54 protein-coding genes, 1 tRNA gene and 1 pseudogene (1 of these 56 running past the window's edge) are annotated in these 56,636 nt (G+C 70.1%); 34 read left to right on the forward strand and 22 right to left on the reverse strand.

Features of this window, described 5'->3' with window-relative positions; all coding sequences use genetic code 11:
* From C472_RS10740 to C472_RS10755, 4 genes are all read right to left on the reverse strand, one after another.
* A partial coding sequence (locus C472_RS10740; protein WP_006629859.1) for a DUF58 domain-containing protein occupies positions 1-1,325 on the reverse strand: 1,325 nt, incomplete at its 3' end.
* Positions 1,322-1,876: a DUF7269 family protein gene (locus tag C472_RS10745; protein WP_006629860.1), complete on the reverse strand. Its 555-nt coding sequence runs from the start codon at positions 1,874-1,876 to the stop codon at positions 1,322-1,324. The genes C472_RS10740 and C472_RS10745, both read right to left, overlap by 4 nt.
* Positions 1,876-2,820: a DUF4129 domain-containing protein gene (locus C472_RS10750; RefSeq protein ID WP_193788347.1), complete on the reverse strand. Its 945-nt coding sequence runs from the start codon at positions 2,818-2,820 to the stop codon at positions 1,876-1,878. The genes C472_RS10745 and C472_RS10750 overlap by 1 nt, the downstream gene beginning before the upstream one ends.
* Before the next feature lie 75 nt (positions 2,821-2,895).
* Positions 2,896-3,945: an MBL fold metallo-hydrolase gene (locus tag C472_RS10755; RefSeq protein ID WP_006629862.1), complete on the reverse strand. Its 1,050-nt coding sequence runs from the start codon at positions 3,943-3,945 to the stop codon at positions 2,896-2,898.
* Positions 3,946-4,086: 141 nt separating this feature from the next.
* Here C472_RS10755 and C472_RS10760 point away from each other — a divergent pair, with 141 nt between their 5' ends.
* From C472_RS10760 to C472_RS10770, 3 genes are all read left to right on the forward strand, one after another.
* Positions 4,087-4,464, forward strand: coding sequence for a hypothetical protein (locus tag C472_RS10760; RefSeq protein WP_006629863.1), 378 nt, complete (start codon positions 4,087-4,089; stop codon positions 4,462-4,464).
* 446 nt (positions 4,465-4,910) lie between these two features.
* Positions 4,911-7,160, forward strand: a complete 2,250-nt coding sequence (gene purL / locus C472_RS10765; RefSeq protein ID WP_006629864.1) for a phosphoribosylformylglycinamidine synthase subunit PurL — start codon at positions 4,911-4,913, stop codon at positions 7,158-7,160.
* 159 nt (positions 7,161-7,319) lie between these two features.
* Positions 7,320-8,483, forward strand: a complete 1,164-nt coding sequence (locus C472_RS10770) for an ABC transporter ATP-binding protein (protein WP_006629865.1) — start codon at positions 7,320-7,322, stop codon at positions 8,481-8,483.
* Positions 8,484-8,538: 55 nt separating this feature from the next.
* On the opposite strand, the gene C472_RS17560 is transcribed toward C472_RS10770, so the two are convergent.
* The 3 genes and pseudogenes from C472_RS17560 to C472_RS10780 all read right to left on the reverse strand — a co-directional run bounded on the left by C472_RS17560 (position 8,539) and on the right by C472_RS10780 (position 10,376).
* Positions 8,539-8,688, reverse strand: a complete 150-nt coding sequence (locus C472_RS17560; RefSeq protein ID WP_006629866.1) for a DUF7550 family protein — start codon at positions 8,686-8,688, stop codon at positions 8,539-8,541.
* Positions 8,689-8,744: 56 nt separating this feature from the next.
* Complete coding sequence (locus tag C472_RS10775) at positions 8,745-9,605, reverse strand: hypothetical protein (protein WP_006629867.1); 861 nt, start codon at positions 9,603-9,605, stop codon at positions 8,745-8,747.
* Positions 9,606-9,793: 188 nt separating this feature from the next.
* Positions 9,794-10,376, reverse strand: a pseudogene (locus C472_RS10780) (DUF7344 domain-containing protein).
* 467 nt (positions 10,377-10,843) lie between these two features.
* Between C472_RS10780 and C472_RS17370 the strand changes: the two are divergent.
* From C472_RS17370 to C472_RS10800, 5 genes are all read left to right on the forward strand, one after another.
* Positions 10,844-11,515 (forward strand): hypothetical protein, encoded by a 672-nt coding sequence (locus tag C472_RS17370; protein WP_006629869.1) that lies wholly within the window; start codon positions 10,844-10,846, stop codon positions 11,513-11,515.
* 731 nt (positions 11,516-12,246) lie between these two features.
* Positions 12,247-13,791 carry a CARDB domain-containing protein gene (locus C472_RS10785; protein WP_006629870.1) on the forward strand — a complete coding sequence of 515 codons (1,545 nt, stop codon included), beginning with the start codon at positions 12,247-12,249 and terminating at the stop codon, positions 13,789-13,791.
* A 109-nt stretch (positions 13,792-13,900) separates the two neighbouring features.
* A complete protein-coding gene (locus tag C472_RS10790; RefSeq protein ID WP_006629871.1) occupies positions 13,901-14,836 on the forward strand; it encodes a hypothetical protein in 936 nt (311 codons plus the stop codon).
* Between the two features lie 151 nt (positions 14,837-14,987).
* The gene (locus C472_RS10795) at positions 14,988-16,151 is read left to right on the forward strand and encodes a signal peptidase I (RefSeq protein ID WP_006629872.1); all 1,164 of its coding nucleotides are present in this window, start codon (positions 14,988-14,990) and stop codon (positions 16,149-16,151) included.
* Positions 16,152-16,154: 3 nt separating this feature from the next.
* Positions 16,155-17,582: a DUF5305 domain-containing protein gene (locus C472_RS10800; protein ID WP_006629873.1), complete on the forward strand. Its 1,428-nt coding sequence runs from the start codon at positions 16,155-16,157 to the stop codon at positions 17,580-17,582.
* Positions 17,583-17,686: 104 nt separating this feature from the next.
* Here the strand turns inward: C472_RS10800 and C472_RS10805 are convergent, their stop codons facing one another.
* A complete protein-coding gene (locus tag C472_RS10805) occupies positions 17,687-17,881 on the reverse strand; it encodes a heavy-metal-associated domain-containing protein (protein WP_006629874.1) in 195 nt (64 codons plus the stop codon).
* Positions 17,882-18,006: 125 nt separating this feature from the next.
* Here C472_RS10805 and C472_RS10810 point away from each other — a divergent pair, with 125 nt between their 5' ends.
* From C472_RS10810 to C472_RS10820, 3 genes are all read left to right on the forward strand, one after another.
* A complete protein-coding gene (locus C472_RS10810; RefSeq protein WP_006629875.1) occupies positions 18,007-18,597 on the forward strand; it encodes an AsnC family transcriptional regulator in 591 nt (196 codons plus the stop codon).
* 71 nt (positions 18,598-18,668) lie between these two features.
* Positions 18,669-18,781: transfer RNA gene (locus C472_RS10815), tRNA-Gln, on the forward strand.
* 100 nt (positions 18,782-18,881) lie between these two features.
* Positions 18,882-19,367, forward strand: coding sequence for a hypothetical protein (locus tag C472_RS10820; RefSeq protein ID WP_006629876.1), 486 nt, complete (start codon positions 18,882-18,884; stop codon positions 19,365-19,367).
* 466 nt (positions 19,368-19,833) lie between these two features.
* Here the strand turns inward: C472_RS10820 and C472_RS10825 are convergent, their stop codons facing one another.
* The 3 genes from C472_RS10825 to C472_RS10835 form a co-directional block, all read right to left on the reverse strand.
* Positions 19,834-20,886: a cell division FtsA domain-containing protein gene (locus C472_RS10825; RefSeq protein WP_006629877.1), complete on the reverse strand. Its 1,053-nt coding sequence runs from the start codon at positions 20,884-20,886 to the stop codon at positions 19,834-19,836.
* Positions 20,883-21,368 (reverse strand): FlaD/FlaE family flagellar protein, encoded by a 486-nt coding sequence (locus C472_RS10830; RefSeq protein WP_006629878.1) that lies wholly within the window; start codon positions 21,366-21,368, stop codon positions 20,883-20,885. Before C472_RS10830 ends, C472_RS10825 begins: the two co-directional genes overlap by 4 nt.
* Positions 21,369-21,566: 198 nt before the next feature.
* On the reverse strand, positions 21,567-22,085 hold the full coding sequence (locus tag C472_RS10835) for a DUF7575 domain-containing protein (RefSeq protein ID WP_006629879.1): 519 nt from the start codon (positions 22,083-22,085) through the stop codon (positions 21,567-21,569).
* A 226-nt stretch (positions 22,086-22,311) separates the two neighbouring features.
* On the opposite strand from C472_RS10835, the gene C472_RS10840 reads away from it, so the two are divergent.
* The 4 genes from C472_RS10840 (at position 22,312) to C472_RS10855 (ending at position 27,224) form a co-directional block, all read left to right on the forward strand.
* Entirely contained in the window at positions 22,312-23,253 is a 942-nt protein-coding gene (locus C472_RS10840; RefSeq protein WP_006629880.1) for a pantoate kinase, read from the forward strand.
* Between the two features lie 32 nt (positions 23,254-23,285).
* A complete protein-coding gene (locus tag C472_RS10845; protein WP_006629881.1) occupies positions 23,286-24,050 on the forward strand; it encodes a DICT sensory domain-containing protein in 765 nt (254 codons plus the stop codon).
* A 60-nt stretch (positions 24,051-24,110) separates the two neighbouring features.
* Positions 24,111-25,505, forward strand: a complete 1,395-nt coding sequence (locus C472_RS10850; RefSeq protein WP_006629882.1) for a signal recognition particle protein Srp54 — start codon at positions 24,111-24,113, stop codon at positions 25,503-25,505.
* 489 nt (positions 25,506-25,994) lie between these two features.
* Complete coding sequence (locus tag C472_RS10855; RefSeq protein WP_006629883.1) at positions 25,995-27,224, forward strand: MFS transporter; 1,230 nt, start codon at positions 25,995-25,997, stop codon at positions 27,222-27,224.
* Positions 27,225-27,251: 27 nt separating this feature from the next.
* Here the strand turns inward: C472_RS10855 and C472_RS10860 are convergent, their stop codons facing one another.
* Both C472_RS10860 and C472_RS10865 read right to left on the reverse strand, forming a co-directional pair.
* Complete coding sequence (locus C472_RS10860; RefSeq protein WP_006629884.1) at positions 27,252-28,274, reverse strand: hypothetical protein; 1,023 nt, start codon at positions 28,272-28,274, stop codon at positions 27,252-27,254.
* 65 nt (positions 28,275-28,339) lie between these two features.
* A complete protein-coding gene (locus C472_RS10865; protein WP_006629885.1) occupies positions 28,340-28,768 on the reverse strand; it encodes a DUF2237 family protein in 429 nt (142 codons plus the stop codon).
* 145 nt (positions 28,769-28,913) lie between these two features.
* On the opposite strand from C472_RS10865, the gene C472_RS10870 reads away from it, so the two are divergent.
* The 3 genes from C472_RS10870 to C472_RS10880 are packed head-to-tail and all read left to right on the forward strand — an operon-like array spanning position 28,914 to position 31,978.
* Positions 28,914-30,713 (forward strand): helix-hairpin-helix domain-containing protein, encoded by a 1,800-nt coding sequence (locus C472_RS10870; RefSeq protein ID WP_006629886.1) that lies wholly within the window; start codon positions 28,914-28,916, stop codon positions 30,711-30,713.
* Entirely contained in the window at positions 30,714-31,283 is a 570-nt protein-coding gene (locus C472_RS10875) for a Mut7-C RNAse domain-containing protein (protein ID WP_006629887.1), read from the forward strand. It abuts the gene before it with no gap.
* A 50-nt stretch (positions 31,284-31,333) separates the two neighbouring features.
* Positions 31,334-31,978, forward strand: coding sequence for a DUF7095 family protein (locus C472_RS10880; RefSeq protein ID WP_006629888.1), 645 nt, complete (start codon positions 31,334-31,336; stop codon positions 31,976-31,978).
* Positions 31,979-32,463: 485 nt separating this feature from the next.
* On the opposite strand, the gene C472_RS10885 is transcribed toward C472_RS10880, so the two are convergent.
* Both C472_RS10885 and C472_RS10890 read right to left on the reverse strand, forming a co-directional pair.
* Complete coding sequence (locus tag C472_RS10885) at positions 32,464-32,715, reverse strand: hypothetical protein (protein ID WP_006629889.1); 252 nt, start codon at positions 32,713-32,715, stop codon at positions 32,464-32,466.
* A 146-nt stretch (positions 32,716-32,861) separates the two neighbouring features.
* Positions 32,862-33,194: a hypothetical protein gene (locus C472_RS10890; protein ID WP_006629890.1), complete on the reverse strand. Its 333-nt coding sequence runs from the start codon at positions 33,192-33,194 to the stop codon at positions 32,862-32,864.
* Between the two features lie 113 nt (positions 33,195-33,307).
* Here C472_RS10890 and C472_RS10895 point away from each other — a divergent pair, with 113 nt between their 5' ends.
* Entirely contained in the window at positions 33,308-33,862 is a 555-nt protein-coding gene (locus C472_RS10895; protein ID WP_006629891.1) for an NYN domain-containing protein, read from the forward strand.
* Between the two features lie 353 nt (positions 33,863-34,215).
* On the opposite strand, the gene C472_RS10900 is transcribed toward C472_RS10895, so the two are convergent.
* Positions 34,216-34,878 (reverse strand): S26 family signal peptidase, encoded by a 663-nt coding sequence (locus C472_RS10900; protein ID WP_006629892.1) that lies wholly within the window; start codon positions 34,876-34,878, stop codon positions 34,216-34,218.
* Between the two features lie 112 nt (positions 34,879-34,990).
* Here C472_RS10900 and C472_RS10905 point away from each other — a divergent pair, with 112 nt between their 5' ends.
* Positions 34,991-36,175 carry a glycine cleavage system aminomethyltransferase GcvT gene (locus C472_RS10905; protein WP_006629893.1) on the forward strand — a complete coding sequence of 395 codons (1,185 nt, stop codon included), beginning with the start codon at positions 34,991-34,993 and terminating at the stop codon, positions 36,173-36,175.
* Between the two features lie 26 nt (positions 36,176-36,201).
* Here the strand turns inward: C472_RS10905 and moaC are convergent, their stop codons facing one another.
* Together moaC and C472_RS10915 are read right to left on the reverse strand one after the other, a co-directional pair.
* Entirely contained in the window at positions 36,202-36,765 is a 564-nt protein-coding gene (moaC, locus tag C472_RS10910; protein WP_006629894.1) for a cyclic pyranopterin monophosphate synthase MoaC, read from the reverse strand.
* Complete coding sequence (locus C472_RS10915; RefSeq protein WP_006629895.1) at positions 36,758-38,242, reverse strand: bifunctional ADP-dependent NAD(P)H-hydrate dehydratase/NAD(P)H-hydrate epimerase; 1,485 nt, start codon at positions 38,240-38,242, stop codon at positions 36,758-36,760. Before C472_RS10915 ends, moaC begins: the two co-directional genes overlap by 8 nt.
* A 318-nt stretch (positions 38,243-38,560) precedes the next feature.
* On the opposite strand from C472_RS10915, the gene C472_RS10920 reads away from it, so the two are divergent.
* The 3 genes from C472_RS10920 to C472_RS10930 all read left to right on the forward strand — a co-directional run bounded on the left by C472_RS10920 (position 38,561) and on the right by C472_RS10930 (position 41,884).
* Positions 38,561-39,625 carry a glycosyltransferase gene (locus C472_RS10920; protein ID WP_006629896.1) on the forward strand — a complete coding sequence of 355 codons (1,065 nt, stop codon included), beginning with the start codon at positions 38,561-38,563 and terminating at the stop codon, positions 39,623-39,625.
* Positions 39,625-41,343 carry a DUF2070 family protein gene (locus C472_RS10925; protein ID WP_006629897.1) on the forward strand — a complete coding sequence of 573 codons (1,719 nt, stop codon included), beginning with the start codon at positions 39,625-39,627 and terminating at the stop codon, positions 41,341-41,343. Before C472_RS10920 ends, C472_RS10925 begins: the two co-directional genes overlap by 1 nt.
* Before the next feature lie 64 nt (positions 41,344-41,407).
* The gene (locus tag C472_RS10930; RefSeq protein ID WP_006629898.1) at positions 41,408-41,884 is read left to right on the forward strand and encodes a hypothetical protein; all 477 of its coding nucleotides are present in this window, start codon (positions 41,408-41,410) and stop codon (positions 41,882-41,884) included.
* Between the two features lie 125 nt (positions 41,885-42,009).
* Here C472_RS10930 and C472_RS10935 read toward each other — a convergent pair whose 3' ends face one another.
* Positions 42,010-43,038 carry an outer membrane protein assembly factor BamB family protein gene (locus C472_RS10935; RefSeq protein WP_006629899.1) on the reverse strand — a complete coding sequence of 343 codons (1,029 nt, stop codon included), beginning with the start codon at positions 43,036-43,038 and terminating at the stop codon, positions 42,010-42,012.
* Positions 43,039-43,316: 278 nt separating this feature from the next.
* Positions 43,317-44,330 carry a lysylphosphatidylglycerol synthase transmembrane domain-containing protein gene (locus C472_RS10940; RefSeq protein ID WP_006629900.1) on the reverse strand — a complete coding sequence of 338 codons (1,014 nt, stop codon included), beginning with the start codon at positions 44,328-44,330 and terminating at the stop codon, positions 43,317-43,319.
* Between the two features lie 247 nt (positions 44,331-44,577).
* On the opposite strand from C472_RS10940, the gene C472_RS10945 reads away from it, so the two are divergent.
* Genes C472_RS10945 through C472_RS10955 form a run of 3 tightly spaced genes read left to right on the forward strand, consistent with a single transcriptional unit; the run spans position 44,578 to position 46,746 of the window.
* Entirely contained in the window at positions 44,578-45,444 is an 867-nt protein-coding gene (locus C472_RS10945) for a hypothetical protein (RefSeq protein ID WP_006629901.1), read from the forward strand.
* A 37-nt stretch (positions 45,445-45,481) separates the two neighbouring features.
* The gene (locus C472_RS10950) at positions 45,482-46,516 is read left to right on the forward strand and encodes a glycosyltransferase family 4 protein (protein WP_006629902.1); all 1,035 of its coding nucleotides are present in this window, start codon (positions 45,482-45,484) and stop codon (positions 46,514-46,516) included.
* Between the two features lie 32 nt (positions 46,517-46,548).
* Positions 46,549-46,746: a hypothetical protein gene (locus C472_RS10955; protein ID WP_006629903.1), complete on the forward strand. Its 198-nt coding sequence runs from the start codon at positions 46,549-46,551 to the stop codon at positions 46,744-46,746.
* Positions 46,747-46,928: 182 nt separating this feature from the next.
* On the opposite strand, the gene C472_RS10960 is transcribed toward C472_RS10955, so the two are convergent.
* Complete coding sequence (locus tag C472_RS10960) at positions 46,929-47,330, reverse strand: PIN domain-containing protein (RefSeq protein ID WP_006629904.1); 402 nt, start codon at positions 47,328-47,330, stop codon at positions 46,929-46,931.
* 3 nt (positions 47,331-47,333) lie between these two features.
* The gene (locus tag C472_RS10965; RefSeq protein WP_006629905.1) at positions 47,334-47,600 is read right to left on the reverse strand and encodes an AbrB/MazE/SpoVT family DNA-binding domain-containing protein; all 267 of its coding nucleotides are present in this window, start codon (positions 47,598-47,600) and stop codon (positions 47,334-47,336) included.
* Between the two features lie 234 nt (positions 47,601-47,834).
* On the opposite strand from C472_RS10965, the gene proC reads away from it, so the two are divergent.
* The 8 genes from proC to C472_RS11005 form a co-directional block, all read left to right on the forward strand.
* The gene (gene proC / locus C472_RS10970; protein ID WP_082238253.1) at positions 47,835-48,611 is read left to right on the forward strand and encodes a pyrroline-5-carboxylate reductase; all 777 of its coding nucleotides are present in this window, start codon (positions 47,835-47,837) and stop codon (positions 48,609-48,611) included.
* Positions 48,604-49,503, forward strand: coding sequence for a glutamate 5-kinase (gene proB / locus C472_RS10975; RefSeq protein WP_006629907.1), 900 nt, complete (start codon positions 48,604-48,606; stop codon positions 49,501-49,503). Before proC ends, proB begins: the two co-directional genes overlap by 8 nt.
* The gene (locus tag C472_RS10980) at positions 49,496-50,854 is read left to right on the forward strand and encodes a glutamate-5-semialdehyde dehydrogenase (protein WP_049906538.1); all 1,359 of its coding nucleotides are present in this window, start codon (positions 49,496-49,498) and stop codon (positions 50,852-50,854) included. Before proB ends, C472_RS10980 begins: the two co-directional genes overlap by 8 nt.
* A 243-nt stretch (positions 50,855-51,097) precedes the next feature.
* Complete coding sequence (locus tag C472_RS10985) at positions 51,098-51,931, forward strand: MBL fold metallo-hydrolase (protein WP_006629909.1); 834 nt, start codon at positions 51,098-51,100, stop codon at positions 51,929-51,931.
* 94 nt (positions 51,932-52,025) lie between these two features.
* Positions 52,026-53,903, forward strand: coding sequence for a hypothetical protein (locus tag C472_RS10990; RefSeq protein ID WP_006629910.1), 1,878 nt, complete (start codon positions 52,026-52,028; stop codon positions 53,901-53,903).
* A 96-nt stretch (positions 53,904-53,999) separates the two neighbouring features.
* Entirely contained in the window at positions 54,000-54,905 is a 906-nt protein-coding gene (locus C472_RS10995) for a hypothetical protein (protein WP_006629911.1), read from the forward strand.
* A gap of 438 nt (positions 54,906-55,343) precedes the next feature.
* Positions 55,344-55,724 carry a DUF5805 domain-containing protein gene (locus C472_RS11000; protein WP_049906540.1) on the forward strand — a complete coding sequence of 127 codons (381 nt, stop codon included), beginning with the start codon at positions 55,344-55,346 and terminating at the stop codon, positions 55,722-55,724.
* Positions 55,717-56,636 carry the 5' portion of a tyrosine-type recombinase/integrase gene (locus tag C472_RS11005; protein WP_006629913.1) on the forward strand. It continues 112 nt past the right edge of the window, so 920 of the gene's 1,032 nt are visible here — the first part of the coding sequence; its start codon is at positions 55,717-55,719; the stop codon falls past the right edge of the window. The genes C472_RS11000 and C472_RS11005 overlap by 8 nt, the downstream gene beginning before the upstream one ends.

The raw sequence follows: 56,636 nt of genomic DNA on the forward strand, positions 1-56,636 counted from the left end.
AACGCGGTCAGCCGCTCGCCGGCAGTCCCGGTCGCCGTGGGGTCGGGCGAGAGCACCGTCACGAGGTGGCCGTGCGCGTCGATCCGGCGCGCGAGCGACGCCGCGGTGTCGTCCGCCAGTGGTGTGAAGAACAGCACCTGCGCGTCGGCCGGGAGCCGCCGCCGGAACCGCCGGAGCCACAGCGACCGGTAGAACGCCTCGCCGCTCGGGGTCGGTGCCAGCGCCGGGTCGGTGGCGAGCGTCTCCCGTCCCCGGGCCGCGTGGACGGTCCCGCTGCCCGGCGGGAGCCAGCAGTCCAGCGGCGACAGCGCCGCGATCCCCACGCGGTCGCCGCCGTCGAGGAGCGCCGAGAACGCCTGTCCGGCGGCCGCGACGCTCGCCTCCACCGCCGTCTCGGCGTCGGGGTCGCGCGCGGCGTACGCCGGCTCGCGGGCGTCGACGAGCAGCACGACGGTGGCGGACCGCTCCTCGCGCAGTTCGACGGTCGACAGCTCTCCCGTCCGCGCCCGGCGGTTCCAGTCGACCCGCTTGAGCGGGTCGCCCCGGCGGTACTCCCGCGTCGCGTGGAACTCGACCCCGGAACCGCCCACGTCGGTCGGGACCCGACCGTGGTGGACGGTCGTCAGCCCCCGTAAGGGGAGGTCGCCCCCGGCGGACAGCTCCGGGGTGCAGGCGATGGTCGTCGGGGCGTCGAGCGCCGTCGTTCGTTCCCGAGCGCCCGCCGCGTCGCGCGTGATCGCGGTCAGCGGCTCCCACTCGTGGTCGCCGCGCGCCGCCCGCACGGTGTACTCGAACGCGACCGCCGTCCCCGGCCGCAGCGCGGTCGCGACCCGCGCCGGCCCGTCGACGACCGCCAGCCCCGGCGGGACGCCGTCGACGAGCCGGAGGTCCGGCAGCGCGGCGTCCCCGACGTTCTCGGCGCGAACGGTCACGCGGACCTCGTCGCCGGGGGCTGGGGTCTCGTCGCTCACCGACCGCGTCACCGCGAGCGCCGGGGGCGGCGCGTCGCCGGCCCGGGCGTACACGGCGTACCCGACGCCGACCGCGCCCGCGAGCACCAGCGACGACTGTCGGACGAGCACGCCGAGCCCGACGAGCGCCAGCGACGCCCCGGCGATCCCGAGCCACCGGTCCGTCTCGACCGCCCGTCGGTGTTCCGGGTCGACCGGGGTCGCGTCCGAGCGCCCTTCCTCGTCGCCCGCGCCCGCGTCGTCTCCCCCGTCGATCGCTGCCGCATCGCCCCCGTCGTCGCTCGGGACGGTCGAGTCACTCGGATCACTCGACACGGCCGATCCGGATGCGACCGCCGCCCGCGAGTCGCTCACGCCGCACCTCCGGACTCGATCCGGTCGATCGCGTCGATCGCCGCCCGCAGCCCGTACCAGTAGCGCGAGCGCCCCCGGACCGTGGCCGAGAGGCGGACGCGGAGCGGGTATCGGCTCCGCGCGTCGAGGAACGCGGCTGCGACGGGGTCGTCCGTCCACGTCCCGTCGTCGACGGCCGCCTCGGCCGCCTCCCGCGAGCAGTCGCGGTCGCGGGCGACGGCCTCGACCGCCACGCCCCGGACCCGGTCGCGGAGGTCGCGGCGGTCCCGGTACCCGCCCGGTGCCGGGCTGGCGACCCGCGCGATCCGCTCGTCGAGGTCCGCGCCGGGGACCGCGGCCGGCGCGCGGCGCTCCGGCTCCCCCGGCTCCGTCGACAGCCGCCGCCGGTCCCGGCGCGCGTTCGCGTATCGGATCCCCTGGACCACGCCGAGGACGCCGATCAGCGTGACGACGGTCGCGGTGGGGGAGATGGCCGCCGCCACGCCGCGGTCGACCGCCGCGAGGAGGCCGACGGCGACGGAGGCCACGCCCGCGACGACGAGGAAGCGCACTACGAGTCGCCCCCGTGTCGCTCCTCGATCCGGCGCAGCGCCTCGACGGCGCGGCGCTCGCGGTCGTCCGTCGGGTCCTCGCCGCCGTACCGCACGCGCTCGAACACCTCGGTGAGCGCGGTCACCGGCTCCTCGTCGACGCCGGCGTCGACCGCGGCGGTCGCGAACTCGGCCGGGGTCGAGGAGGCGGGCCGGTCGACGTCGAGCGCGTCTGTCATGTCCCGCCACGCGCGGTACACCTCGTTGTCCGCGTCCGACGACTCGATCCGGTCGGCGGCCTCGCCGGCCGCCCGCCCGACCGCGTCGAGGTCCGGCGGCTCCTCGTCCGGCTGCTCGGGGTCCGCGCGCTCCCCGTCGGCCTCGTCGTCGCCCCCGGCGAGGAGGAGGACGGCGACGCTCGCGACGATCGCGGCCACGACGACCAGCGCGAACAGGGCCTCCGGCGTCGACGCCGCGCCCTCGCCGCCGCCGAACCCGCCGCCCCCGGGAGCGCCCTCGGGGAACAGCCCCGTCTCGTTGCCGCCGAGGCCGAGCGACACCGAGACGCGCTGTCCGCCCGCCCCGCACGCCGACAGCACCCAGAAGAGGACGCCGATCGGGGCACCGATAACGCCGGAGACGGCGACGCTCGCGAACGGCGACGCGGTGTCCCGATAGGTGATCGCGGCGAGCAGCGCCATCCCGAGGAGCAGCGCGGCGAGGGCCGGGGGCTCCCTGAGCGACGGCAGGCAGACGCCGGAGGTCGACAGCCCGCCCGACTCCCCGGGCGAGGTGAGCACGCCCGGGTCCCCGTCGGTCTCACCGACGCTCGGGGACTCCCCGCCGCCCCCGCCGAACCCGCCGCTGCCGGTGTCGACCGCGGAGTCCAGCGTCGCGGCCGCGACGCCGAGGGCGACGACGGCGAGGAGGGCGACGACGACCGCGGCGAGGGCGTCCCGCTTCACGTCCCCGAATACGACGGCCGGCACGAATACCTTTCGCCGACCCGGAGCGCGCCGGAAACCGACGCGGGACCGCGACTACGCGTCCTCGCCGCCGTCGACGAGGTCGTCCAGCGGCGTGGTCGGGAACAGCGCCGCCACGTCCGGGTCGGGGTCGACGAGGCGGTAGGCGGGCCCGTCGCGCTCGACGACGCCGGCCGCCGCGAGGTGATCGAGGTGCGAGAACGCCTCGCCGGGCCCGTGGAGGACGTGGATCCCCTCAAGCGACCCGAACAGTTCGGCCGAGACCTCCCACGCGGTCGCCGGTCCCGACTCGTCCAAGACGCCGACCACCCGGCGCGTCCGGTGGCGGTGGTGGTCGAGGATCGTCGCGGCGCGTCGGCTCGGGTCGTCGATCCGCCAGCGGTGGCCCGGGTGGGCGGCGTCGAAGTCGCGCTCGACGATCCGCGCGAGGCTCTCGGCGTAGGCCGCGAGCGCGCCCTCGACGCGCACGTCCGCGCCGCCGACGTTGGGGGTGTACTTCGGGAGCAGCGCGTCGCCCGTGAACGCCTCCGCGGTCGCGTCCGCGCCCGCGACCGGGTCGTGGTCCGGCACCGTCCGCGGGTCGAACGCGAACCCGGAGAGGCCGGCGGTGTGGCCGGGCAGGTGGAGGGCTTCGAGCTCGACGCCGCCCGCCCGAATCGTCTCGCCGTCGCCGAACGTCGTCACGTCGGCGGGGCGACCCGACAGGTCCGCGCTGACCGCGCCGAAGAACGCCGTCAGGCGCTCCCGGTCGGCGTCGGGCATCCCCCACCGCTCGAACGTCTCGCGCTGGAGGTCGCGGTCGGTGAAGAGCGGCGTCTCGCTGCCGTCGACGAGGGCGGCGTCGGCCTCGTGGACGTACACGTCCGCGCCGCTTTCGGCCTGAACCTCGCCCGCCAGCCCCGCGTGGTCCGGGTGCCAGTGGGTGAGCACGACCGCGTCCACGTCGGCGAAGGCGAGTCCGTACTCGTCGAGGCCGTCGACCAACTCCTCGCGTACCTCGGGGAGCGCGACGCCGGTGTCGACGAGCGCCGTCGTTTCGCCGTCGAGCAGGTAGACGTCGTTCTCGCCCTCGAAGACGGTGTTCCCGAGTTGGATCCGTTTCACACGCCCACCTCGGCTGCCGGGCATTTCACCGTTTCTACCCCGCCGCGCCTCGGTCGGGCGCGGCCCCCCCGATCGCGACCAACCGCCGCCGGAGCCGGCGCGATCCGTTGGGGCTTTGCTTCTCCCGCCCCTCCGGACGGTATGGAGTATCAACCGGGCGTCTGTAACATCGGACCGACCCAACAGCGGCGGCGGCTCCTCCTCGGCGTCGGGTCGCTCGCGCTCGCCGCGGTCTTCGTCGCGGCGGTCGTCGCGCTCGCGTGGCCGCAGTGGTCGCTCGCCCTCTCGGTGTTCCCCCTGTACGGGGCCGCGATGGGCTGGCTACAGTACCGCGAGCGCTTCTGTATCGGCTTCGCCGGCATCGGCGTCTTCGACGTGGGCGAGGGCACGAGCGAGGTCGTCGACGAGGCGGCGCTCGCCGCCGACCGCAAGAAGGCGGTCAAACTCAACGCCAAGGCGGTCGGAATCGGCGTGGTCGGGACGGTCGTGGTCTACGGCGCGTCAGTCGTTCTCCTGTGATCGGTCGTCGGTGTTTTTCGAGGTAATACGGTCGGAAATCCGGCCGTTCGATTCTAGCACCTCGACGGTGTGACCGAGACCGCCGAAGCCCCAGCCGGGAGCCGGGCGCACGCTCGCTGCGCTCCTCACTCGCTCGCTGCGCTCCTCACTCGCTCGCTGCGCTCCCTCGTTGTGGTGCTTACGTCGCCTCCGCCCGGCTCCCGGCTGCCCCTTCGAGTCCCACCCGCATAGCACCTCTCGCCTCCCCAGCCTCGTCGGCGGTCCTCTGCTTCGCTTCGGACCGCCGACTCCCTCGCGCGTTCGACTCGCACCCTGCGGGCGCTCGTCGGCACGCGCCACCGCACAGAGTTCACAGAATCGTATCTCCATGTCGTCGCGGCCGGTTTGATCACCACGAACGTGCGTATAGAAAAGCATTAGAACCGGCTCGGTGACCACGTAAGTGAATGAGTCTGTCCGACCCGGACCACGAGCTCGTCGTCGCGGAGCTCGGTCGGGAGCCGACGCCGGCCGAGGCCGCGCTGTTCGAGAACCTCTGGAGCGAGCACTGCGCGTACCGCTCCTCCCGGCCGCTCCTGTCGGCGTTCGACAGCGAGGGCGAGCAGGTCGTCGTCGGTCCCGGCGACGACGCGGCGGTCCTCGCGCTCCCCGAGCCCGACGCCGCGGACGCCCCCGCGGCCGAGCGCGACGCCGACGACTACGGCGACACCTACGTCACCTTCGGCGTCGAGAGCCACAACCACCCCTCCTTCGTCGACCCGTTCGACGGGGCCGCGACGGGCGTCGGCGGTATCGTCCGCGACACGATGAGCATGGGCGCGTACCCGATCGGACTCCTCGACTCGCTGTACTTCGGCGACTTCGACCGCGAGCGCTCGCGGTACCTCTTCGAGGGCGTCGTCGAGGGAATCTCCCACTACGGCAACTGCATCGGCGTCCCCACCGTCGGCGGCAGCGTCGCCTTCCACGGCGGCTACGAGGGGAACCCGCTCGTCAACGTCGCCTGCGTCGGCGTCACGGACGCGGACCGACTGGTCACCGCGACCGCCGAGGAGCCGGGGAACAAGCTCGTCTTGGTCGGCAACGGCACCGGGCGCGACGGGCTCGGCGGCGCGTCCTTCGCCAGCGAGGACCTCGCCGAGGACGCCGAGACCGAGGACCGGCCCGCGGTTCAGGTCGGCGACCCCTACGCGGAGAAGCGGCTGATCGAGTGCAACGAGGCGCTCGTCGACGAGGACCTGGTCCTGTCGGCCCGAGACCTCGGCGCGGCCGGCCTCGGCGGCGCGTCCTCCGAGCTCGTCGCGAAGGGCGGGCTCGGCGCGCGGATCGATCTGGACGCCGTCCACCAGCGCGAGCCGAACATGAACGCGACCGAGATCCTGCTCGCCGAGAGCCAGGAGCGGATGTGTTACGAGGTCGCACCCGACGACGTCGAGCGCGTCCGCGACCTCGCCGAGCGGTTCGACCTCGGCTGCTCGGTCATCGGCGAGGTGACGGACGGCAACTACGTCTGCGAGTTCGCGGGCGACGACGGCGAGTCAGAGACCGTCGTCGACGCGCCCGCCGAGTTCCTCGCCGACGGCGCGCCGATGAACGACCTCGCGAGCGAGCCGCCGAGCGAGTCTGAACGCGACCTCCCCGACGACGAGCCGCCGCTCGACGAGGCGGTCGCGGCCGTCCTCGCGGCCCCCTCGACCGCGAGCAAGCGCTGGGTGTACCGCCAGTACGACCACGAGGTCGGCACGCGCACCGCGGTGAAGCCCGGCGACGACGCCGCGCTGCTCGCGATGCGGGAGACGGAGGACGGGAGCGGAGCGGTCGACGGCTCCGGCGACGCCGACGGCGTCGGGCTCGCGCTGTCGTCCGGCGCGAATCCGAAGTGGACCGCGGTCGCGCCGTACGACGGCGCTCGCGCGGTCGCCTTGGAGAACGCGACGAACCTCGCCGCGACCGGCGCGCTCCCGCTGGCGGCGGTCGACTGCCTCAACGGCGGCAACCCCGAGAAGCCGGACGTGTACGGGGCGTTCGAGGGTATCGTCGACGGACTGGCGGACGCCTGCGCGGCGCTCGACACGCCCGTCGTCGGCGGCAACGTCTCGCTGTACAACGACAGCGTCGAGGGGCCGATCCCGCCGACGCCGACGCTCGCGGTGCTGGGCACGACGCGGGGGTACTCGGCCCCGCCGGCCGCCCTCGACGCCGACCGCGCGGCCGACTCCGAACTGCTGCTCGTCGGGGCCGGGGGCGACGCCCTCGGCGGCTCCGAGTACCTCGCGCACGCCGGCGGGAGCGACCGGTTCCCGACGCTGCCCGACGACTCCGGTGCGGCCGACGACCTCGGCGGCCTCGTCGCGTCGCTCGCGGCCGCCGCCCGCCACGAGTCGACGCTCGCGGCCCACGACGTGAGCGAGGGCGGACTCGCGGTCGCGCTCGCCGAACTGGTGACCGACGAGGCGGGCGTCGACGCGACGCTGCCGGACCGCGTCGCGGCCTTCGACGAGACCCCGGGGCGGCTCCTGGTCCAGACGACCGATCCCGAGGCGGTCGCGGCCGTCGCGGGCGACCTCCCCGTCTTCCGGATCGGGTCCGTGACGACCGACGGCGCGCTCTCGCTCGCGGTGGGCGAGGAGTCGGTCGCGCTCTCGGCCGACGCGGTCCGCGACCGCCGCGACGTGATCGACCGGGAACTGGCCTGAGCGGTCGCGGCGCGGTCGAACCGCCCCGATTCCGGAGATGGTGCGGACTCGAATCTCCCGATTTCGACGGCCCGAGAGCGAGCGATACGCTTTTAGGTACTCCTAAAGTATGTGGCGGCAACCGCGGGACGCCGGTCGCCCGGTGCCCGCCCCTCATCGATGGCATCCACTGAACCAGTCGGGACGACGCGCTCGGTCGAGTCGGAGGACGCCGCGCCCGATCGCCGGGCGACCGCCGCGTCCGACGACGCGGACGACGCCGTCGCGGACCCGGTGTTGTCGCTGTCCGGCGTCACGAAGTCGTTCGGCCCGGAGACCGCCGTCGACGACGTCTCGCTCGACGTCCAGCCCGGCGAGCTTCTGACGTTTCTCGGCCCCTCCGGCTGCGGCAAGACGACGACGCTCCGCACCATCGCGGGCCTCGAAGAGCCGACCGAGGGCCGGATCTCGCTCGACGGCGACGTGGTCGCCGGCGACCGGTCGTTCGTCCCGCCGGAGCGACGCGACGTGGGTATCGTCTTCCAGAACTTCGCGCTGTTCCCGCACCTCTCCGTCCGCGAGAACATCGCGTTCGGGCTGACCGACGCCGACGCCGCCGAGAGCGAGGCGCGCGTCGACGAACTGCTCGAACTGGTCGAGATGACTGACCACGGCGAGAAGACCCCCGACCAGCTCTCCGGCGGGCAGAAGCAGCGCGTCGCCCTCGCGCGGTCGCTCGCGCCCGAACCGGAAGTGCTCCTCTTAGACGAGCCGTTCTCGAACCTCGACGTCCGCCTCCGGGTGGAGATGCGCGAGGAGGTCCGCCGCATCCTGAAGGAGGCCGGCGTCACCGCGATCTCCGTCACTCACGATCAGGAGGAGGCGATGTCCATCTCTGACCGCGTCGCCGTCATGAACGACGGAACCATCGAGCAGGTCGGCAGTCCCGAGACCGTCTTCGAACGCCCCGAGTCGAAGTTCGTCGCCTCCTTCCTCGGCCGGGCGTCGTTCCTCGAAGGGGAGCTCCGCGACGAGCAGGTCGAGACCGGGATCGGCCGGTTCGACGCCGTGACGCTGGAGGGGTACGACACCGTCTACGACGGCGCGCCCGTCGACGTGTTAGTGCGGCCCGACGACCTCCGCGCGACGCCCGCGAGCCCCGAGCTGGCGGACGGAGTCATCGTTTCGCGGCAGTACGTCGGTCCCTCGTTCGTCTACCGGGTCGAGTTGGAGTCCGGTGACACGGTCCACTGCCTCCACAACCACGTCGAGGAGTTCGGGCTCAACGAGCCCGTCACGGTCGAACTCACCGCCGACCACCCGCTCGCGTGGTACCCGCGGTAACAGAGCCGCGGCTGGCGGCGGTCAGAGTTCTCGAAAACACGGCGAGCGGCGGCGTTCAGAAGGTCGCGAGGAACGGGACGGCGTACGCGAGCAGCAGTCCGACGAGCGTGACGGCCGCGCCGATGCCGACCTCTCGGCTCCCGAACGCCTGCATCGGCGAGGTCACGCGCTTGTCCGGGTCCGGCTCGTGAGAGTGGTCGTCCATGTCCGGAGTTGCGGTCGGGGGATACAAAAGAGCATCTGAACGGCGTCGCGAGACAGTCAGTTCCAGAACGGCTCCGTTTCCGTCTCGCTCGGCTCAACCCTACCTCCACCGTTTTCCGGCGCTACGAAGACTCCGTCGAACTCCGCTATCTCGACACCGACAATGTCGCCAGTCAGACTCTCGTCGAACGCATCCGGATACAGATCCGTGTTCACGTGTACCGATTCGAACTCGTCGTTTGAGGTCACGCTGTCGTTGACCTCACAGTACAGTTTCGCGTCGACGACACCGGTCGTTCCGCCACCCCCACCACTGTTCTCGGTCGTGAGGATTCGTACCTTGTCGCCGCTGCCGAAGAACTTGACCATGGTAACGTCTGACGCCACCTCCGAACTCCCTCCGACCGCCCCCTCTCCATCTTCGTCGTCTCCCTCGCTGACCGTGTACTTCCGCGTCTTATCGACGGTCGCTCCCCCGTCAGCAACCGTTCCGGAGAACGAGAGTTCGAGATCAACCGACTCGCTTCCTTCGAAATCGACGTTCACGACGGCTCTCTGACCGAGGCCGATATCGACGCGTTCGAAGCCAGAGCCGCCACCGTCATCGGATTCGATTTCAACTTCGATCTCGATTTCACCGTCGTCCCTTTCAGTCTCGACCTCGGCCTCGTACTCGCCGTCCGGCCCTACCACCGTCGCGGTCAGACCCAGAGAGAGCGCTCCAGCAAACTGGTTTTTGATCTGGAGGCCCCCCTCGTCGTCTGGGTGCCCCTCGATTCCGAGATACGCCTTCTCGTCTTCGACGACGTTCACGCTCACCTCGCGGTCGGCGCTCACGCTGGAGAACGCGCCGGTCCCCGCGCTCGCGGCCGCCGCGCTGCCGCCGCCGAGCAGGAGGATGAGCTGTCGTCGTTTCATGTGTCGGACTCGCTCACGGCTGTGGTCGGTTCCGTGCCAGCAGTACGCATGCCGTCGGTATAATTATCCGGTGCCGGAACCGGTTCTGGCACTCCCTGAACGACTTGGTCGCGGCGTGATCCGGTCATAGCGTGGCGTTCTGCGCTTCGCTCTCCGTCGCGTCCGGGTCGCTCGTCAGCGACCGCACGCTAGTTCAACTCCGGCGGGTCGCCGTCGCCGCCGACCCGCATCTCGGCGGTGTAGTAGTGGTGGGTGACCGCCGAGAACGCGAACGCGACGACGATGGCGACCGTCCACGCCATCTCGGGGAGCAGCGCGAACGGCCACGCGCCGAGCCACACCGCGGCCGTGAGCGCGGTCGCGACCCCCGAGAGCCCGAGGTAGTACTGGCTCCACGGGATCTCGCTGCCCTCGACCACGTCCATGTACACGTCCACGTCCTCCAGCGCGGGCGTCGGCTCGACGACGCCGCGGTCCTTGTTGAACTTGACGACGCCCGCGTCGTCCATCTTCGGCAGGTGGGACTGCTGGAGCGCGGTGTACACGCGCTTGCGGTCGCTCCCGGTTATCTCCGCGACGTCGACGTCGTTCTCCCAGGCCGCGATCTGCTCCGCCATCTCCCCGATCTCGACGCTTCCCCCCCGATTCGCCCTTCAGCAGATGGACCGCGAACCGTCGGCGCTGGTTCGCTAACACCTTGTATAATTCGTCCTCCGAGATGTCTGTCGCCGGTTCGGCCCCTCCCCGCCCAACCTGTTGTACCGACGCCATTTCTTGTCAGACACATATGATCCAATCAACATAAACGCTCCGGTAGTGATAGCGTTCGGATACTTTCGGATCGCGCGAACGGTTCGGAACTACCCGATCAAGACTGCCGAAAACGCAGGAAGAGAGACAGATAAACTCGATTCGACGATTCTGAGGTTTATGACACCGACCGATCGACGGGTCTCGTATCAGAATATCAGAACGTATTTTCGTATTTCACTCGTCGGAAAAATCACCTTCCACGGGTGATTATCGCGCTTCAGGCACCACCTGAACGCGGATCGACCCGGTTTCAGGCCGGGGCAGAACGTTCCCCCCGCTCGTTCAGCGACCCCCGGAAGTGTTTCTGGAAATTCATTACAATATGGGATAGGCCCCATGGGTGTAGTAGAGCGACCCCGGGTGACGCGGGATGTCCCGCGTCGGCGGCCGCGGGTCGTGTGCGGACACAACGAGGTTACACAACTATGGCAAACCGACGCAAGTTCCTCGCCGGACTGGGCGCATTGGCTTCAGGTAGCGCGGCAGCGGTTGGTACCGGGGCGTTTTCATCCGTCTCTGCCACCAGAACTGTCAGCGTCAATGTCGCGAGTGATGAGAGCTCGTTCCTCGCTCTAAATGCAACAGATGAACGCGCCTCAATAACCGACGGTCAACTTGAACTGGAGTTTGATAACTCCGGAGAGGGTGCACTGGGACTGAATCCTAACTCTCGGACCGCCTTCTTGGATGTGTTCGAGATCACGAACCAAGGCGATGACCCTGCGTACGTGGGTGTGGGCGTTGAGCAATCAGATGTGTACGCTGATGGAGCTGGGAATCCGCTCCTGGCTGATTACGAGAATCTGAGTATGTTCGTGTACGCTGAGGATTCAAACGGAAACGGTCCGGGACTGTCGTTCAATGGCGGGAACGGTAACATGGAAATTGACAGTGGCGGCCGGGTTGACGCTGACTTTGACAGTAATGGAACATCTGTTCCAGAAGATAATCCACGGATCCTGAGTCCCGGAGACTCCATTAGCGTTGATTTCAGCTTTATTGTTGACGGAAATTCGCTGGGTACCGGTGGTAACGATGAGATAGTCGTTGCTGCTGCTGATCCGAACGCAACAGGCCGAGATCCAGACGATAACTAACAATAAAAGATGAATCGCCGAAGGCTCCTCAAGTCGGCTATTCCGCTCGCAGGAGGGCTGGCGACCACCATCGGATCGGGAGCCTTCAGCAGCGTCCAAGCGGAACGTAGCGTTGAGGTCGCAGTCGTTGACGACGACCAAGCATACCTTCGGCTTGAGGCGAAAGATTCGACTGGAAGTGTCCGAGCAGAGGATTCAACCGGCCAGCTACGATTCTTCATTCCCGGTCTCAACAGCCAAGCAGATGGGACCGGAGTCGCACCAAATTCTGTGCACATCTTTGATCCACTTGTGCGTGTCGAGAACTTGGGAGATGACCCAGTCGAACTGTTTAGCGAGACCCCAAGTTCAATTCCCGATCAGTTTGACCGGATTTCTCTAACTGTGTCAGGCGATCCAGTAGATAGTGAGGCCGATGCTGTAGAATTATCTACCGGAGGATCCATCAGTTGTGGTCTCCTAATTGAAACTGCTCCTGATGCTTCCGTAACTGACGATCGGATCAAAAGTTCCATAAAAATTCGTGCGGACCCTCCCGGTAACTCTGACACAGATGAGGGAAGATAACTATAGATAATTTAAATTAATATTTAGTATTAATTTATATATAGAATTAATGAATTTAAGTTCTATTCTAAATTAAATATACTCTGGTAAGTGACTGCTCCATTCTGTGAGTCAAGCACCGCATAACGAAGTCCCTTTGAATACAACGAGAACATCTAGCACCAATGCCGACCGTCCGCCGGACCACTCTCACGATCCTGCTGGTCGCGGCCGCAGCGACTGCGCTTGCCCTCGCCACAGGCGCGGCAGTCGTCGGTGACGCCGACACCGTCGCAGACGGCGACCTCGCGGTCCAGCCGGCGGACGGCCCCAACGGGAACTACGCCTACCTGAACGACGACGACGAGATCGTCGTCGACGTCTCGGCGTCGAACCCGAACATCCGCGATCCCGACTTCGAGGGCGTCAACCCCGACGCGCTCGCCGCGGCGGACGGCGTCTTCGAGATCACCTACACGGCCGACGAGTACGCTCGCGTCTGGATCGACCACGGGGAAGAGAACGTCACGTTCGTCGCGGACGGGACCTCGATCGAGGGCCGGTCGAACAACGTCACGCTCGGGCCGAACGAGACGGTCGCGGTCGGGCTCCGCGTCGACGCGCGCGGCGCGGCGGCCGGGACCACCCTCGGCGGCGACGACTTCGACATCCGGGCGGAGATCGCCGAACCGGAGCGCGTCGGGACGACGGCGACCGACGATGACGACGGGGGCGGCGCGAGCACCACGGTCCGGGAACTCGCTGACGACCGCCGGCAGTTCACCGGACGCGACCTCCCCGCGGGCGGGGGGACGACGTTCGACGCGGCGCGGATGCGGCTCTCGGCGTACGCGACGCTCGACCGCGTGCGGGTCGAGAGCGCGACCGGAGGCGACGTCGCCTTCGAGACCGCCGGCTCGCCGGAGCCGTTCGCGAGCGCCGGCCCGCTGACCGACTCCCGCGGGGCGCGACCCGAGGCGTACTTCGAACTGAACCACTCCTTTTCGACCGAGGAAGTGTCCCGGGTTCGCTTCGGGTTCAGCGTCGACCGCGAGTACCTGAACGAGACGGGCGCGGACCCGGCGGACCTCTCGCTGTACCGCCGCTCGGAGGCCGAGTCCGACGGCTGGGAGCGGCTGGCGACCGAGCAAGTCGACCCCGCGGTCCGGGACATTCGCGACCTCCCCGAGGACCGGGTCCACCTCACCGCGACGACCGGCGAGTTCTCGGTGTTCGCCGTGGCGACGGAGCGACCGGTGTTCCGGCCGACGAGCGTCGCGCTCGACCGCGACGCCGTCGACCCCGGCGACCCCGTCACGGTGCGCGCGACGGTCGCGAACGAGGGCGGCGCGGACGGCGAGCGGCCGGTGACGCTCACCGCCGACGGCGACCCGGTCGCGACGGAGCGGGTCGACCTCGCCCCGGACGAGACGACGGTCGTCGCGTTCGAGACCGCGTTCGAGGAAGCCGGCACGTACGACCTCGCGGTGGACGGGACGGCCGCGGGGACGCTCGTGGTCGGGGATCCGGCCGGCGACGGGGCGGGTGAGGGGAGCGCGTCCGTCGGCGACGGCGACGCCTCTGACCCACCAAGCGACGGCTCGCAGGACGGAGGCGGCCCGACCGAGGAGCCGAGCGGAATCGACCTCTCGAACGTGGCCGGACTCCTGATCTTCCTCCTCGTGACGCTCGCCGGCGTCGCGCTCGCACGGCGGATGCCGAGGCCGTGACGGCCGGTCCCGCTCGGAACGGTCCGGCCGCCCACCGGGTCGCGGAGCGGTTATCACGACTGGATCGTCGGCCGACAGCGATTAACCCGATGTCGGCCAACCGAGTCCCGTGACCGACCTCTCGTCGGAGACGGACCGCCCGGCCGCCGGACGCGGCGGGAGCGACGGCTCCCACCGGAATCGGAACGCGGACGCCCGGTCCGGGTACGCGGCCTTCGCCGACGAGCTGGCGGCCCGCGCTCGCGTCGCCGACCTCATCGCGCTCTGTCTCCCGCCGGTCGTCCTCGTCGCCGTCTTCTCGCTACCGGAGGCGACCCGGCGCTCGCTGGCGTTCGCGTACGCGGATCCGACCTTCCTGTCGGCGTTCACGGCCCACTACGTCCACCTCGGGAGCGACCACCTCCTCGGGAACCTCGCCGGCTACGCGCTGTTGGCGGGGGCCGGCTACGCGCCCGCAGTCCTGAGCGGCCGCCGTCGACTCTTCTTCACGGCGTTCGTCACCTATCTCGGTGCCCTCCCGTTCGCGCTGTCCGCGCTGAACCTCGCCGTCCCGCGCGACGCCGTCGGCTTCGGCTTCTCCGGCGTCAACATGGCGCTCTCGGGACTGCTCCCCGTCCTGTGGTACTGTTACGCTCGCGACCGGTTCGCACCGAGCGCGTCGGTCGCTGCGCTGCCGGCCGTCTTCTTCGCGCTCGTCGGCTGGATCGCCCTCCTCGCGCTCCCCGTCTCGACCGAGGGGTACGGGATCGCTGGGCTGGCGATCGGCGTCGCGGGCGCGCTCCTCGCGGTGCTGTACGCGGCCAGCAGCGACCTCCGGCTCCCGCGGTCGCTCCGACAGGCGGCGAGGGCCGTCGCGTCGCGTCCCGGGCACGGGGACCTGCTCGTCGTCGGCGCGGTGGTCGCGGTCGGCTACCCCGTCGTCGGGTTCCCGGCCGACCCCTCCGGCGGGGGCAGCGTCGTGAACCTGTACGTCCATCTGCTCGGGTTCTGTCTCGGCTTCATCGGCCCGTTCGCGCTGCTCGCGGGCGGCGTCTTCGACGAGTAGTCCCGCCCGCAACCGACCGGACTCGCCTCCACCCACGAACTTATTAGGACACGCCGCCGTTCAGCGATCGACGGGTTACCTGACGCCTGCGCGACAGGAACCGCCCGGCGGTAACGCGCGGGGGATCGTCAACCCGGCCAAAAGCGACACAATGTCCGTCAAACGAACGCTGTCCGTGGCCCTTCAGGCGGCCGCGGTGCTGGTCGTCGTCTCGCTCGTCGTCGGCCAGTTCCTCGGCCAGCCGATCCTCCTCAGCTACGTCGAGACCGGGAGCATGCAGCCGACGCTCGATCCGGGAGACGGGTTCGTGGCGATCCCGGCCCAGATCGCCGGCGGTATCGGGACCGGCGACGTCGTGACGTTCAACGCCGAGGAGATACAGGGCGGCGGGCTGACGACCCACCGGGTGGTCGAGGAGACCGAGCGCGGCTACGTCACCCGCGGGGACAACAACCCGTTCACCGATCAGGACGGGGGCGAGCCGATCGTTCAGGACGCGGACGTGGTCGCGAAGGCGCTCCAGGTCGGCGGGAGCGTCGTCGTGATCCCGCACCTCGGCACCGCAGCCATGGGGTTCCAGTCCGCGCTCGACGCCGTCCAGACGCGGTTGGCGGTGACGTTCGGCGTCCGGTCGCTTCAGGGGACACAGGGGCTGGCGTACATCATCTTCGGCGCGTCGGTCGTCGCGTACGCGGTCGACTGGTACCTCGACGCAGGCTCCCGGAACCGCGAGTCGCGCGACCGGTCGCGCGACGACGGCACCTCCGTGCTGGCGATCCTCGGCGTCCTCGCGCTGGTACTCATGGCGACCGCGACGGCCGCGATGGTCGTGCCGGGCGGGACGCAGGAGTACGGCGTCGTGAGCGCCGAGTTCGAGTCGGAGAACCCGACCGTCATCGAGAGCGGTACGAGCCAGGAGATCGAGTACGTCGTCCCCAACGCCGGGCTCGTCCCCGTGTACGCGTACGTCTCGCCGGCGAGCCCGGGCGTCGACGTCGACCCGCAGCGGCTCTCGGTCGGCAGCCGGGGCGAGGCGTCGACGACGGTGACGCTGTCCGCGCCCGACGAGACCGGGTACTACCGGTTGTTCGTCGCCGAACACCGCTACCTCGCCGTGTTGCCTCCGGGCGTCGTCGACGAGCTGTACGGGGTCCACCCCTGGGCCCCGCTCGTTGCGATAAACGGCCTGCTCGGCGGCGGCATCGTCGGCGTCGGACTGCTGCTGTTGCGCGGCGAGCCCGCCAGAATCCGGTCGCGCGACTCCCGAGAGCGCCCCCCGCTTCACAGACGCGTCCTCCGCGAACTCTACAGATAACACATGTCTTCAGCCCCTTCCGAGCGTCGACTCCGACTCCGCGCCGTCCTGAACGCACAGTCCACCGCGATCCTCGTCGCCTGTCTCCTCCTCGCCGCGGTCGGGGCGGGGCTCGTGTACACGACGCACGTCGATCCCGGCACGACCGAGGAGAGCCGCACGGTTTCGTCGCTGACCGTCGAGAGCGAGTACCGCCACAGCGCGACGGTGACGGAGCCCAACGCCGTCTTCGCGACGGGGTCGGTGCTCGACGGACGCGACACGTACTTCACGCGGATCGCGCCGGAGCTGGACGTGGACGTGGCGACGACGTACGCGGCCTCCAGCGCCGAGAACGTGACCGTCGAGGTCGGCTCCACGCTCGTGATCCGCAACGTCGGCGAGGAGGACACCGTCTACTGGCGCGAGACGGAACCGCTGGCGTCCGAGACCGTCTCGGACGTCGCCCCCGGCGAGACGGTGAACGCCTCCTTCGCGCTCAACAGCACGGCGATCGACGGCCGGGTGGCGTCTATCGAAGAGCAGCTCGGTGCCTCGCCCGGCGAGACGGAGACGTTCGTCACGACCGAGGTCGCGGTCGACGGGAGGGTCGGCGGGGTCGCCACGGCGTCGACGCAGACGCTCGACATGACGCTCACGCACGGCGGCGACACCTACTCGGTCAGCGAGCCGGGCGTTCAGTCGGACACGACCTCGCGGACCGAGCGGGTGACAGTCGAGCGGAGCTACGGCGCGCTCCGGTCGTTCGGCGGGCCGCTCCTCCTGCTCGTCGGCCTCCTCGGAGCCGGGGGGATCGGGTACGCGACCCGGGAGTTCGACCTCGCGCTCGCGCCGGCCGAGCGCGAGTACCTCTCGTACCGCGACGACCGCTCGGAGTTCGACGAGTGGATCACGACGTTCCGACTGCCCGAGTCGGTCCACGACCGCCCGACCGCCGAGGCGGGGTCGCTCCGGGACCTCGTCGACTTCGCGATCGACAACGACACCGGCGTCGTGGAGGACCCGCGGACCGGCGCGTTCCACGCCGTCTCCGGCGAGTTCGTCTACACCTATCGCCCGCCGGCCCCGAACGGAGCGAGCGACGACGCCGGGGCCGAACCGGACGGCGCTGCGATCGGGCGAGACGGCGACCTCGCCGCCGCCGACTCCGTCTCCACCGACGACTCTCGCTCCGCCGGTGATTCCGACTCTGTCGACGGCTCCGGCTCCACGGACGATTCCGACTCTACCGACGATTCCGACTCTACCGACGAGCCCTCCTCCGCCGCCGACGACGGCAGCGGGTCGGTGATGAACTGGGTCCGCGACGCGATCTCGTCCGAGGCGTCCGACTCGTCCGAGGCGTCCGACTCGTCCGAGGCGTCCGCCGAGCAGGATCGGGACGACCGGCGCGACCCCGACGACTGGGACGCGGGAGACGACTCCCACTGAGTCGACCGCGGAGGACTCCGCGCGGTCGCCGCCGGTCCGATTCGACGTAAAAAGGGAGGCGATCCGGGCGCGTGCGCTACCTCCGTCGTCTACGCTATCGCCGCCTACGCTGACGCCTCGTAGCCGGCGTCCTCGATGGCGGCCACGACGGCGTCGATATCTATGTCGCCCTCGACGGTCGCGGTGCCGGCCTCGTGGTCGGCGCTCGCAGACTCGACGCCCGGCAGGTCGCCGAGCGCGTCGGTCACGTTGTCCTCACAGCCCGTACACGACATGCCGTCGACGTCTATCGTCGTCATACCTCGCCGTTGGCACCGCGGACACAACTGCCTTTTCGTCGCCCCCGCGGCCGACCGCTTTCCCGAACCCGCCCCGACCCGTCCCGCCCGGACGCCTTTTTGCCGCGCCGGCCGAACGGCCGGCCATGCGCACCCTGGACGAGACGGACCGGGAGATACTCCGGCTGCTGTTGGCCGACGCGAGGCGTCCGTACAGCGACATCGCCGAGCGCGTGGACCTGTCAGCGCCCGCGGTGTCGGACCGGGTCGACCGCCTCCGCGAGGTGGGCGTGATAGAGGGGTTCACGCTCCGGATCGACGGCGACGCGCTCTCCGACGGGCTGTCAGTCCTCGCGACGCTGTCCGTCGCCCCCGCGGACGCCGACCGGGTCCACGAGGCGGTCGCGGCCCACGAGCGCGTCGAGCACGCGTTCCTCACCGCCGACGGCGAGGTGACGGTCGCGGCGCGGGTCGAGGAGGGGACCGCCCGCGACCTCGTCGACGACGCGGTCGGATTGGACTCCGTGCGGGAGCTGTCGGTGCGACCGATCGACGCCCGCGAGTGGTCGCCCGCCGTCGGCGACGCGGACCTCGCGGTCGAGTGCGTCGAGTGCGGCAACACCGTCACCGCCGAGGGGGAGTCGGCCCGGATCGACGGGACGCTGTACCACTTCTGTTGCGGCTCCTGCCGGGAGAACTTCGCACAGCGGTTCGGCCGGATCGAGGAGGGGGCGTAGTCGGAGCGCGACCCCGCTCAGCGGTCGGAGAGAGTAACCTACTTGAGTGCCCGCCGGTTAGCCGGCATCGTAGTCCCGTGGTGTAGTGGCCAATCATAATGGCCTTTGGAGGGAGTTCGACCGCGTCGTACGGTCGGACGCCCGAAGTCAGCCATTGACGGCGGTTCGAATCCGCCCGGGACTACTCGAACATCTCACCGATTAGTGACCACGTCGCGGGGTCCTCGACTCCCGGTCAGGGCCCACCTATGTCATTTTTTACCATGCGAGTCGTTAGGGAGTCCATGGATCCGACCCAGTACCGGGACGCGGTCGTCGCGAACCGGCGCAGACACGGCTTCGAGGCGGTCGACGGGCCGGCGGCGTTCGATAGCCTGTGGGCGACCCGCGAGACGGACGACACCCTCGGTGCGGTCGCGGTGCTGGCCGCCGTCGTCGAGGCCCCGGAGGCCGACCCCGAGACGCTCGCCGAGACGGCCGAGTCGTTCCGCGACGCGCTCGCCGAGCAGGTGGACTCTCGGCCGGAACGTGCGGACGGCGGCGGGTCGCCGACGCCGATCGGCTACGTGACGTTCGCGGTTCCGGACCCGGACGCGTCGCTGCTCGACGCGATGTCCGGGTTCACGGTCGCGAAGCGGCGGACGAACGTGTTCCCTCTCGTGTACGACGTCGAGGCGGAGCGGCTCCACCGCCACGAGGTCCCGCGGCTGAAGGGCAGGGGGATCTACCGGCGGCAGGCGGAGGACGCCGAGCGGCTGTTCGCGGTGTAGGCCCGTACGCCGCGGTCGCCACCGTCAAGGTCTCCGATGTCCGGTACGGGACAGTCGTTACCGGTGACACGAACACCACCGAAGCCCCAGTCGCTCGGTCGTACGTGACTACTGTTTATAAACAGGGAATCGACACGAACACCACCGAAGCCCCAGTCGCGAGGACTCGCGCGGCTCGCTGCGCGCTTCGGTCGCTCACTTCGTTCGCTCCCTCCAGTGCTTACTTCGCCGTGCTTCGCCCTCGCGACTGCCCCTTCGAGTCCCGCCCGCCACAGCACCTCACACCTCCCCAGCCTCGTCGGTGGTCCTCCGCTTCGCTCCGGACCACCGACTCCCTCGCGCGTGCTCCTCGCGCCCGGTGGGCGCTCGCAGGCACGCGCCGACCGCACCGCCGTTTATAACCGAACGTCGCGGGCGCTCACGGATGTCTACCGATCGAAAAAGTCCCGAAGCGTTCGCTCGCCGCTCAGACCAGTCGCGCCGCGATCCGCGCCGCGCCGTCAGCGGCAGCGGTCGCGGGGTTCTCCGGCGAGACGACCTCGACGTCGCGGTCCAGCTCCTCGCTGAGCCGCTTTTCGAACTCCTCGGTCAGGCCGGGGATACACGCCATACCGCCGGTGGCGGCGATGGGGCGACCGAGCGCGAGCTGGTAGGGCTTCATATGGTCGTTCGCGAGTTCGGGGAGGAACTCGTTGGCGACCACGTCGACCGCCTCGTCGATGTAGCGGTCGATCGGCTCCTGGACGCCGCGGTCGACGGTGAACTCGTGGCTCCCGCCGCCCGGCTGCTGGACCACATCGGTGAACGGTTCGAAGTCGTACACGTCGCCGTGCTGCTCTTTGTACTCCCGCGCGGTCGTCCGGTCGATGTGGACCCGGCCCTGCGTCTCCTCCTCGACCGCGGCGACGATGCGGCGGTCGACCTCGTTGCCCGTCACCGAGCCGGTCGAGAACGGCGAGAGCTGCTCGCCGCGCCGGTAGGCGCACGCCTCCATCGTCGTCGAGCCGAGGTTCACCGAGACGAACACCTCGTCTATCGCGTCGAGCTCGTCGCCGTAGGCGGGGATCGCCCCGCACAGCGACTCGGGGTAGCTCCGCGTCTCGACCTGCCCGATGGAGGAGCCTTCGATCACCGACTTGAGGTTCTCGACGCCCGCCTCGTTGTCGATGGTGGGCACCGCGTAGACGACCGCACTATCCTCGGGCACGTCGTGGGCGTCCACGACCGCCTCGAAGAAGCGCTCGGCGTCCGCGACGCTGTCGTCGTCCTCGGGGAGTCCCGACCGGAGCATGAAGCGCACGCGGTCCGGGTACTCGACCGCGGCCTCCTCGCCGAACAGCACCTTCTCCTCGCCGGTGATGGCGTCCTCGTAGGTCGCCAGGCAGGTCAGCACCGAGTGGCGCTCGCGGCCGCCCCGTCCGTCGGGGACGTCGAGTACCGTTCGGGTGCTGCCCAGTTTCACGCCGACCGCTGCCGATTCGTCCGTGTCGTTGATGTCCGTGGATTCGTCGTCGCTCATTGGTCACTCGCACACGAAGCGATCCGGACGATGGAGACGAGACTGATCCGGTGGTCCGCGGGGCTGAACGGCCGGTCCCGTCGAGGGGCGTCGAACCCCTCCAGACGCCGCCGCAGCGCCGCGACCGCGTCGTCGCCGACCCAGTCGAGTTCGCCGTAGTAGGCGAGCGCGTCCCGGGCCCGCACGTGGCCGCCGACGTCGACGAGGTAGCCGAGCCACTCGCCGATCTCGCGTTCCGCCGCGGGCGACGCCGGGATCGCCGTCAGATACGGTCGATCCGCGGTTCCGCCGCCGTTCAGCCGCTTCCCACGCTGACGCTGGAGCAGCTCCGTGAACGCGGCCGAGCGCGCCGCCTGCTCGGCTTGGTTCCGGTTCGGCTGCCGGAGCGCCCGCTCCCGAGGCGCTCCCGCTCCGTCGGTTCGCGGCGCGTCCGCGATCCGGCGCAGTTCTCGTACGTCGTATCGTCGTGGATTCAGACTCATGTTCCGTCCGTCGTTCGCGTCCGTACTTGTACCCTCACGGCGGGATCATATCATAGTTGGCCCTCAATTATCACCGGTGAGAAACCACCGCGACGCTCGCGTCGCCGCCCCCGACCCGTCCGGCCCGATAGTTCAGCGGCGCTCCGACCCGCCCGGCCCGATAGTTCAGCGGCGCTCCGACCCGCCCGGCCCGATAGTTCAGCGGCGCTCCGACTCGGCCCACGGGAGCGGCTCGGTACACCAGTGACAGAAGTCGATGTCGGCGTCGGTCTCCTTGCCGCAGTTCGGACACGTCACTTCGAGCGTCTCGCCGTCCTCGCCGGTGACGGCCGCGCTCGGCGGCACCCGCCCGCCGCCGGGGGCGTCGTCGCCGTCCGCGCCCGCGGTGCGGCGGCGCATCGCCTCGGCGGCGGCGTCGGCCCGCTCGCGCTCCGCCACGTCGGCCCGCCCGACGAGGTACGCGTCGATCGAAGACAGCGTGAACAGGAGCGCGATGGGCAGCGCCACGTCGGTTGGAATCGCCGCCGACACCGCCGCGGGGTCGGCGAGCGGGTCGACCGGCTCGACGCCGTACAGCGCGAACAGCGCCACCCCGCCGCCGACGATTGTCAGGTGCCACAGCAGCGCCCGCCCCCATCGGCGCAGGGAGAGGTGGCCGAGCCCCGGGAGGACCAGCGCGAGCACGGCGGCGAGGACGGGACGCAACTGGTTTCGCATACGGTCCGGCTTCGCCGGGGCGCTATTTAGGCCTGCGGTGTCGCCCCGAGCGGGGATTCCTCACCGCGCCCGCGCTGCCCCCCGCCTGTGCCGCCCCGTCACCCGTGCCGCTCCCTCCCTGCGCCGTCCGCCCGTCCGCGCCGCCCCCTCGCCCGCGCTGCCCGCCCGCCCGTCCGCGCCGTCTCGGATAACAACCGTTAATCGCGGCCCGTTCGTCCGCCGGCACATGAGCAGCCAGCGGGCGACCGCGTTCGTCCCGGGTCACGTCACCGCCTTCTTCAGCGCGCACCCCGCCGACGACCCCGCAGCCGCCGGGTCGCGCGGCGCGGGAGTGACGCTCACCGACGGCGTGACGGTCCGGGTCTCGGCGGCGGACGGCGCGGTCGATGGGGCGACCGGCGACGACACCGCGGCCGACGACGATACGAACGGTGACGCCGTCGCGGTCGACGACGCCACCGCTGACGCCGGCTCCCGCACCATCGACGGCGAGTCCGGATCGATCGGCGCGGTCGAGGACGTCCTCGACGACCTGAACGCTACAGGAGCCGACGTGGCGGTGGAGACCGATCTCCCGATCGGTGCCGGGTTCGGGGTCTCCGGTGCGGCCGCGCTCGGGGCCGCGCTCGCGGCGAACGCCGCGTTCGACCGCGGCCGCTCCGAGAACGACCTCGTGCGGACCGCGCACGCCGCGGAGGTCGGCCGCGGGACCGGGCTCGGCGACGTCGTCGCGCAGGCGCGCGGCGGGGTCCCGGTCCGGCTGGAGCCGGGCGCGCCGGGGGTCGGCGAACTCGACGGCGTCCCGGCGAGCGCGCGGGTCGAGTACGTCACGTTCGGCGAACTGTCGACGGAGGCGGTGTTGGGGGGCGACACGACGGCGCTCTCCGCGGCCGGCGAGGCGGCGCTCGACCGCCTCCGAGACGACCCCCGGCTCCCGACGCTGCTGGACGCCGCCCGCGGGTTCGCCCGCGAGGCGGACCTCCTCGTCCCCGAGGTCGCCGAGGCGGTGGAGGCGGTCGACGCGGCCGGCGGCGAGGCGGCGATGGCGATGCTCGGGCGCACCGTCTTCGCGCTCGGGACCGGGCTCTCCGACGCGGGGTACGACCCGCGGGCGTGCCGGGTCGACGCCGCCGGCGCGCGGCTCGTCGGCGGGCCCGACCGTGAGTAAGGCCTTTGTCGCGTTCGGTCGCAACTGCTCTCATGGCGGAATCGCTTCGCTCGTTCTTCGACGAGCTCGAGTCGCCGGAGCGCCACCTCGTCCTCCTGAACCGGTCGTCGCCGGATCCGGTTCGGAAGCTGCTGGACTCGCTACTTGACGGACAGCCGGTCTCGATCAGCGAGACTGCCGACCCCGCGTCCGACGACGACGTGGTCGCGCTCGTCGAGAACGGGTCGATCGTCGCGCGGTCGACGCTCGACGAACTGCTCGAATCGGTGTTGCTCATCAACTCCGACCTGTACAAGACCGGCGCTATCGGCCTCGACGAGGTCGCGCTTCCGGCCGTGCTCGAAGGGTTAGACGAGGTCCCGTTCCAGGTCCGCGGCTACCCCGCCTCGAACAAGGAGAAGCTCCTGTTGATCATCGTCTCCCGAGTGATAGAGCGCATCGCGGCCGAACACGGTGAGGGGACGCTGCGAGCCTCCTTCCAGCGGCTCTCGCGGATCGACGACGAGCGCGGCACCCGGTCGGTGTACGAGCGGGTCGCCGGCACCGGCGTCGATGTCCACGTGTACGGCGTCGGCGACGTGGAGTCGCTGTCGACGCTCCCGATAACCGTCCACACCGGGACCTCCTACCCGTACCGATGCTCGTGGTTCGTCGTGTTCACGCCCCCCGACGGCACCGACGGGGACCACGTCGCCCTGCTCGCGCTCGAAGACGAGCCGAACGTCTGGGACGCCTTCTGGACGTTCCGTCCGGACCTCGTGACCCGAATCGAACGGTACATCGCGGAGCGGATCTGACGCCGGCTCCCGACCGCCGACGAACAAAGCTTTACCGCGTCGCCCGCCTAGCTCCGGCAAATGGTACTCGACGACCTCGGTACGTCCCTGCGGAGCAGCCTCGACAAGCTCCAGGGGAAGACCACACTCTCCGAGAGCGACGTCGAGGAGATCGTCAAAGAGATCCAGCGGTCGCTCCTCTCCGCCGACGTCGACGTCTCCCTCGTGATGGAGCTGTCGGACTCGATCAAGTCGCGCGCGCTCGAGGAGGAGCCGCCGGGCGGCACGACCGCCCGCGACCACGTCCTCCGGATCGTCTACGAGGAGATGGTCGAGCTCGTCGGCGACTCCACCGAGCTCCCCTTGGAGAACCAGACGATCCTCCTCGCCGGGCTTCAGGGGTCGGGGAAGACCACCTCCGCGGCGAAGATGGCGTGGTGGTTCTCGAAGAAGGGGCTCCGCCCCGCGGTGATCCAGACCGACACGTTCCGGCCGGGCGCGTACGACCAGGCGAAACAGATGTGCGAGCGCGCCGAGGTCGAGTTCTACGGGAACCCCGACAACGACGACCCGGTCGACATCGCGCGGACCGGCCTCGAAGAGACCGAGGACGCCGACGTCCACATCGTCGACACGGCCGGTCGCCACGCGCTCGAAGACGACCTCATCGACGAGATCGAAGAGATCGAGGGCGTCGTCGACCCCGACCGCTCGCTGCTCGTCTTAGACGCCGCGATCGGACAGGGCGCGAAGGAGCAGGCCCGCCAGTTCGAGGCGTCGATCGGCATCGAGGGCGTGATGATCACCAAGCTCGACGGGACCGCGAAGGGTGGCGGGGCGCTGACCGCGGTCAACGAGACCGACTCCTCCATCGCCTTCCTCGGGACCGGCGAGACGGTCCAGGACATCGAGCGCTTCGAGCCGTCCGGGTTCATCTCGCGGCTGCTCGGGATGGGCGACCTCAAGCAGCTCTCCGAGCGCGTCGAGCGCGCGATGCAGGAGACCCAAGACGAGGACGACGACTGGGACCCGGAGGACATGCTGAAGGGGGAGTTCACCCTGAAGGACATGAAACGGCAGATGGACGCGATGAACAAGATGGGGCCGCTCGACCAGGTGATGGACATGATCCCCGGCCTCGGCGGCGGGATGATGGACGAGCTGCCCGACGACGCGATGGATGTCACCCAAGACCGGATGCGCCGCTTCGAGCGCATCATGGACTCGATGACGGAGGAGGAGCTGGAGAACCCCCGCGTCGTCGGGCAGTCCCGCGTCGAGCGTATCGCCCGCGGCTCCGGCACCGACGAGGAGACGGTCCAGCAGCTCTTAGAGCAGCACTCGATGATGGAGGAGACGATCGGCCAGTTCCAGGGGATGGGCGAGGGCGACATGCAGCGCATGATGAAGAAGATGGGCGGCGGCGAGGGCGGCGGCCTCGGCGACATGATGGGCGGCGGCAAGGGTCCGTTTTAAATAGCGCATCGTCTGCGAACTGGTTTTTGTTATAACACCGCCGAAGCGCCAGTCAACCGGCTGTGATCGGTTTCGCCGAGAGTAGCTCCGTGACCGAGACCGCCGAAGCCCCAGTCGCGAGGCGGGCAGACGCTCGCTGAGCTCCTCGTCGCTCGCGTTGCTCGCTCCTGCGGTGCTTACGTCGCCTCTGTCCGCCTCGCGACTGCCCCTTCGAGTCCCACCCCGCACGGCCCCGCACCTCACGCCTCCCCAGCCTCGTCGACCGGTCTCCGCTTCGCTCCGACCGGTCGACTCCAGCGAGAATCGAAGATTCTCTGGCAGCCGGCGCGTAGCGCCGGCGACCTCGCGCGTGCTCCTCGCGGCCGCCTTCGGCGGCACGCTCGCAGGCACGCGCCGCCGCGGAAACACCAGCATGACCGGACCGAACTCTACCGGCAGCCCCCGAGCGCTTCAGGTCTTTTATAAAGGTGACCGGGCTACGGCTTGGCGATGAACCGCGACCGGATCGGCGAGTACGACGCCCTGGTCCTCGTCTCGCTCGTCTGGTTCCTCGGGAAGTTCGTCCGCTACCTCTTCCCCCCGCTGTTCGAGTCGATTCAGGGCGCGTACGGCGTGAGCAACGCCACCGTCGGGACCGCGTTCACCGGCTTCATGGTCGTGTACGCGCTCCTCCAGTTCCCGAGCGGCGCGGTCGCGGACCGGCTCGGCCCGGTGCGGGTGATCGTCGCGGGCGCGGTCGTCGCCGGCGCGGGGTCGCTCGCGGTCGTCGTCGACGCGCCCTTCGCCGTCCTCGTCGCCGCGATGCTCGTCGTCGGCGCGGGGACCGGCGTCCACAAGACCGTCTCGGTGCGGCTGATCGCCCGCGTCTACCCCGCCCGCACCGGGCGGATGCTCGGCGCGCACGACACGCTGGGCGCGATGGGCGGCGTCGCCGCGCCCGCGGTCGTCGTGGCCGCCCTCTCGGCACCCCCCGCGGTCGCGGCCGTCCTCGCGCGGCTCCCCGGGGCCGACTGGCGCGCCCCCTTCCTCCTCACGGGCGTCCTCGCCGTCTCCCTCGCGGTCGCCACGGGACTCCGGCTCCGCGGCGACGACCGTCTGGGGGCCGAGGCCGACGCCGACGGCGGCGACTCGCCCGGCGCGGCGGAGTACTTCCGACTATTCGGAAACCCGCGCTTCTCGGCGTTCGTGCTGGTGACGATCGGCTTCTCGTTCGCGCACAACGGGCTGGTCGCCTTCCTCCCGCTGTACCTCTCGCGGGCCGCCGACCTCCCGACGTCGACCGCGAACCTCCTCTACTCGCTGGTGTTCGCGGTGACGTTCGTCCAGCTCGCCACCGGCGACCTCTCCGACCGCGTCGGCCGCTTCCCGGTGATGGTCGCCACGCTCGGGCTGGCCGCGACGGCGCTCGTCGCGCTCGTCGCGCTGCCCGGATTCGGCGGCGGCGCGGTCGCCGCCGCGGTCGTCGTCGCCGCGTTCGGACTCGGATCGCACGGGTTCCAGCCCGTCCGCAGCGCCTACCTGATGGAACTGCTCCCCGAGCGGCTCGCGGGCGGCGGGCTGGGCGTCGTCCGGACGCTGCTCATGGGGGCCGGCGCGCTCGCGCCGGGCGCGGTCGGGGTCGTCGCCGACGCGGTCGGGTTCCGGCCCGCGTTCGCGCTGCTCGCCGGCTCGATGGCGGTGGCAGCGGTCGTCGCCGCCGGACTCTGGCTGACGGAGTGACTCCGACCGCGCCGCCGCGGTCCCCGGTCAGGTCTCCCCGTCCGTCTCCCGCAGGATGAAGGGGCCGATGGAGAGGGTCCGTCCCGTCACCGTCGCGATCCGCAGGATGTAGGCCAAAAGCAGCGCGAACGGGACCAGCGAGAGGGCGGCCGCCGCCGCGACCCAGACGACGGCGGCCTCGACGCCGAGAATCGACCCCGCGTACCGCTCCGCGTCGAAGAAGGCGATCATTCCCGCCGCCACCAGAAGCGCCGGCACGGCCGACGCGAGCATCCGCCGCGACAGGTCGATCAGCTCCCACTGGAAGTACAGCGTCTTGAAGTGTTCCCGGGCGGGACCGAACAGCCGCAGCGCCCCGATCAGCTCGTCGAGCGCCGCCGTCGCGGTCTCGTCCAGGGTGTCCCCGTGCCGCTCGCGGAGCCGCCGGGCGGCGAACAGCTTCCACGAGTAGTTGAAATCGAGGACGGCCCCGATCACCTCGAACGCGCCGAACCGAGCCCCGTCGAGCTCCGCCGTCGTCCGCGCCGCGTTTCCGACGACGGCCTCGGTCAGCTCGTCGGTCGCGCGCACCACCTCCTCGTCGACCGCGCCGTCGACCGCCTCGCCGAGGGCGGTCGCGCGCTCGCTCGCCGTCTCGACGAGCGCGCTGAGAAACGCCGCCGGCTCGGCGGGGGCGACCGGCTCGCCGACCACCGCGGCCGCGTCCTCCCGGAACTCCATCGCCCCGCCCATCCGGTCGCGCTGGTCGCCGACCGCGCCGAGCTCCTGTGACAACACGAGCTGGTTCAGCGTGAGGACGAGCGTGACGCCGGTGATGGTGGCCGTGAGCAGCGCCTGAAACAGGGTGTCGACCGAGTCGCCGCCGCGGAGGGCCCCGGCCGCGCCGGGGAGGAGCGTCCCGGCCGCGACCAGCCCGAGAAACACGAGCGACAGGACGACGCCCGCGACGACCCGCCGGTCGGCGTCGAGCAGGAGCCACAGCGTCGCCCGACTGCGCTCGGCGCGCCCGCCGACGGTGTCGTCCGGCGTCTCGCTCGATCCGTCCGTCATGCCCGGACCTCCCGTCCCGGGGCGAAAAAGCCACCGGGGCGGCGAACCGTCCCGTCGCCGACCGGTCAGTCGAGCGTTCCGGGGTCGAACGCCTCCGGGTCGAACTCGCGGTCGCGGAGCCGGTCGGCGTCGACCGCGCGCAGCACGGACTCGTCGGTCGCTTCGAGGACGACAGGTGGGGCGACCCCGGCCTCCGCCGCCTCGACCCACCGACCGACGCAGAGACACCAGCGGTCGCCCGGTTCGAGGCCGGGGAAGTCGAACTCCGGCCGCGGCGTGATCAGGTCGTTGCCCCGGTCGCGGCTGTACCGCAGGAACTCGGCCGTGACGACCGCACAGAGGGTGTGTTCGCCGACGTCGCCCTCGACGTCGCGGCAGAACCCGTCTCGCAGGTAGCCGGTCGTCGGGTCGCGGCCGCACGGTTCGAGGTCGCCGCCGAGGACGTTGCGGTCGTCGCGGTCGTCGGGGTCGGGGTTCGGGTCGTCAGTAGACACGTCGATCCCTCGGGCCGCGCGCGACTTGTGGGTGGCGGCGATCCGAGCGCGCAGAGGGCCCGTCGCGCCCGGTCCGCCGGACGGGGAACCGACGGTCGGGAAGCCCCCGGACCATATAAGCGGCGGGCGGCCGAACTCCGGGCAAATGAGCCGGAACGACGAGGTCGCGACCCGGTTGGAGGAGTTCGCCGACCTCCTCGAAGCCACGGGCGTCGAGTACAAGCCGACCGCCTACCGACGGGCGGCCGAGAACGTCCGCGACCACCCCGCGCCGGTCGAGGGGCTCGCGGCCGAGGGGGAGGACGCGGTCGCCGAGATCGACCGCGTCGGCGACGCCATCGCCGCGAAGATCGTCGAGTACGTCGAGACTGGTGCGATCGAGGAGCTGACCGACCTCCGCGAGGAGCTCCCCGTCGACATGGCGGGCCTGACCGCGGTCGAGGGCGTCGGCCCGAAGACCGTCGGCACGCTGTACGACGTGCTCGAAATCTCGGACCTCGACGAGCTGGAGGCCGCCGCGGAGGCGGGCGAGATTCAGGAAGTCTCCGGCTTCGGCGCGAAGACGGAACAGAACATCCTCGACAACGTCCCGTTCGCCCGGGAGTCCCGCGAGCGCACCCGCCTCGGGGACGCGCGGCCCGTCGCGGACGACGCGCTCGCGCACCTCGGAGACCGCGACGACGTCGCCGCCGCCGAGGTGTGCGGCTCGATCCGCCGCTGGAAGCCGACCATCGGGGACATCGACCTGCTCGTCGCCAGTCAGGAGCGCGAGCGGATCGTCGAGGCGTTCACCGACTGGCCGGCGGCGGACGCGACGATAGAAGCGGGCACCGGGAAGGCGAGCGTCCGCGCCGACGGCACCCGCGTCGACCTCCGGATCGTCGACCCCGACGAGTTCGGCGCGGCGCTCCAGTACTTCACCGGCTCGCGGGCGCACAACGTCGCCGTCCGCAACCGCGCCATCGACCGGGACCTGAAGCTGAACGAGTACGGGCTGTTCGACGTGAGCGACGTCGACGGCGAGGGGAGCGAGGACGCGGACGCCGAGGGCGACGACGCGGGCGACGCCGAGGAACCGGACGCGACCCGCGTCGGGGAGCGCGTCGCGGGCGAGACCGAGGACGGGGTCTACGAGGCGCTCGACATGGCCCCGGTCCCGCCCGAACTGCGCGAGGACCGCGGCGAGGTCGCGGCGGCGGCCGAGGGGCGGCTTCCCCTCCTCGTCGAGCCGGCCGACCTCCGGGGCGACCTCCACACCCACACCGACTGGTCCGACGGCGGCTTCTCGATCGTCGAGATGGCCGAGGCGGCCGCCGAGCGCGGCCACGACTACCACGTCGTCAGCGACCACGCGACCGGGCCGGGGATGGTCGGCGGGGTCGGCCTCGACGAGGACGACATCGAGGAGCAGGCCGCGGCGATCGACGCGGCCCGCGACGCGGTCGACATCCCGATCCTCCACGGGATCGAGGCGAACGTCGACGCCGACGGGGAGCTCTCCACCGACGACGAGACGCTCGCGGCCCTCGATATCGTCGTCGCGTCGCCCCACGCCGCGCTCGGACAGGACGCGGACGCGGCCACCGAGCGGCTGGCGACTGCGGTCGAACACCCGCACGTCGATATCCTCGGTCATCCGACCGGCCGCCTCATCAACGAGCGCCCCGGACTCGACCCGGACGTCGAGGCGGTCGCGCAGGCGGCCGCGGCGAACGGGACCGCGATCGAGGTGAACGCGAACCCCGCCCGGCTCGACGCCGACGGCGAGTTCGTCCGGGCCGCGATCGGGGCGGGCGCGACCATCGCCGTGAACACCGACGCGCACGCCCCCCGCGAACTCGACAACGCGCGGTACGGCGTCCACACCGCGCGGCGCGGGTGGGCCGAGACCTCGCAGGTGCTCAACGCGCGGTCGCTCGACGGCCTGCGGTCGTTCCTCTCGTAGATGGACGACCCGTCAACCGCCGACGACAACCGGCCCGCTGTCGACGGCGACGACCCCCCGCCCGTCCTCCTCGACGTCATGTGCGGCAAGCTCGCCACCTACCTGCGGCTCTGCGGGTATGACGCCGCCTACGCGCTCGACCGCGAGGCCGAGGCCGACGACCGGCTCCTCGCGCTCGCGGCCGCCGAGGACCGGACCCTGATCACCCGCGACCGCGACCTCGCCGAGCGAGCCCCCGACGCCGACCTCGCGGTCGACGCCGTTCTCCTCACCGAGCGCGACGTGCTCGACCAGCTCCGCGAGCTCGACGCGGCCGGCTTCCGGATCGAACTGGCCGCGGAGCCGAGCCGGTGCGGGTCGTGTAACGGTCCGGTCGAGCGCGTCGCGTCCGCCGAGCCGGCGAGCGACCCCGGCGACGCCGCCGACGCCGCCGACCCCGCCGACCGCCCCGACTACGTCCCCGACGACGTGGGGACGGACCGGTCGGGCTGGCGCTGCGTCGACTGCGGGCAGTGGTTCTGGAAGGGCGGCCACTGGGACGACGTTTCGGCTCGGATCGACCGGGTGTGACCCCCGACCGAGCGTAACCGGTTTGGCCGCCCGTCGCGTAGCCGCGGTCAATGGAACGCGAACGGGCCGTCGACCGACTGGAGGCGCTCGTCGACCGCGTCGCGAGCGAGCCGATGCCGGTGCCCGTCCGCGAGGTGTGGGCGTTCGGCGACGTCGCGCTCGGACTCGACCCGGTCGACCGGCTCGACGTCTACCTCACGAAGGACGTGATCATGGGCGGCGACGCCGACGCCGCAGCGGAGTTCGAGGCCGAGTACGGCGTGAAGGGCGTCGGGACCACGGTCGACGCCGCGTGGGCGGAGGCGAACCCGGACCGCGTGCGGACGAGCGACAACGGGTACGCCGCGCCCGAGAAGTGTCTCGCGGCCGAACTCGTCGAGGACACGGAGCCGATCCACCTCGAAGTGTGTAACGCGGGCTTCGAGGACAACGTCCGCCAGCGGCTGAAGGGCGCGCTCGCCCGCGACGCCTACGAGGAGGTGCTCGACCCCCGCGGGGTCTGCCTGTGGGTCGACGGCGAGCGCGACGCGGAGGCGTTCGAGCGACTCCGCGAGGCCTCGCTCGCGATGCCGACGCTCCCCGCCGCCTTAGGGATGCTCGGTGCCGACGAGGACGCCGCGAACGAGGCGGCGGACGTGTTGAAGCGGCGACGGGCCGAACAGGAGGGGGCGTCCGTTCGCGGCGACATGGTGTGACCCGGACGCGCTGACGCCACCATTTATAAACTGAACACGGTGCGGTGGCGCGTGCCTGCGAGCGTGCCGCCGAAGGCGGCCGCGAGCCAGCACGCGCGAGGGAGTCGCGAGCGCCCGGGCGACCGAAGGGAGCCCGGAGCGAGCGACGAGGCTGGGGAGGCGTGAGGTGCGGTCGCTGGGCGGTGCGGGGCGGGACTCGAAGGGGCAGTCGCGAGGCGGCCAGAGGCGAAGTAAGCACCGCAGGGAGTGAACGAAGTGAACGACCGAGGAGCGCAACGAGCGTCTGGCCGCCTCGCGGCTGGGGCTTCGGTGGCCGTCTGGTCAACGGCAACGACGTCGCACCGAGCGGCTGGGGCTTCGGCGGTGTTCACCGCCACGGGACTCTCGGCCACGCACGACCGAGCGATTGAGGCTTGAATCGCGCGTGTAGCCTTCACCAAGTCACGATCAGCGACCGAATCTCAATTCCACGCACCCCCCGATTCTTATTGCGGTGAGCCGCCGTCGGTGACCGCGGTCTCGACGGACTCGGCGCACCAGACGTTGCTGCGGCGGCCGGCGCGCGAGAGCTCCATCTTGACCACCGAGCCGACCGGCAGGTCGGCGACGCGCTCGCGGGCGTCCTCGTCGGCGTACTCGACGACGTGGTACGTCTCGTTGCGCGGATGGGCACGTACCGTGGTACATTCGTGATCGTTCTGCTCGGAGATGACGGTGTACGCGTTCGATTGTGACATCTTATCCCGTTATTCTTGGACATCCTACTTCAATTCTCCGTATATTCACTACGGTCGTGGGTGAGGTGGTAATACGGATATAAGGTGTCCAAGTGTCGAAACGATCAGTTCGGGCGTGGGGCCCGGGGCGACCACCGATCCCGGCCTCACGGCGCGTTGTTCGCCGCGAAGAGCACGAACGCCGCCAGGTACGCGATCGACGCCGCGAGGAGTCCGAAGAAGACCGACCGGAGCGCGAGGATGAGCGCCGTCCGTTCGGCCGGGACGAACTCGGAGACGGCGAGCGGCACGAGCGTCACCCCGACCAGCGTGGGGACAGAACCGAACGTCCCGACCGGCGGTGGCGACCCGGACGCGAGCGGGGTCACCGCACAGAGCGCGAGGCCGAGGCCGAGGAGGAAGGCCCGCTCGACGAGGGCCGTCGGCTGGGCGACGAGCAGGTCCCGAACCCGTCGGAGCCGACCGGTGGAGTCCGTCACGGGTGAACGTCTGATTTTCTCGCCAAATCCTTTGTGGTGGGACCGCACACACCGCTTCGTCCCCGGCGCTCGCGGATCACCACGCCTATCTCCGGTCGCCTCGGATCGCGGCCATGGAGCAAGGCGACGAGGCGGTCGAGGGTCTCACCTCGGACGCCACCGGGGAGACGGACCCGAACGCCGGCGGCGTGGCGCTGTTCGTCGACGGCCCGAACGTGTTGCGCGAGGAGTTCGACGTCGATCTCGACGACGTGCGCCGGGCGGGCGAGGCGGAGGGCCCGCTGGTGACGACGCGGCTCTACCTCGACGAGCACGCGACGCCGGGGCTGATCCAGGCCGCGGAGGCCCGCGGCTTCGAGGTCATCATGACCAGCGGCGACGTGGACGTGAAACTCGCGGTCGACGCCGCGCGGTTCGCGGCCGAGGGGCGGATGGACACCCTCGCGATCGCCTCCCGGGACACCGACTTCAAGCCGGTCGTCGAGACCGCGAACGGCTACGGGATCCGGACGCTCGCCATCGCGCCCGGCGAGTTCGGGCGCTCGGACGCGCTCCGCAACGCCGCCAACGGCTCGGTGACCCTCGACGGCGACGCGGGCGACGGGGAAGAAGGCGATGTGACCGACGACGGCGACGAGACGGACAGCGAACCGACCTGGCACCGGTAGCGACCGAGCGACGTCGTCCGCGGCTGTTTATAATCGAACGGCTGCTCCGCGGTGAACGCCACCGAAGCCCCAGCCGCTCGGCTGTACGAGGGCAGTTCTGTTCATAAATCGCCGATCGACACGAACACCACCGAAGCCCCACCCCGCACCGCTCCGCACAACATCTCACGCCTCCCCAGCCTCGTCGCTGGTCCCTCCGCTTCGCTCCGAGACCAGCGGCTCCCTCGCACGCGCTCCTCGCGGCCGCCGTGGGCGGCCGCTCGGAGGCGCGCGCCGACCGCGCCGAGGTTTATAAACAATCGCTGCTGCCGTTCAGATGTACTTAAATAGCGCATCGCCGCCGCCGGACCGCCTCACCGCCGTCTTCCGCGCCGGAGCCGACCGAAAAACAGCGCGCCGACTCCCCCGGCCAGCCCCGCGGACCCGACGAGGACGACCGCGGTCGCGACCCCGCCGTACCGCGCGGCCGCCGCGTCGATGCCGACCCGGATCCAGCCGAGGTTCGGCACCGCGAACAGCGCCTTCGCGGCGATCCACTCCTCGGGGACGACCGGAGCGATACCCGCGCTCTGGTCGTACAGCTCGTTCGCGTCGCCGTGAGTGACGTAGCCGTCGTACGGTGCGGGACACGTCGAAAGCTCCGCGCAGTCCCCGGAGAGGAGCGCCGGATCGGCGCGCTCCGTCCAGTCCTCCCCCGCCTCGACGGGGAACGCCAAGCGGTGGAACACCGGTCTGTCCCCGGCCCCCGGAACCGCGTACACGACCACGTCGCCGGCCCCGCCGAGCCGCGTCGGCGCGTCGGGGTCGGTCTCGGTCGCGAGGTCGCCCCACGGCGGCCGGTCGGCCGCGGTGACGACGACGAGGTCGCCGCGCTCGACGCCCGGGGCCATGCTGCCGCTCTCGACCGCGACGAACGGGGGCCACGTCCCGACGAGCGCGCCGAACAGCACCGCGATCAGGAGGACCGCGACGGCGGGCGCGACCGCGCCGGTTCGATCGGGGCGGGGGCTGCTCACGCCCGATAGGGAGACCGGCGACCGCTTGAGGCTGTCGCCCGATCGGCCGCCGCCTCCGCCCGCGGACCGCCGATGTCACAACACCTTAGGTCCGTCCGAGAGAGGTTCGCGTATGACCGATCGCCTCCCTCCGCTCCACGGGGCCCACGACGCGCGCGGCGCGAAGTTCACCGACTTCGGCGGCTGGCAGATGCCCGTCGAGTTCGACTCCATTCAGACGGAACACGCCGCGGTCCGCGAGTCTGTCGGCGTCTTCGACGTCTCGCACATGGGCGAGATCGAGGTCGCCGGCCCGGACGCGACCCTCCTGATGAACCGCCTCACGACCAACGACGTGAGCGCGCTCGACCCCGGCGACTCCCAGTACGCGGCGATCACGAACGAGGAGGGCGTGATGCTCGACGACACGGTCGTCTACCGGCTCCCCGACGGGACCGCGGCCGGCGAGGCGGCCGCGTCGCTCGCGGAGTTCGAGGAGGCCCACGACGGCGACCTCGACGCGCCCAGCGGCGACCCCGCGTACCTGTTCGTGCCGAACGCGGGCCACGACGGGCAGACGTACGACCGGTGGGTCGACCACCGCGACGAGTGGGGGCTCGACGCGACCGTCGCCAACGTCACCGACGACTGGGCGATGCTCGCGGTACAGGGGCGGGACGCGGCCGACGCCCTCGACGAGGCGACCCCCCGCGACCGCGTCGTCGACCTCTCGAAGTTCGAGGCGACGACTGCGGCGGTCGCCGGCGTCGAGAGCTGGGTCGCGCGCACCGGTTACACCGGCGAGGACGGCTTCGAGGTGATGTGTCCCGCCGGCTCCGTCGAGGCCGTGTGGGACGGGTTCGTCGACGGTCCCGACCCGGCGCAGCCGTGCGGCCTCGGCGCGCGCGACACGCTGCGCACGGAGATGGGCTTCCTGCTGTCCGGACAGGACTTCGACCCCGAGAACGAGCCGCGCACCCCGTACGAGGCGCGGATCGGCTTCGTCGTCAAACTCGACACGGAGTTCGTCGGCCGCGACGCGCTGGAGGCCCAGAAGGAGGAGGGCGTCACGGAGCGGTTCGTCGGTGTGCGGCTGCTCGAACGCGGCGTGCCGCGGGGCGGCTACGCGGTCACCGACGGGGACCTCACCCGCGTCGGGAAGCTGACCTCCGGGACGATGAGCCCGACCCTCGACGAGCCGATCGGTCTCGGCTACCTCCACGAGTCGTACGCCGACGCCGGGGCCGAGGTGAGCGTCGTCGTGCGCGGCGACGAGAAACGCGCCGAGGTCGTGATCCCGCCGTTCCTCGACCGGTAGGACCGCTGCCGTCGGCCTGATCGCGGCTACTCGCCGACCGTCTCCTTCCGCTTCTCGACGACCGCCACGTCCGCGATCCGGGTGTTCGGGTACCCGCCGTCGGCGTCCTTTTCGGCGGCCTTCACCATGTCCCAGACCGTGTTGAGACCGGTCGTCACCCCCTCCAACGCCTCCATCTCGCACCCGGTCTTCCCGGTGGTCTCGACCGCGACGGTCAGTTCGATCCGGTCGTCGCCGACCGAGAACTCCGTGTCGACGTTCGTGATCGGGATCTGGTGGCACATCGGGATCGTCTCCCACGTGTGTTTCACGGCCTGAACCGCGCCGATCCGCGCGGTGGCGAGCACGTCGCCCTTCTCGACCGCGTCCGCCTCGACCGCCGCGACCGTCTCCGGCGTCAGCCGGATCTCGCCGCGGGCGACCGCGCGGCGGCTGCTGTCGGGCTTGTCCCCGACGTCGACCATCTGAACGTCGCCGTCGGCGGTCGTGTGCGTCAGTTCGTCGCCGTCGGCGGTCGTGTGCGTCAGCGCGTCGCCGTCGACGGACCCCTTTCTCCCGCCGGTACCGCCCTCGCGTCCCTCGTCACTCATTACGCATCGCCTCCGGCAGCCGGTCGGGTAAGTCCGTCGCCACCAGTCCGGTCCCGTTCGCGTCCGCGGCGGCGTCGCCCGCGCGTCCGACGGCGTACGCGCCGACCGCGGCCGCCCGGAAGGGGTCTGTCACGGCCGCCAGCGCGCCGACCGTCCCCGCCAGCACGTCGCCGGTTCCCCCGACCGTCATCCCCGGGTTCCCCGTCCGGTTCAGCCGGACGTCGTCACCGTCGGAGACCACGTCGACCGCGCCCTTCACGAGCAGCGCGTGGCCGAGGTCGGCCGCGAACTCGCGGACCAGTTCGGCGCGCTCGTCGGGGTCCGCCGCCGTCGCGCCCCCCATGCCGACGAGTTCGCCCTGATGCGGCGTACAGATCAGGTCGGCGTCGGTGTCGACCTCGGGGACGACGCCGAGCGCGTCGGCGTCGACGACCGCGTGTCCCGCGTAGCCCGTCAGGAACTCGCGGACGAACGCCTCGGTCCCGTCGCCGTCTCCGAGTCCCGGGCCGAGGACGACGACGTCGCTCCCGGCCGCGAGCGACGCGATCCGCTCCGCGTGCGAGGGGCCCACGCGGTCGCCGGGGAGCGGCCGGACGATGAGGTTCGGCGAGAAGCCTTGGACCTCGCTCGCGACCGATCCGGGACAGGCCACGCGGACGAGGTCAGCGCCGGCACGGAGCGCGGCGAGCGCGGACAGGGTCGGCGCGCCCGCGTACGGCCCGCCGCCGACCACGAGAACCTCGCCGTTGTCCCCCTTGTGCGAGTCCGGGTCGCGGTCGAGTCCGAGGAGGTCCCCCGGGCCGACGTACCGCTCCGCCGCGGCCGGGATCCCGATGTCGGCGACGGTGACGGTCGCGTCGAGCGCGCTCAGTCCGGGCTTCTCGTCGTGGAACGTCACCACGCGGTCGGCGTTCACGGCGACCGCGTCCCCTCCGGCGTCGACCGCGACCGAGTCCGGTCCGCCGGTCGGGTGGCCCGTGTCGGCGTCGACGCCGGAGGGAACGTCGACCGCGACCACCGTCGCGTCGCTCGCGTTGATCGCCTCGGCCGCCGTGCGTTCCGGCTCGCGGAGTCCGCCCGAGACGCCGGACCCGAGCATCGCGTCGACGACGACGTCGGGCGAGCCGTCGCTCGTTCCACCGAGGTCGAGGTCGGCCGAGTCCGTCACCGTCTCGGTCGGGATCTCGGCCCGTTCGAGCGCCGCCCAGTTCTCCCGGGCGATGTCGGTCCGGATCGTCTCCGGGCGACCGAGCAGGTGGACCGTCGCATCGTACGCCTTCAGGAACCGCGCCGCGACGAGGGCGTCGCCGCCGTTGTTCCCGCGGCCGCAGACCAGCGCGACGGCCGCGCCCGGGTCCGCGGCGGCGCGCACCTCGCGGGCGACCGCGTTGCCGGACGACTCCATCAGCTGTTTGCGGGGCACGCCGAGCGCGGCCGCGTTGGCGTCGACGGCCGCCATCCGGTCGGTCGTGATCATGGCCGGCGGTTCGAGCGCCCGGGGATTAAGCGGGCGGGTTCGACGACCCCCAGAGGCCCGGATTCGACGGCCTCGCCGTCAGGACGCGCGACGGGAGCGAACCACGCCGTCCGCCGTGGCCTCCGGCGAGGCCGGAAATGAAAATGTTGAAGCGGTCAGGTAGTGAACTCGGCAGGTAACCGTGGTATCGGCACTACTCGTCGGCGCGGCCGCCTCCGGAACACCCTCCGCGGCCGACGCGCCTGTTGCCGTCCCTCCACACCGACTCAGCCGCGACGGCCGCGGCCGACCGCGACCGCTCGACCCCCAGACGCCATCATGAACATCGGCTTCTTCACCGACAGCTACTTCCCCGGGATCGACGGCGTCACCTACACCATTCAGGCGTGGCGCGACCGGCTCGAAGCGCGGGGTCACGACGTGTACGTCGTCTACCCCGCGAGCAGCCACGAGCCGGACGACCACGAGATCCCGGTCCCGTCGCTGCCGAACCCCTTCTACAAGCAGTACCGGCTCCCCCTTTACCGCCGCCTGTCGACGCTGCCCGACCTCGACGTGGTCCACTGTCACGGCCCGGCGTCGACCGGGCTGATGGGGCTCCGCTACGCGAAGCGGTACGGCGCGACCTCCGTGTACACCCACCACACCCCGGTCGAGGACTACTTCGTTCAGGGGTTGAAATCGGAGCGGCTCGCCGCCCTCGCCGGGCGGGCGTACGTCGCCTACGAGAACCGCTTTCTGAACGCGTTCGACTGCGTCACGGCCTCGACCTCGCGGATCCGGCGCGACGTGGATCCGTACCGACTGCCCGTGGGGATCGAGATGGACCGCTTCCGGCCCAGCGCGGACGCCCGGGTCGCGGCGCTCGCGACCGACGGCGGGCCGACCGCGGCCGACGCCCCGGTGGTCGGGTACAGCGGGCGGATGACCCACAAGAAAAACGTCGACGAGATCCTCCGGCTCGCGGAGCAGCTCTCCGATGTGCGGTTCGAACTGGTCGGCGAGGGACCGGTCCGCGCCGAACTGGAGGCGGACGCGCCCGCGAACGTCCGGTTCCACGACTTCCTGCCGCGCGAGGAGCTCCCGGACTTCTACGCCGCGCTCGACGTCTTCGTCACCGCCTCGACCTGCGACACCTTGGGGCTCTCGACGCTGGAGGCGAACGCCTGCGGCACCCCGGTCGCCGCCGCGGACGTGGCCCCGTTCGACGAGACGATCGGCCCCGAGAACGGCGCGCGGTTCGCGCTGCGCGACCTCGACGACACGGAGCGGGCGGTCCGGGACTGCCTCAGCGGCGACCGGGACACCCGGGCCGCGGTCGAGCGCTTCTCCGTGTCCGAGACGATAGACGAACTGGAATCCATCTACGGGGTGACCGCGTAGTGGGCGCGGACAACGTCGACGCCTTCCAGCGGCTCGTGTTCTCCGTGCCAGGGCTGCGGGTTCAGGCGGCGGCGCTCGTCGTCCTCAGCGCCGTCTACGGGGTCGGAACGTTCGGCGCGCTCTGGCTGTTCACGCCGCTCGCGCCCGACCCCTCCCGGATCGTCCCGGTCGCGGTGCTCGTCTTCCTGATCCCCTTCGTCGCCGCCGCCGAGCTGTTCCCCCGCGTACTCGACGGTTATCCGCGATCGTGGAGCTACTTCCTCGCGCTCACCAACCAGTTCGTCCTGTCCGTGTACGCCCTGGTGCTCTCCGGCGCGAACGACGTCGGGAACGCGTGGAGCATCATCTGGCTGAGCTTCATCACGCTGTACCTGATCAACATCCTAGTGCTCGTCGTCTCGACGGGCATCGACCGCTCCGACCGGATCCTCCTCGTGTCGCTGACGGAGCCGGGGCTGCTCATCGCGGCCTTCTACGCGCTGGGCGGCAGCGCGTTCGGCTTCTCGACGTACCGACACGTGTTCGCGTTCGCCTCGCTGCTGATCGCGGCCGGGTTCCTCGTGTTGGTCCTCGTCGTCGTCGACTACCTGATCAAGAGCAACACGGACGTCTCCGCGTTCGCGCTCACCTCCGGGCTCCTTCGGAACGACCGGGAGTCGCTCGACCTGGGCGTCGAGGCCCGCCCGTTCGTGGAGACGCTCGCGGTCGACAACGGCGACCGCCTCACCCTCGCCGCCCCGTGGGTCCACCCGGGCCCCCTCGGCGGGTTCGGCGGCGGCCAACTGAGCGGGAACCTGATCGACGCGCTCAACGGCGAGGCCCCGCCCGGAAGCGACGGCGAGGCACCGACCCGAGAGGGCGTTCGGGGCGACGACGCCGGCTTCTTCCTCCACGTCCCGTGTACGCACAAGGAGGACCTCTCGGACCCGGCGGACGCGGAGCGGATCCTCGACGCGGTCGCGGAGCCGGACCTGACCGGGCGCGCGTCGCGGCTCGTGACGGCGGACTACACCGACCGCGAGGGGTACGCCGACATCCGGTTTCACGGCCGCCGGATCGGCGAGAAGGAGGTGATCGTCCTCCACGGCGAGGGGATCGACGACTACGACACCGGGGTGTTCATGCGCGACGTCGACCACGACGAGGTGCTGCTGATCGACCAGCACAGACACGACGTCCAGAACGGCCCCGACGTGGAGATCCAGTACGGCTCCGAGCGGGCGGACCGCCTGAAGCGCGCGTTCGACGACTTCCGCGAGACGCTCGCCGAGGCCTCGCTCCACGACTACGCCGCCGGGTTCGCGCTGGCGGACTCCGACCGGCACGCGCTGGCGTTCGTCGAGGCGGTGGACGGCGAGGAGACCCTGTGGATCGGGGTCGACACGAACGGGCTCACGCCGGACGTGCGCGCGACCGCCGACGAGTACCGCGACTCCTTCGACGCCGTGATCCCCTTCTCGACGGACACGCACGCGTCGATCCACGAGCTGGCGAACGCCCGCGAGTCCGACACCGAGGCCATCGAGCGCGCCGTCGACCGCGCCGTCGCCGACGTCGCGCCCGCGACAGCCGGACTGGCGAGCCGCCGCACGGAGTCGGTGAAGCTCTTAAAAAACGACTACAACGGGCTGGTGTTCAGCGTCAACATCCTCATCCGGCTGACGATCATCGCGCTGGTGGCGCTGTACGCGCTGCTCGTGCTGTGGCTGTTCTTCTGAGGCGCGATTCGCCCCCGTCGTGGCCAACTCAATCTTTTTGTCCGCGTACCGAAATCGGAGACCCGTGTCCTCGAAAGCCCTCCTCCTCGGTACGGACCGGACCTCCGTCCGCACGCTCGGTGCCGCCGCGGTCGCCGCCGCCGTCGCGTCGGTCCTCGTCGTTCTCTCGTGGGAGCCGATCCGGACCGCTTGGCGGTATCACGTCTGGGCCGGACTCGTCGCGGTCGGTCTCGGTCTCGCGGCCCGCGCCGGCCGTCGTCGCGGCGGCCTCCTCGCGGGCTGGGGAGCCGCCTTCCTCGCGACCTGCTGGATCTTCGTGATCCCGCCGCTCGCGGCGCTCGTCCGCGGCGACGCGGTCGGCGACGGCGGGTACGCGGTGCCGCGCCCGTCCGCGGTCGGGCTGTCGCCGCGCGCAGAGCTGCTGACAGGCCTCCGAATCGGCCCGGTCGTCGCGCTCGTCGTCGCGCTCACGGCCGGGAGCGCGGCGTACGCGCTCGGCGCTGGATTCCTGCTCCGCTCGGAGCGGTCGCTCGACGCGTGACTCCTCGCCCCGCTCGGACGCCCCCGGCCCGCCGAATTTCGCCGAAGTACTCGGCGGTTGCTGGTTTCACACGTTGAATCGCAAGTTCAGCGGAGCAGTACGTGTGTTCCTCCTCGAACGGACGGTCACTCGCCGGTGAGGGCGTGAATGGCTCCGTCGGCGGTGCCGGCGTAGACGGTCCCGTCGACGACCACTACGGACGACACCCAACTACTCGCCTCGAAGCGCCACTGTTCGGTGCCGTCACCGGTAGCGAGCGCGTAGACCGTACCGTCGTTCCCCCCGAGGTAGACCGCGTCATCGGTCACTGCTGGCGAGGATCCGACGCTGTCGGCCACCTCGAACGACCACTCCTCTGTCCCCTCGTCCGCGGCGAGCGCGTAAACGGTATCGTGACCTCCGATGTAGACGGTCTCGTCCAGTACCGCCGGCGGTCCCGTCCCGACCGAGTCCATGGAATCTTCCGGCTCGAACGACCACCGCTCGGTCCCGTCGGCGGCGTCCAGCGCCCAGTTTCTTTTGCCGTGGTTGAGGTAGACCGTGCCGTCGGCCACCGCCGGCGTCGCGCTGTCCAGATAGCTGAACTCGTGGGTCCACTGTTCGGTGCCGTCAGCGGCGTCGAGCGCGTAGGCGCTGCTCCCGCCGAAGTACACGGTGCCGTCGACGACCGCCGGCGACGCGTAGGCGTTGAACCCCGTCTCGAAAGACCACCGCTCCGTGCCGTCGGTGGCGTCCAGCGCGTACAGCTGCCCCTCGCCGTCTCCGACACCCCCGACGTAGACGGTGCCGTCGACGACCGCCGGAGCCGGAGCCACCCGTTTGCCGGTCTCGAAGCGCCAGCGCTCGGTCCCGTCGCCGGCGGCCAGCGCACAGATCGTTCCGCCGCCACAGCCGACGTAGACGGTGTCGCCGACGACCGCCGGTGGCCAGCCGATCTGCCCGTCGGCCTCGACGGACCACCGTTCGGAATCGCCACTCGCGGCGAAAGCGGAAACTGTCCCGTCGTCGCTCCCGGCGTAAACGGTGTCATCGAAGACCGCAAGCGAATATCCGATCCCCTCCGGAGCCCGGACGACCCACCGTTCGGTGACCGAGTCAGTCGGGCCGCTCGTGTCCGCCGGTCCGCCCGTCCGGGCGGGGTTATAGCGGAACATCGGGACGCCGGAAGGACCCGATCTCTCAGCTCCGACCCCCGCTTCGTCGAGGCGTGAACACCCGGAGAGGCCGACTACTCCGACTGCGCCGGCCATCCGGAGGTATTCGCGTCGGGATATGGGGACACTCACAGATACACTACCTGTGTGGCATGAATAAAACCGATGAAAAACGGGCCGTCGGAGACTCGTGGCCGTACCCCGCACAGCGATCAGAACGCCCCGCCGAACCGGCAGAGCGCCCGGTAGTCACTCGCGAACTGTTCGACGGAGCCGCCCTACTCGAACGCCTTGACGCCCAGCGCCGACGCCGACGCGCCGCCGATGACCATCGGCAGCCAGTACACTGCGCCGCGGAAGACCAAGACCGCGGCGGTGATCGCCGAGGCGGCGACGCCGGTCGTGGGTACGAGCAGGCCGACGAGCGCGGCCTCGATGCCGCCGAGACCGCCGGGGAGCGGCGTCGCGCCCGCCACGTACGAGAGCGGGACGACGAAGACGGGGATCAGCGGCGAGATCGGGTGGCCGACCGCGGCGAACGCGACCGTGAGCGCGGCCGCCTGAAACAGCCACCCGACGAGCGAGAGCGCGACGATGCCGACGAGCCGTCGACGGTCGGTCCCGACGCGCTCGATGTCCGCGAAGAAGTTCCCCAGCCGGTCCGCGAGTCCGGCCTCGACCGCCTCCGCGTCGAACCGGTCGAAGCGGCCGAGGAACGGCCCGATCGCGCCGGGGACGCGGTCGACGACCGCGACGCGGTAGCGCCAGACGAGGGCGATCGCGGTGACGATCGCGGCGATCAGCGCGACCGCGCTCGCGACGGCGACGGTGACGCGGTCCCCGACGGCCGTGGTGGCCGCGTACGATCCCACACCGAGGAAGACGAGCGACACCGAGGGGACGACGTTGAGCACGTCGACGCTCGCGATCCCGACGAGTCCGGTCTCGTAGCGCGCCTCCGCGACCTTCGAGATGAGCGCGGCGGCGACCGGCTCCCCGCCCGCCTGCCCGAACGGGGTGACGTTGTTCGCGAAGGCCGCACCGCTGTACACGAGGAACGCGGTCGGGACCGACATCCCGACGTCGAGTGCGCCCAGCACGGCGCGCAGCATGAGGCTCCACGCGGCGAGCCAACAGAGCCCGAGGGCGGCGGTCGCGGCGACGAGGACCGGGTCCGCGGCCGCGAGCGCGCCCACGACCCGATCGACCCCGACGACGACGAACAGCAGCGCGAGGAGGACGACCGCGCCGACCGTCCCGAGGATCAGCGCGCGCCGTTGTGGGCCTTCCATAGGCGACGTGACGCGGAAGCGAACTTGAAACGTCTGCTTCGCGTCCGCAGACCGGCGGCCCCCCGTCGCGTCGGTCGGCGAGGGGTGGCGGTACCTCGTCGCGCCGGTCGTCGCCGAGGGCGGTCCCTCGCCGCGTCGGTCGTCGCCGACCGGCGGCCCGCCGCGGCGTCGGCTCGCTCCTCGGGGCAGGGTTCCGTGTGCGACCGAATGGGAATACATACGTACCGGCGGGCCGACGACCCACCCAATGGAAGATCAGCGGTTCCTCGAGTCGGAGTGGGACTACTGTCTGGTGCTCGACGCGTGCCGGTACGACGTGTTCGCGGACGTGTACGACGAGTACCTCGACGGGACGCTCGAAAAGCGGAAGAGCGTCGGCTCGTCGACGCCCGAGTGGGCCTACCGGACGTTCACCGGCGACCACGACATCGCGTACTTCTCCGGGAACCCCTTCATCAACGACCTCGGGATCCCGCTGAACGAGCTGAAGTGGGGCGCGAGCTGCGACTACGAGTGGACCGCCTCCGAGCACATCAGCGACATCCACGACGTCTGGAAGACCGACTGGGACGACGACCTCGGAACCGTCCTGCCGGAGGGGCTCGCGGACGCGTTCCACCGCAATCAGGACGCCGTCGAGCGCGCCGACCGCACCGTCCTCCACTACATGCAGCCGCACGCGCCATACCTCTCGCGGGGGAAGGGACAGAAGCTCAAACAGATCCAGAAGGGGATCAAACGACAGGAGGAAGAGGAGGCGAACGGCGGGAGCGACGACGACGGCGGCCTGCTCTCCTCGCTGAGCGACTCGGTCCGGCCGAAGATCGAGAGCCGGCTGGACGACAGCGAGTTCGCCCAGAAGGCGGGGCTGTGGCTCGAACTCGACCCGAAGGACCTCGTGACGGACGGCACGCGCGTCACCGCGCTGTCGATGTACGAGGAGAACCTCCGGATCGCCTTGGAGAGCGTCGCGGAACTCGTCGAGGAGCTCGACGGCGACGTGGTCGTCACCGCCGACCACGGCGAGGCGTTCGGCGAGGAGGGCGTCTGGGAACACCACATCGAGACGTACATCCCCGCGCTGATGGAGGTCCCGTGGCTCGAAGTCGAGTGAGCGCGGTCGGTCCGCGCGCTCGCGCCCGGTCACACCGATGAGGGTTAGCCACTACTTCGAGTTCGGAGAGCACGTCACGGGCGGCATCGCCGCCTCCGTCGACCACCAGCGGAAGATGCTCGACCGCGTCGAGATCGAGTACACCACGGAACCGACGCTCGACGCCGACGTCCTCCATCTCAACGTGATGGGCCCGCGCTCGGTCTGGCACGCGCGCCGCGCCCGGCAGGCGGGCGTCCCCGTGGTCGCGCACACCCACGTCACCGCCGAGGACTTCGGCGACAGCTTCCGGTTCACCAACGCGCTCGCGCGACCGCTCAAGCCGTACCTCCGGCGCGCGTACGGGCTCGCCGACCTGCTCGTCTGCCCCTCCGAGTACAACCGAGACCTGATCCGCGGGTATACGGACGTGCCGACGGCGGTGGTCTCCAACGGCGTCGACCGCGAGAAGCTGGACGGCTTCGAGTCGCTCGAAGCCGAGTACCGCGAGCGCTACGACCTGTCCCCGCCGACGGTGTTCCTCGTCGGTCACGTGATCAAGCGGAAGGGGCTAGAGACGTTCGTCGAGACGGCCCACCGGATGCCCGACGTGGACTTCGTCTGGTTCGGCCCGATAGACCGGTCGCTGAAGGGCAGAGACACCACGCGGCTCATCGACGAGGCCCCGTCGAACTGTACGTTCACGGGCTTCATCGACGACATCCGGGGCGCGTACGCCGCGGGCGACGTGTTCTGTTTCCCCACGCACGAGGAGAACGAGGGGATCGCGCTGCTGGAGGCGATGGCGGCCGAAAAGCCGGTCGTCGTCCGCGACATCGAGACGTTCTCGTGGCTGGCGGACGGCGAGGAGTGCCTGAAGGTGGGCGACCGCGACGACCGGGAGGCCGGGGCCGGCGAGCGGGGCGACCGCGCTCGCGGCGACAACGTGGAGGGGTTCGTCGAGGCCATCGACGAACTCCGCGACGCCGACCGGCGGGCGGAACTCGGCGCGAACGCCGCCGAGCGCAGCGAGGCGTTCTCGCTTTCGGCGATCGCCGAGCGTTACAGGGACCTGTACGCGGATCTCGTCTGAATATCGGCAGTATTCACTCGTAAGTAAGAGAGGTGAACGAAGAACTATTCATCCGGGTGGTCAGCAGCATCGTGACGATTGCGATTCTGCTCGTCGCGGTTACGGTGGGTGCGCTGCTGGGGGACGACCCCGACGAGATGTTCGCTTGGGGAATGGTCTGTACGGTCACGCTCTCGATGGGTGCGATCATAGCCGTCTATCGGTTCGAGGACGAGTTGGATTCGATATAGTAGAGTAGAATTCATACACGTTACAATATGAGACCGAGGCAGAACCCATTCGCAAATATCTCTGCTGTAATCCTGAGCCCGTAACAGCCCCCGTGCGATGCCGAATCTCGGAATCGGTACATCCCCGTCTGATTCGGCATCGCACGAGACGTTTCGCTGAATAGGGCGGCGTCTCTACGGAGTCACTCGGAATATGCGGATTCCAACGGCAGACGGTTGAGGCCGACGGTGTCGTAGTCCCGCTCGGTCGTAAGAACGCGCTCTTCGCCGGTCGTGACGAGTCCGGCGTGAAGCGCGTCGAACGGGGTGAGTTCGTACTCGTCGAGGAACGCCGCAGCGGCCAGAACGGCGTCCTCGTGTTCCTTCGGTACGATCGGAACCAGTTCGAGCAGATTCGTGATCGCCCGCGGCGCGTCGATCTCGTATTCGGCAGTCTCACGGTCGTAGAACAGTACCAGAACCTCCGCGTATGCGAGTATCGACGTATGGATGTCGTCGCGCTCCTCGAGGGCGCGAATTGCGGCCTCCCGAAGCCAGTCGTCGTCCTTCAAAAGCGCCGTGAGAAAGTCGGTTTCGACGTACACGCGTCACTCCCCGTCGTCCCGCGATCGGGCTTCCGCCTCCTCCCGAACCTCCCGAGAGACCGCCTCACGCGCGTCCGCCTTCAGATCGTCGGCTTCCGTCTCTCCGAAGGCGTCACCGACGGCGGCTTGGAGTCCCTCCAGCGGGTCCTCGTCGACCGGGAAGAGCGCGACGTGACTCGGGAGTTCGACGATACGATACCGATCACCGAACCGCTCCCGGACGTCTTTCGGGAGATAAATTCGCCCCCGTTCGTCCGCCGACTTTGACATGGCATATCGCGATTGTACGGGATAATTCAAAAATCTTCCCGTAAATACCGTATAATTCACGACTACTGGCGTGCCCCTATTCCGGTAGATCCCTCATTTCAGTGGCTGCTTTCCCGTACTGAACTATCGAGAGCGACGATTTGTTGGTGCGGGTGTATTTCGACGGGATCCCTGAGCCGGCAATCTTGCGAAAACCGCAGTTGGTATGTCCGCCCGTTGATTCCGTAGAGCCAAATGACCCGAATAAGTGTTATCGGCTGCGGCAACATGGGGAGCGCCCTCCTGAGGGGGCTCGCCCGCGCTGGGGGGTATCACCTCACGGCGATCGACCTCGACCCCGAGGCGCTCGCCGCGATCGACGACGTCGTCGACGAGACGAGCGAGGACGTGGCGGCCGCGCGCGAGGCCGACGTCGTCGTCCTCGCGGTGAAGCCGGATGTCGCGCCGGCGGTGCTCGACGAGCTCAACCTCCGAGACGGCCAACAGCTCGTCACGCTGGCCGCGGGCCTCCCGCGCGGGTTCGTCGACGAGCGGACCGACGCGTCCGTCGTCCGGATCATGCCCAACCTCGCGGCCGAGACGGGGAACATGGCGGCGGCGGCGACGAACGCGGGGCTCACCGACGAGGTGCGCGCCGTGCTCGACGCGGTCGGCGAGTTCGTCGAGGTCGACGAGTCGCTGATGCACGTCTCGACGGCGGTCAACGGCAGCGGCCCCGCCTTCGCCTTCTACCTGATCGAGGCGATGAAACAGGGCGGGGTCGACGGCGGGCTGGATCCCGAACAGGCCGAGACGCTGGCCGCCCAGACGTTCAAGGGGGCCGCCGAGACCGTACTGCGGGACGACCGCAGCGTCGACGAACTCATCGACGCGGTCTGCTCGCCGAACGGGACGACGATAGAGGGGATGGACGTGCTGTGGGACAGCGACGCGGACGCGGCGGTCGAAGACGCCGTCGCGGCCGCCGAGCGCCGGTCCCGCGAGCTCGCGGAGGCGTTCGACGATGCCTGAGGACGCGGGCGTCGGGCACGCGGACGCGGCCGATGAGGCGTCGGTCGCGGCCGCCGACGCCGAGCGCGTCGCGGCCGCGCGAGAGCGGGCGGCCGCGGCCGACCGCGTGATCGTCAAGGCCGGGACGAACTCGCTGACCGACGAGGACTCGCGGCTCGACCGCGTGAAGCTCGACAAGCTCGTCGCCGACGTGATGGACCTCCGTGAGCGCGGCACGGAGGTCGTGTTGGTCTCGTCGGGCGCGGTCGGAGCCGGCACCGGCCGGCTCGACGAGGGGCCGGAGTCGCGGGACGACGTCGATTCGATCGTCGAGAATCAGGCGCTCTCGACGGTCGGCCAGGGACTCCTGATGCGGCACTACACGCAGAGCTTCGAGCGGTTCGACCAGGACGTCGCCCAGATACTGGTGACGGGGACCGACCTCGACGCCCCCGAGCGGTTCGACAACTTCACGAACACCGTCGAAACGCTGCTGTCGTGGGGGGTCGTCCCCGTCGTCAACGAGAACGACGCGGTGGCGACCGACGAGCTGCGGATCGGCGACAACGACATGCTGTCGGCGTCCGTCGCGCTCGGGCTGGACGCCGACCTGCTCGTGACGCTTACGGACGTCGACGGCGTGTACACCGGGAACCCGAAGCGGGACCCGGACGCGGCGCTGATCGAGGCGGTCGACGACGGCTACGACCGGCTCCGGGAGATCGTCGGCGGCGGCACCGAGACCGACTTCGGCGGAATCCGCACGAAGGTCGAGGGCGCACACGACGTGAGCCGAAACGGGATCCCCGCGATCATCGCCGGCTCCGCCGAGCGCGACGTGCTGGCGCGGATCGCAGCGGGTAAGCCGACGGGGACGCTATTCGTCCCGAAAACGGGTGACGACGATGAGTGAGACACACGGGGAGACCGACCTCGAAGCCGACACCGACGAACTGGCCCGCCGGGCGGAGCGCGCCGCGCTCCGGCTCGCGAACGCCGACGAGGCGACCCGGAACGAGGCGCTCCGGTCGATCGCCGACGCGATCCGCGAGCGCGAGGCCGAGATCCTCGACGCCAACGCGGTCGACGTCGAGGAGGCGGAGGCGATGCTCGCGGACGGCGAGTACACGCAGGCCCTCGTCGACCGCCTGAAGCTCGACGAGACGAAGGTCGAGTCGATCGCGTCGATGGTCGAGTCGGTCGCCGCACAGGACGACCCGCTCGGCGAGACGCTCGCGGCCCGCGAGCTCGACGAGGACTTGGAGCTGTACCGGGTCGCGGTCCCGATCGGCGTCGTCGCGACCGTGTTCGAGTCGCGGCCGGACGCCCTCGTCCAGATCGCGGCGCTCGCGCTGAAGTCCGGCAACGCCGTCGTGCTCAAGGGCGGCAGCGAGGCCAGCGAGTCGAACCGCGTCCTCTACGAGGCGATCGTGGACGCGACCGCGGACCTCCCCGACGGCTGGGCCGCGCTCATCGAGGCCCACGAAGCGGTCGACCGCCTGCTCGAACTCGACGACCGGGTGGACCTGGTCATGCCGCGCGGCTCCTCGGAGTTCGTCTCCTACATCCAGTCGAACACGCAGATCCCGGTCTTAGGTCACACCGAGGGGATCTGTCACGTGTACGTCGACGCGGACGCCGATCTGGAGATGGCCGAAGACGTCGCCTTCGACGCGAAGGTCCAGTACCCCGCGGTGTGTAACGCGGTCGAGACGCTGCTCGTCCACGAGTCGGTCGCCGACGCGTTCCTCCCCGACCTCGTCGAGCGCTACGAGGCGGCCGGCGTCGAGCTGCGGGGCGACGAGCGGACCCGCGAGGTCGTCGACGTCGACCCCGCGACCGCCGACGACTGGGACACCGAGTACGGCGACCTCGAACTGTCGATCAAGGTGGTCGACGACGCCTACGCCGCGATCGAACACGTCAACGACCACGGCTCGAAACACACCGAGTCGATCCTCACCGAGGACCCGGCGACGGCCGAGCGGTTCATGACCGGCGTCGACGCCGCGAGCGTCTTCCACAACGCGTCGACGCGCTTCGCGGACGGCTACCGGTACGGGCTCGGCGCGGAAGTCGGCATCTCCACCGGGAAGATACACGCACGCGGCCCGGTCGGGCTGGAGGGACTCACCACCTACAAGTACTACCTCGAGGGCGACGGCCACCTCGTCGCGAGCTACAGCGGCGAGGACGCGCTCCCGTTCACCCACCGCGACCTCGACGGCGTCGAGTGGACGCCCGGTCGGCTGTCGTCTCAGTAGCGGCGCTGTCCCCCGCCTCGAATTCTCGCTCGCGTTCTGTCACCGAGTAGACCCCGTGTCGCGCTCGTTTTCCGCGAAATCGTCGGAGAGTCTGTTTGGGCAACGCGCCCGAAATTCCGTATAGCGAAATACAATTTATTAGTTGCGATCGAGACAGAAATCCGTCGTCGCCTGACCAACAGAAGCAAGTGCGATCCGCCGAACTCCGGAATAATTACCCTCGCCGGTCACGCAGCGACGGCCATGGTGGACTCCGACTGGGGCGACTGGCTGCCGCGCGCGGTGGCCGACGCCGACCCCGACACGGTGGCGCTGTGGTACCTGGGCTGTAACGGCTTCGCGGTGAAGGGGAGCGAGGGGACCGTCCTCTGGATCGACCCGTACGTCGGGACGGGCGACCCGCCGCGGACGATCCGGATGATCCCGATCCCCTTCGACCCCGCCGACGTCGACGTCGCGGACGCGGTGTTGGCCACGCACGAACACACGGACCACGTCCACGGCCCCTCACAGGCCCCGATCCTCGCGAACACGGACGCCGACTTCGTCGCGCCCGACGACTCGCTCGCGGTCGCGCGCGAGGAGGAGTGCTGGACTGACGAGTACGCGGTGAGCGAGGCCGCCTTCACGGAGGTTCGGGAGGGCGACGAACTGCGGATCGGCGAGTTCACCGTTCACGTCGTGGAGACGCAGGACGCCGACGCCACGCATCCGGTCGGCTACGTGATCGAGCACGAGTCGGGGACGGTGTTCCACGCCGGCGACAGCAAACCGTCGGACTCGTTCACCGGGCTCGCGGAGCGGTTCGACATCGACCTCGGCATCCTCGCGTTCGGCTCCGAGGGCACGATTCCGGACAAGGAGACCGGGGAACCGGTCCCGACGAAGTGGTACAGCGACGAGAACGAGGTCGCAACCGCCGCGAACGGTCTCGAACTCGACCGGCTGGTGCCGACCCATTGGGACATGTGGAAGGGGCTGACCGCCGATCCGACCGCGCTCCACGACCACGTCAGGAGCTACGAGTCGCCGAACCGGCTGGAGATCGCGGAGATCGGCGACCGGATCGACCTGTAATCCGGAGTCAAGCGGCCGTTTTCGCGACGTTTCGGTTATCAACCACGAAACGCGGCCCGTGGAATTTAAGCCCCTGCTCCGGGACCGTGCGGGTATGAGCGAACGGACGGCGGAGGCGGCCACGACCGTCGACGAGGACGGTATCCGCGTCGAGAAATCCTTCACGGACGACGCGTTCCCCGTGCCCGCGGTGAGATACACCCTCTCTTCACACCGCGAGGACCCCGTACGGGTGCGTATCGTCGACCGGATCCCGGAGTCGTTTCCGATGGACCGTGTGGGGTTCCATCCGGAGTACGAGAGCGAGAACTGGACGGCGTACAAGGACCACCGGGTGGAGTTCGAGCGGGTGATAGACCCCGACGAGACCGTCGAGACGGTGTTCGGGATCCGCGACGACGACCCCGACCTCGACGGGTTCCTCGGAACGCCGGTCATCGAGCACGTGCCCGTCGGGGAGGAGATCGAGGACGTCCTCGGAGCCGGCGACACGGACGCCGTCAGAGAGGTGCTCTCGGGCGACCGAGCGACGCTCCCCGGCATGGCGGAAGACGAGGACCTGCTGCCGGAAGACCCCGCGGAAGAGGCCGCTGAGCCGTCTGTGGCCGACCAAGAGCCCGTCGATGAGGAGTCGGAGCCGTCCGTAGACACCGAAGAGTCTGAAGAGTCTGAGGCCGGCGCGGATGCCCCAGAGCCGCGGCCCGTCGCTCAAGGCGGGACGGCCGCCGTCACCGCGCACGAGGGCGCACCGCTCGGGTCCGCGGACGAAGACGAGCCGGAGACCGAATCCGACGCGAACGCCGCCGAAGAGACAGACGAGGAGGTCGTCGACGGCGCAGACGAAGGCGTCGCGGAGGAAACGGACGAAGAATCCGTTACAGACCCGAACGTGGACGCCGCCGAGGGGGTCGACGAGGGGGCGGAAGAACCGGTCGCCGGGAAAGAGGCCGACGACGATGAGTCGGCGGACGAGGCCGACGCGGCCGCGACGCTCCCCGGAGAAGGCGGCCTCGCGGCGGGGCTGGCGGCCGAGATCCGGTCCGGCGCGGCCGACGAGGAGGACATCGAGGTCATCGAGGAGGCGTTCGAGGCGTCCGTACCGCGCAGCGTCGACGTGCGGATCGCCCGCCTCCAGTCCAGCGTCGCCGACATCGAGGCGTACGCCGACGCGCTCGCGGAGTTCATCGACGGCGAGGGCACGGCCCGAGAGATCCTCGACGGGATCGACGACCGGGTCGACGCCGTCGAGTCCGAGGTCTCCGCGCTGGACGACCGCCTCGCCGACGCCGACGAGGAGCGCGAGGCGATCGAGTCTGACGTCGCCCGTGTCGACTCCGCGGTCGCGTCCGCCTCCGACGCGGTCGGTTCGGTCGAGGAGCGCGTGGACGGCGTCGAGAGCGACGTTGAGGCTGTCGAAGGCGATGTTCGGGGCGTCGAAGCGGACGTGCGGGACGTGGAAGACGACGTTCGAGCCGTCGAGGAAGAGGTCGGGTCGGTCGACGAGGCGGTCGAATCGGTCAGAGACGCCGTCTCGACCGTTGAGGCCGAGGTCGACGACCTCGGCACGGATATCGACGACCTCGGCACAGACGTCGACCGAGTCGAGGGCGAAGCCGAAGCCGTCGCGGAGTCCGTCGACGACCTGGGCGACGACGTGGAGACGCTGTACGAGGAGGTCGACAAGGCCGCGGAGCGCGCCGAGAGCGCGGAGGAGGCCGCCGAAGACGCGGCCGGGCGCGCGGACGCCGCCGAGGACCGCGTCGAGGATGTCGAGTCCGATCTCGGGCGGTTCGACGACGAGTTCGACGACCTGTGGAACGACCTCGCGGAGGTCGACACGCGCCTCACCGACATCGAGGACCGGCTCGGCGAGGACCTCGACGACGTGGCCGCCGAGTTGGACGAGATCAACGAACACCTCGAAGAGCTCGACGAGTTCCGCAGTCGGCTGAACGAAGCGTTCGGCCCGTAGCCCGGGACCTGACGCCGAATCGACCGCTTTCTCACCCGTTCGTTCGGCGAATCGGAAAACGCAACCCGTTTTACGCGCGCGGCCGCAGATCGGTCAATGACTGATCCGATTCCGGTCGCCGTCCCACGAAAGGGACGCCCGCTCGAAGCGGTCTTAGAGCGGATCGCGGCCGTTTCGGACGACGATCGTCTTGACCGGCTCGCGGACAGCGTGAGCAACACGCTCCGCTACGAGAAGGCCGTCACGAAAGGTGCGGTCGACGCCGACGGCGGCCCCTACGAGCGGTTGGCCGAGTACTCGGACCCCGAGACGCCGGCGGAACCGGAGTTCACGCTGCTGCGCGACGATCGGAGCGGGAAGCCGCGCCGAATTGTTTTCGACGCCGCGACGGTCGATCTGGGCGACGTGACGGTGAAGCTCGTCGGTCGCGAGGAGCCCTTCCGCGCCCTGCGGACCCACGAGTTCGCGCTGGGATTCGACTCCGCGGACCTCGTCTTGGAGGAGGTCGTCGGGATCAGGGCGGCCGGCCTAGGGAACATCTCCGACATCAACGACCGCATTGACCCGGTCGACACCGACGTTCGGGTCGTGACCGGACTCGGCGATACCGTCTATCACACGCTGATGGGCCGCGAGGACGACCGAGCGCCGGGAGCGGCGTTCGACCGTGAATACCTCGCCGACTACGAGGGACCGCTGTGTATCTCGCCGCGGTACGAACGACTCGTCACCGCCGTGTTGGGAACGGACGCCTTGGACGGCGTCGAGTTCGTCTATCCCGACGCGAACGAGGAGGAGGAGGCCGCTATCGCCCGCGTCGGTCTCGGCGTCTACCTCACCGTCACCGGCTCAACGGCCCGCGAACACGGGCTCTCGGTCGGCGAACACCTCTTCCCCAGCGAGACGGTACTCATGCGCAACGCGGCCGAGAGGGACGAGTCCGTGCCTCGGGTCCTCCGGGCGCTCGAACGCGAGGCCGCCGACTCGGAGATCCGCGTTTGAGTCGGAAGAGAATATAGCGAGATGGGCTATATCAGTACGCGCTGAGACGGGTTCGACACGTCATCGCGCCGCCAGTCCGATTTCAGCGCTGGGCCACGGTACTCCGTTTCGCTTTCGCGAGACGACACGTCGGCGGCGGGGAGCCACTGAACGGCGGACGAACCCCGCCACGCTCGGAGGGGGTTCGCCTCCCGATCAAGTGCGGACGTGGGGGCCGTTCTGACCGGACGACCCACGCCGATGTGAACGCTGTCGATCTCACGCCCGATACGAGTTATCCGTAATTCTGGTACAGATATTGTCCTTCGAACGAGACATATTTGCGTATATTCGTTAAATAGCGATCCTATAAGGGGACCACAAGCGAAGATAAAGTCACTTATCTGGAAACCTGGGATACCTTGAAGTGAGCGGCGGGAGAACCCCCGTCCGAGAACGATGGGAGGGGATCGACAGTCGGTGAAGACGTACGTGCCGGCGGAGCAAAAAGACGTGTGGCGCGACCACGCTGACGAACTCGACATGTCACTAAGCGAGTTCGTCAGGACGATGGTTCAGGCCGGTCGCAAGGGGTTCACACCGGACGAGTCGGCCGGAGACGAGGGACCCGCTTCCGAGCCGTCCGACCCCGGGGGTCGCGACCTCGAAACACGCGTCCACGCGGTTCTCGAATCGGGCCCCCGATCGTGGGACGAGCTCGTCGAGGCGGTCGTCGGCGACGTGGAGGACGAACTGGAGGCGACGCTCGATGATCTCCAGGCGCGCGACCGCGTTCGGTACAGCGGCCGGGACGGAGGGTACGTGTTGACCGATGAGTAGCGCGCGCTCCGCGCCCGAGCCCGACGACCCGATCGGGTACTTCCTCGAAGACCTCACGTACCACGGGAAGACCGACCGGACCCGAGAGGCGTACGAACGCGTCCTGCGCCGGTTCGAGTCCTTCCTCGACGGCGCGGACCCCGAATCGGCGACGCACCGCGACTGTATGTCGTTCGTCCACTCGCTCCGCGGGGACGTCGCCGACAGCACCGTGGCCACGTACGCGGCGTACCTCAACCGGTTTTACGGGTACATGACGGAGGTCGGCGCGTTCGACGGGAACCCGATGACGCTGGTGATCGAGGAGATGGACGAGACGGTCGACAAGGACCCCGCCCGCCGCGACGTATCGATTCCGGCGATGCGGTCGTTCGTCGCGAGGGTCCGCCATCCCCTCCACCGCGCGCTGTTCGTCACACTCCTGAAGACCGGAATGCGGGTCGGAGAGCTGTGTAACCTCGATCTGCGGGACGTCGCGGTCACCGATCCGGACCTCAACGCGGCGTACCCCCTCGGCGAGCGCCCGGCGCTGTCCGGTCGGCCCGACTCGCTGTTCGTGACCTCGGAGGCGACCGTCGGCGAGGAGCTGAACGGCGAGGTGCGGACGGCCGCGAACAAACGCAAGCGCGGGACGGTGATCCCGATCGACGACGAACTGCGTCGGACCCTGAAGCGCTGGCTCGCGATCCGACCGGACTCCCCCTCCCCGGCCGAACCGCTGTTCGTCGGCACCGCGGAAGGGTGGGGCGAGCGCTTGGAGCCGCAGGCGGTCAGACACGTCGTCGAGCGGTACGCCCGGGAAGAGGGCTGGTACCGGACCGGCGGCGGGGCCGACGAGAACGTCACGCCCCACTACTTCCGGCACTTCTTCACCACCCATCTCCGGGACCGGACCGGGGACCGCGGCGTGGT

The sequence above is a fragment of the Halorubrum tebenquichense DSM 14210 genome (assembly GCF_000337415.1).
Lineage (GTDB): Archaea > Halobacteriota > Halobacteria > Halobacteriales > Haloferacaceae > Halorubrum > Halorubrum tebenquichense.

Excerpts from the sequence above, each read along its gene's own strand:
- C472_RS10760 (WP_006629863.1), top strand. The coding sequence starts at position 4,087 with ATGGAGTATCAACCGGGCGTCTGTAACATCGGACCGACCCAACAGCGG.
- purL (WP_006629864.1), top strand. The coding sequence starts at position 4,911 with ATGAGTCTGTCCGACCCGGACCACGAGCTCGTCGTCGCGGAGCTCGGT.
- C472_RS10770 (WP_006629865.1), top strand. The coding sequence starts at position 7,320 with ATGGCATCCACTGAACCAGTCGGGACGACGCGCTCGGTCGAGTCGGAG.
- C472_RS17560 (WP_006629866.1), bottom strand. The coding sequence starts at position 8,688 with ATGGACGACCACTCTCACGAGCCGGACCCGGACAAGCGCGTGACCTCG.
- C472_RS10775 (WP_006629867.1), bottom strand. The coding sequence starts at position 9,605 with ATGAAACGACGACAGCTCATCCTCCTGCTCGGCGGCGGCAGCGCGGCG.
- C472_RS17370 (WP_006629869.1), top strand. The coding sequence starts at position 10,844 with ATGGCAAACCGACGCAAGTTCCTCGCCGGACTGGGCGCATTGGCTTCA.
- C472_RS10785 (WP_006629870.1), top strand. The coding sequence starts at position 12,247 with ATGCCGACCGTCCGCCGGACCACTCTCACGATCCTGCTGGTCGCGGCC.
- C472_RS10795 (WP_006629872.1), top strand. The coding sequence starts at position 14,988 with ATGTCCGTCAAACGAACGCTGTCCGTGGCCCTTCAGGCGGCCGCGGTG.
- C472_RS10800 (WP_006629873.1), top strand. The coding sequence starts at position 16,155 with ATGTCTTCAGCCCCTTCCGAGCGTCGACTCCGACTCCGCGCCGTCCTG.
- C472_RS10805 (WP_006629874.1), bottom strand. The coding sequence starts at position 17,881 with ATGACGACGATAGACGTCGACGGCATGTCGTGTACGGGCTGTGAGGAC.
- C472_RS10810 (WP_006629875.1), top strand. The coding sequence starts at position 18,007 with ATGCGCACCCTGGACGAGACGGACCGGGAGATACTCCGGCTGCTGTTG.
- C472_RS10820 (WP_006629876.1), top strand. The coding sequence starts at position 18,882 with ATGGATCCGACCCAGTACCGGGACGCGGTCGTCGCGAACCGGCGCAGA.
- C472_RS10825 (WP_006629877.1), bottom strand. The coding sequence starts at position 20,886 with ATGAGCGACGACGAATCCACGGACATCAACGACACGGACGAATCGGCA.
- C472_RS10830 (WP_006629878.1), bottom strand. The coding sequence starts at position 21,368 with ATGAGTCTGAATCCACGACGATACGACGTACGAGAACTGCGCCGGATC.
- C472_RS10835 (WP_006629879.1), bottom strand. The coding sequence starts at position 22,085 with ATGCGAAACCAGTTGCGTCCCGTCCTCGCCGCCGTGCTCGCGCTGGTC.
- C472_RS10840 (WP_006629880.1), top strand. The coding sequence starts at position 22,312 with ATGAGCAGCCAGCGGGCGACCGCGTTCGTCCCGGGTCACGTCACCGCC.
- C472_RS10845 (WP_006629881.1), top strand. The coding sequence starts at position 23,286 with ATGGCGGAATCGCTTCGCTCGTTCTTCGACGAGCTCGAGTCGCCGGAG.
- C472_RS10850 (WP_006629882.1), top strand. The coding sequence starts at position 24,111 with ATGGTACTCGACGACCTCGGTACGTCCCTGCGGAGCAGCCTCGACAAG.
- C472_RS10855 (WP_006629883.1), top strand. The coding sequence starts at position 25,995 with ATGAACCGCGACCGGATCGGCGAGTACGACGCCCTGGTCCTCGTCTCG.
- C472_RS10860 (WP_006629884.1), bottom strand. The coding sequence starts at position 28,274 with ATGACGGACGGATCGAGCGAGACGCCGGACGACACCGTCGGCGGGCGC.
- C472_RS10870 (WP_006629886.1), top strand. The coding sequence starts at position 28,914 with ATGAGCCGGAACGACGAGGTCGCGACCCGGTTGGAGGAGTTCGCCGAC.
- C472_RS10875 (WP_006629887.1), top strand. The coding sequence starts at position 30,714 with ATGGACGACCCGTCAACCGCCGACGACAACCGGCCCGCTGTCGACGGC.
- C472_RS10880 (WP_006629888.1), top strand. The coding sequence starts at position 31,334 with ATGGAACGCGAACGGGCCGTCGACCGACTGGAGGCGCTCGTCGACCGC.
- C472_RS10885 (WP_006629889.1), bottom strand. The coding sequence starts at position 32,715 with ATGTCACAATCGAACGCGTACACCGTCATCTCCGAGCAGAACGATCAC.
- C472_RS10895 (WP_006629891.1), top strand. The coding sequence starts at position 33,308 with ATGGAGCAAGGCGACGAGGCGGTCGAGGGTCTCACCTCGGACGCCACC.
- C472_RS10905 (WP_006629893.1), top strand. The coding sequence starts at position 34,991 with ATGACCGATCGCCTCCCTCCGCTCCACGGGGCCCACGACGCGCGCGGC.
- moaC (WP_006629894.1), bottom strand. The coding sequence starts at position 36,765 with ATGAGTGACGAGGGACGCGAGGGCGGTACCGGCGGGAGAAAGGGGTCC.
- C472_RS10915 (WP_006629895.1), bottom strand. The coding sequence starts at position 38,242 with ATGATCACGACCGACCGGATGGCGGCCGTCGACGCCAACGCGGCCGCG.
- C472_RS10920 (WP_006629896.1), top strand. The coding sequence starts at position 38,561 with ATGAACATCGGCTTCTTCACCGACAGCTACTTCCCCGGGATCGACGGC.
- C472_RS10935 (WP_006629899.1), bottom strand. The coding sequence starts at position 43,038 with ATGTTCCGCTATAACCCCGCCCGGACGGGCGGACCGGCGGACACGAGC.
- C472_RS10940 (WP_006629900.1), bottom strand. The coding sequence starts at position 44,330 with ATGGAAGGCCCACAACGGCGCGCGCTGATCCTCGGGACGGTCGGCGCG.
- C472_RS10945 (WP_006629901.1), top strand. The coding sequence starts at position 44,578 with ATGGAAGATCAGCGGTTCCTCGAGTCGGAGTGGGACTACTGTCTGGTG.
- C472_RS10950 (WP_006629902.1), top strand. The coding sequence starts at position 45,482 with ATGAGGGTTAGCCACTACTTCGAGTTCGGAGAGCACGTCACGGGCGGC.
- C472_RS10965 (WP_006629905.1), bottom strand. The coding sequence starts at position 47,600 with ATGTCAAAGTCGGCGGACGAACGGGGGCGAATTTATCTCCCGAAAGAC.
- proC (WP_082238253.1), top strand. The coding sequence starts at position 47,835 with ATGACCCGAATAAGTGTTATCGGCTGCGGCAACATGGGGAGCGCCCTC.
- proB (WP_006629907.1), top strand. The coding sequence starts at position 48,604 with ATGCCTGAGGACGCGGGCGTCGGGCACGCGGACGCGGCCGATGAGGCG.
- C472_RS10980 (WP_049906538.1), top strand. The coding sequence starts at position 49,496 with ATGAGTGAGACACACGGGGAGACCGACCTCGAAGCCGACACCGACGAA.
- C472_RS10985 (WP_006629909.1), top strand. The coding sequence starts at position 51,098 with ATGGTGGACTCCGACTGGGGCGACTGGCTGCCGCGCGCGGTGGCCGAC.
- C472_RS10990 (WP_006629910.1), top strand. The coding sequence starts at position 52,026 with ATGAGCGAACGGACGGCGGAGGCGGCCACGACCGTCGACGAGGACGGT.
- C472_RS10995 (WP_006629911.1), top strand. The coding sequence starts at position 54,000 with ATGACTGATCCGATTCCGGTCGCCGTCCCACGAAAGGGACGCCCGCTC.
- C472_RS11000 (WP_049906540.1), top strand. The coding sequence starts at position 55,344 with ATGGGAGGGGATCGACAGTCGGTGAAGACGTACGTGCCGGCGGAGCAA.